70 protein-coding genes and 3 pseudogenes (2 of these 73 cut by a window edge) are annotated in these 54263 nt (G+C 56.3%); 54 read left to right on the forward strand and 19 right to left on the reverse strand.

Annotated features, from left to right (window positions below):
- The 12 genes from fusA to rplP form a co-directional block, all read left to right on the forward strand.
- Window positions 1–38 carry the end of an elongation factor G gene (gene fusA / locus R8G34_17400; protein ID MDW3224629.1) on the forward strand. 2083 nt of this gene lie to the left of the window's left edge, so the window shows 38 of its 2121 coding nt (coding positions 2084–2121); its start codon lies beyond the left edge, outside the window; it ends in the stop codon at window positions 36–38.
- A gap of 105 nt (window positions 39–143) precedes the next feature.
- Window positions 144–1319 (forward strand): elongation factor Tu, encoded by a 1176-nt coding sequence (gene tuf, locus R8G34_17405; protein MDW3224630.1) that lies wholly within the window; start codon window positions 144–146, stop codon window positions 1317–1319.
- A gap of 159 nt (window positions 1320–1478) precedes the next feature.
- A complete protein-coding gene (gene rpsJ, locus R8G34_17410) occupies window positions 1479–1799 on the forward strand; it encodes a 30S ribosomal protein S10 (protein ID MDW3224631.1) in 321 nt (106 codons plus the stop codon).
- 19 nt (window positions 1800–1818) lie between these two features.
- Window positions 1819–2679, forward strand: coding sequence for a 50S ribosomal protein L3 (rplC, locus tag R8G34_17415; GenBank protein MDW3224632.1), 861 nt, complete (start codon window positions 1819–1821; stop codon window positions 2677–2679).
- Entirely contained in the window at window positions 2676–3293 is a 618-nt protein-coding gene (gene rplD, locus R8G34_17420) for a 50S ribosomal protein L4 (protein MDW3224633.1), read from the forward strand. The genes rplC and rplD overlap by 4 nt, the downstream gene beginning before the upstream one ends.
- Complete coding sequence (locus R8G34_17425) at window positions 3290–3586, forward strand: 50S ribosomal protein L23 (protein MDW3224634.1); 297 nt, start codon at window positions 3290–3292, stop codon at window positions 3584–3586. The genes rplD and R8G34_17425 overlap by 4 nt, the downstream gene beginning before the upstream one ends.
- A gap of 85 nt (window positions 3587–3671) precedes the next feature.
- Window positions 3672–4652, forward strand: coding sequence for an adenine phosphoribosyltransferase (locus tag R8G34_17430; protein MDW3224635.1), 981 nt, complete (start codon window positions 3672–3674; stop codon window positions 4650–4652).
- Between the two features lie 274 nt (window positions 4653–4926).
- Window positions 4927–5769: a 50S ribosomal protein L2 gene (gene rplB / locus R8G34_17435; GenBank protein ID MDW3224636.1), complete on the forward strand. Its 843-nt coding sequence runs from the start codon at window positions 4927–4929 to the stop codon at window positions 5767–5769.
- 3 nt (window positions 5770–5772) lie between these two features.
- A complete protein-coding gene (rpsS, locus tag R8G34_17440; protein MDW3224637.1) occupies window positions 5773–6051 on the forward strand; it encodes a 30S ribosomal protein S19 in 279 nt (92 codons plus the stop codon).
- A complete protein-coding gene (gene rplV, locus R8G34_17445) occupies window positions 6048–6428 on the forward strand; it encodes a 50S ribosomal protein L22 (protein ID MDW3224638.1) in 381 nt (126 codons plus the stop codon). Before rpsS ends, rplV begins: the two co-directional genes overlap by 4 nt.
- Window positions 6428–7135 carry a 30S ribosomal protein S3 gene (rpsC, locus tag R8G34_17450; GenBank protein MDW3224639.1) on the forward strand — a complete coding sequence of 236 codons (708 nt, stop codon included), beginning with the start codon at window positions 6428–6430 and terminating at the stop codon, window positions 7133–7135. The genes rplV and rpsC overlap by 1 nt, the downstream gene beginning before the upstream one ends.
- Window positions 7136–7148: 13 nt before the next feature.
- Window positions 7149–7562: a 50S ribosomal protein L16 gene (rplP, locus tag R8G34_17455; protein ID MDW3224640.1), complete on the forward strand. Its 414-nt coding sequence runs from the start codon at window positions 7149–7151 to the stop codon at window positions 7560–7562.
- A 608-nt stretch (window positions 7563–8170) separates the two neighbouring features.
- Here the strand turns inward: rplP and R8G34_17460 are convergent.
- On the reverse strand, window positions 8171–8872 hold the full coding sequence (locus R8G34_17460; GenBank protein ID MDW3224641.1) for an alpha/beta fold hydrolase: 702 nt from the start codon (window positions 8870–8872) through the stop codon (window positions 8171–8173).
- A gap of 95 nt (window positions 8873–8967) precedes the next feature.
- On the opposite strand from R8G34_17460, the gene R8G34_17465 reads away from it, so the two are divergent.
- Window positions 8968–9834, forward strand: a complete 867-nt coding sequence (locus tag R8G34_17465) for a LysR family transcriptional regulator (protein ID MDW3224642.1) — start codon at window positions 8968–8970, stop codon at window positions 9832–9834.
- Between the two features lie 341 nt (window positions 9835–10175).
- On the opposite strand, the gene R8G34_17470 is transcribed toward R8G34_17465, so the two are convergent.
- Window positions 10176–10754 (reverse strand): TetR/AcrR family transcriptional regulator, encoded by a 579-nt coding sequence (locus R8G34_17470; GenBank protein ID MDW3224643.1) that lies wholly within the window; start codon window positions 10752–10754, stop codon window positions 10176–10178.
- Window positions 10755–10915: 161 nt separating this feature from the next.
- Between R8G34_17470 and R8G34_17475 the strand changes: the two genes are divergently transcribed.
- The 3 genes from R8G34_17475 to R8G34_17485 all read left to right on the forward strand — a co-directional run bounded on the left by R8G34_17475 (window position 10916) and on the right by R8G34_17485 (window position 12685).
- A complete protein-coding gene (locus R8G34_17475) occupies window positions 10916–11698 on the forward strand; it encodes a YdhR family protein (protein MDW3224644.1) in 783 nt (260 codons plus the stop codon).
- A 25-nt stretch (window positions 11699–11723) separates the two neighbouring features.
- Window positions 11724–12194 carry a hypothetical protein gene (locus R8G34_17480; protein ID MDW3224645.1) on the forward strand — a complete coding sequence of 157 codons (471 nt, stop codon included), beginning with the start codon at window positions 11724–11726 and terminating at the stop codon, window positions 12192–12194.
- Window positions 12195–12256: 62 nt separating this feature from the next.
- Entirely contained in the window at window positions 12257–12685 is a 429-nt protein-coding gene (locus R8G34_17485; GenBank protein MDW3224646.1) for a VOC family protein, read from the forward strand.
- Window positions 12686–12708: 23 nt separating this feature from the next.
- Here the strand turns inward: R8G34_17485 and R8G34_17490 are convergent, their stop codons facing one another.
- Window positions 12709–12993 (reverse strand): helix-turn-helix domain-containing protein, encoded by a 285-nt coding sequence (locus tag R8G34_17490; protein ID MDW3224647.1) that lies wholly within the window; start codon window positions 12991–12993, stop codon window positions 12709–12711.
- A 189-nt stretch (window positions 12994–13182) separates the two neighbouring features.
- On the opposite strand from R8G34_17490, the gene R8G34_17495 reads away from it, so the two are divergent.
- The 7 genes and pseudogenes from R8G34_17495 to R8G34_17525 all read left to right on the forward strand — a co-directional run bounded on the left by R8G34_17495 (window position 13183) and on the right by R8G34_17525 (window position 17579).
- Window positions 13183–13806, forward strand: a complete 624-nt coding sequence (locus R8G34_17495; GenBank protein ID MDW3224648.1) for a glutathione S-transferase C-terminal domain-containing protein — start codon at window positions 13183–13185, stop codon at window positions 13804–13806.
- Window positions 13803–14177, forward strand: a complete 375-nt coding sequence (locus R8G34_17500) for a nuclear transport factor 2 family protein (protein MDW3224649.1) — start codon at window positions 13803–13805, stop codon at window positions 14175–14177. The genes R8G34_17495 and R8G34_17500 overlap by 4 nt, the downstream gene beginning before the upstream one ends.
- 11 nt (window positions 14178–14188) lie before the next feature.
- The gene (locus R8G34_17505; GenBank protein ID MDW3224650.1) at window positions 14189–14395 is read left to right on the forward strand and encodes a 4-oxalocrotonate tautomerase family protein; all 207 of its coding nucleotides are present in this window, start codon (window positions 14189–14191) and stop codon (window positions 14393–14395) included.
- A gap of 5 nt (window positions 14396–14400) precedes the next feature.
- The gene (locus tag R8G34_17510; GenBank protein MDW3224651.1) at window positions 14401–15378 is read left to right on the forward strand and encodes a nitronate monooxygenase; all 978 of its coding nucleotides are present in this window, start codon (window positions 14401–14403) and stop codon (window positions 15376–15378) included.
- Window positions 15353–16162, forward strand: coding sequence for an alpha/beta hydrolase (locus R8G34_17515; GenBank protein MDW3224652.1), 810 nt, complete (start codon window positions 15353–15355; stop codon window positions 16160–16162). Before R8G34_17510 ends, R8G34_17515 begins: the two co-directional genes overlap by 26 nt.
- Window positions 16163–16678: 516 nt before the next feature.
- Window positions 16679–17041, forward strand: coding sequence for an NIPSNAP family protein (locus R8G34_17520; GenBank protein ID MDW3224653.1), 363 nt, complete (start codon window positions 16679–16681; stop codon window positions 17039–17041).
- Window positions 17042–17114: 73 nt separating this feature from the next.
- A pseudogene (locus R8G34_17525) lies at window positions 17115–17579 on the forward strand (nuclear transport factor 2 family protein).
- Between the two features lie 229 nt (window positions 17580–17808).
- Here the strand turns inward: R8G34_17525 and R8G34_17530 are convergent.
- The 3 genes and pseudogenes from R8G34_17530 to R8G34_17540 form a co-directional block, all read right to left on the reverse strand.
- Window positions 17809–18379, reverse strand: a pseudogene (locus R8G34_17530) (tyrosine-type recombinase/integrase).
- A 331-nt stretch (window positions 18380–18710) separates the two neighbouring features.
- Window positions 18711–19304, reverse strand: coding sequence for an HD domain-containing protein (locus R8G34_17535; protein ID MDW3224654.1), 594 nt, complete (start codon window positions 19302–19304; stop codon window positions 18711–18713).
- Window positions 19301–20446: a TauD/TfdA family dioxygenase gene (locus R8G34_17540; protein MDW3224655.1), complete on the reverse strand. Its 1146-nt coding sequence runs from the start codon at window positions 20444–20446 to the stop codon at window positions 19301–19303. The genes R8G34_17535 and R8G34_17540 overlap by 4 nt, the downstream gene beginning before the upstream one ends.
- 97 nt (window positions 20447–20543) lie before the next feature.
- Between R8G34_17540 and R8G34_17545 the strand changes: the two genes are divergently transcribed.
- A complete protein-coding gene (locus tag R8G34_17545) occupies window positions 20544–21398 on the forward strand; it encodes a LysR family transcriptional regulator (protein MDW3224656.1) in 855 nt (284 codons plus the stop codon).
- A gap of 466 nt (window positions 21399–21864) precedes the next feature.
- Here R8G34_17545 and R8G34_17550 read toward each other — a convergent pair whose 3' ends face one another.
- A complete protein-coding gene (locus R8G34_17550; GenBank protein MDW3224657.1) occupies window positions 21865–22281 on the reverse strand; it encodes a VOC family protein in 417 nt (138 codons plus the stop codon).
- A gap of 133 nt (window positions 22282–22414) precedes the next feature.
- Window positions 22415–23035 carry a TIGR02466 family protein gene (locus R8G34_17555; GenBank protein MDW3224658.1) on the reverse strand — a complete coding sequence of 207 codons (621 nt, stop codon included), beginning with the start codon at window positions 23033–23035 and terminating at the stop codon, window positions 22415–22417.
- On the opposite strand from R8G34_17555, the gene R8G34_17560 reads away from it, so the two are divergent.
- Window positions 23034–23186: a hypothetical protein gene (locus R8G34_17560; GenBank protein ID MDW3224659.1), complete on the forward strand. Its 153-nt coding sequence runs from the start codon at window positions 23034–23036 to the stop codon at window positions 23184–23186. The genes R8G34_17555 and R8G34_17560 overlap by 2 nt on opposite strands.
- 474 nt (window positions 23187–23660) lie before the next feature.
- Here the strand turns inward: R8G34_17560 and R8G34_17565 are convergent, their stop codons facing one another.
- A complete protein-coding gene (locus tag R8G34_17565) occupies window positions 23661–24056 on the reverse strand; it encodes a DUF805 domain-containing protein (protein ID MDW3224660.1) in 396 nt (131 codons plus the stop codon).
- Window positions 24057–24360: 304 nt separating this feature from the next.
- Between R8G34_17565 and R8G34_17570 the strand changes: the two genes are divergently transcribed.
- The 12 genes from R8G34_17570 to rpmD all read left to right on the forward strand — a co-directional run bounded on the left by R8G34_17570 (window position 24361) and on the right by rpmD (window position 29328).
- A complete protein-coding gene (locus R8G34_17570; GenBank protein MDW3224661.1) occupies window positions 24361–24813 on the forward strand; it encodes a hypothetical protein in 453 nt (150 codons plus the stop codon).
- A 156-nt stretch (window positions 24814–24969) separates the two neighbouring features.
- Window positions 24970–25173, forward strand: a complete 204-nt coding sequence (rpmC, locus tag R8G34_17575; GenBank protein MDW3224662.1) for a 50S ribosomal protein L29 — start codon at window positions 24970–24972, stop codon at window positions 25171–25173.
- Window positions 25174–25184: 11 nt separating this feature from the next.
- On the forward strand, window positions 25185–25424 hold the full coding sequence (rpsQ, locus tag R8G34_17580) for a 30S ribosomal protein S17 (protein MDW3224663.1): 240 nt from the start codon (window positions 25185–25187) through the stop codon (window positions 25422–25424).
- A gap of 73 nt (window positions 25425–25497) precedes the next feature.
- A complete protein-coding gene (gene rplN / locus R8G34_17585; protein MDW3224664.1) occupies window positions 25498–25866 on the forward strand; it encodes a 50S ribosomal protein L14 in 369 nt (122 codons plus the stop codon).
- A gap of 2 nt (window positions 25867–25868) precedes the next feature.
- Window positions 25869–26174, forward strand: coding sequence for a 50S ribosomal protein L24 (gene rplX / locus R8G34_17590; protein MDW3224665.1), 306 nt, complete (start codon window positions 25869–25871; stop codon window positions 26172–26174).
- Window positions 26174–26737 carry a 50S ribosomal protein L5 gene (rplE, locus tag R8G34_17595; protein ID MDW3224666.1) on the forward strand — a complete coding sequence of 188 codons (564 nt, stop codon included), beginning with the start codon at window positions 26174–26176 and terminating at the stop codon, window positions 26735–26737. Before rplX ends, rplE begins: the two co-directional genes overlap by 1 nt.
- Window positions 26738–26756: 19 nt before the next feature.
- Complete coding sequence (gene rpsN, locus R8G34_17600) at window positions 26757–27062, forward strand: 30S ribosomal protein S14 (protein ID MDW3224667.1); 306 nt, start codon at window positions 26757–26759, stop codon at window positions 27060–27062.
- A 12-nt stretch (window positions 27063–27074) separates the two neighbouring features.
- On the forward strand, window positions 27075–27467 hold the full coding sequence (rpsH, locus tag R8G34_17605) for a 30S ribosomal protein S8 (GenBank protein ID MDW3224668.1): 393 nt from the start codon (window positions 27075–27077) through the stop codon (window positions 27465–27467).
- A gap of 10 nt (window positions 27468–27477) precedes the next feature.
- A complete protein-coding gene (gene rplF / locus R8G34_17610; GenBank protein ID MDW3224669.1) occupies window positions 27478–28011 on the forward strand; it encodes a 50S ribosomal protein L6 in 534 nt (177 codons plus the stop codon).
- A gap of 11 nt (window positions 28012–28022) precedes the next feature.
- Window positions 28023–28382: a 50S ribosomal protein L18 gene (rplR, locus tag R8G34_17615; protein ID MDW3224670.1), complete on the forward strand. Its 360-nt coding sequence runs from the start codon at window positions 28023–28025 to the stop codon at window positions 28380–28382.
- A gap of 179 nt (window positions 28383–28561) precedes the next feature.
- On the forward strand, window positions 28562–29137 hold the full coding sequence (gene rpsE / locus R8G34_17620) for a 30S ribosomal protein S5 (GenBank protein ID MDW3224671.1): 576 nt from the start codon (window positions 28562–28564) through the stop codon (window positions 29135–29137).
- Window positions 29138–29139: 2 nt separating this feature from the next.
- Window positions 29140–29328 carry a 50S ribosomal protein L30 gene (gene rpmD, locus R8G34_17625; protein ID MDW3224672.1) on the forward strand — a complete coding sequence of 63 codons (189 nt, stop codon included), beginning with the start codon at window positions 29140–29142 and terminating at the stop codon, window positions 29326–29328.
- A gap of 356 nt (window positions 29329–29684) precedes the next feature.
- On the opposite strand, the gene R8G34_17630 is transcribed toward rpmD, so the two are convergent.
- Window positions 29685–30542, reverse strand: a complete 858-nt coding sequence (locus tag R8G34_17630) for an MBL fold metallo-hydrolase (GenBank protein MDW3224673.1) — start codon at window positions 30540–30542, stop codon at window positions 29685–29687.
- A gap of 515 nt (window positions 30543–31057) precedes the next feature.
- Between R8G34_17630 and R8G34_17635 the strand changes: the two are divergent.
- A pseudogene (locus R8G34_17635) lies at window positions 31058–31231 on the forward strand (50S ribosomal protein L15).
- Between the two features lie 358 nt (window positions 31232–31589).
- Here the strand turns inward: R8G34_17635 and R8G34_17640 are convergent.
- Entirely contained in the window at window positions 31590–32831 is a 1242-nt protein-coding gene (locus tag R8G34_17640; GenBank protein ID MDW3224674.1) for a membrane dipeptidase, read from the reverse strand.
- 517 nt (window positions 32832–33348) lie between these two features.
- Between R8G34_17640 and R8G34_17645 the strand changes: the two genes are divergently transcribed.
- From R8G34_17645 to R8G34_17660, 4 genes are all read left to right on the forward strand, one after another.
- A complete protein-coding gene (locus tag R8G34_17645) occupies window positions 33349–34107 on the forward strand; it encodes an AraC family transcriptional regulator (protein MDW3224675.1) in 759 nt (252 codons plus the stop codon).
- A gap of 383 nt (window positions 34108–34490) precedes the next feature.
- Window positions 34491–34973: a 50S ribosomal protein L15 gene (gene rplO, locus R8G34_17650; GenBank protein ID MDW3224676.1), complete on the forward strand. Its 483-nt coding sequence runs from the start codon at window positions 34491–34493 to the stop codon at window positions 34971–34973.
- 120 nt (window positions 34974–35093) lie between these two features.
- Window positions 35094–36461, forward strand: a complete 1368-nt coding sequence (gene secY, locus R8G34_17655; protein MDW3224677.1) for a preprotein translocase subunit SecY — start codon at window positions 35094–35096, stop codon at window positions 36459–36461.
- Window positions 36458–37120 (forward strand): adenylate kinase, encoded by a 663-nt coding sequence (locus R8G34_17660; GenBank protein MDW3224678.1) that lies wholly within the window; start codon window positions 36458–36460, stop codon window positions 37118–37120. Before secY ends, R8G34_17660 begins: the two co-directional genes overlap by 4 nt.
- A gap of 23 nt (window positions 37121–37143) precedes the next feature.
- Here the strand turns inward: R8G34_17660 and R8G34_17665 are convergent, their stop codons facing one another.
- Window positions 37144–38193 carry a hypothetical protein gene (locus R8G34_17665; GenBank protein ID MDW3224679.1) on the reverse strand — a complete coding sequence of 350 codons (1050 nt, stop codon included), beginning with the start codon at window positions 38191–38193 and terminating at the stop codon, window positions 37144–37146.
- A 306-nt stretch (window positions 38194–38499) separates the two neighbouring features.
- Between R8G34_17665 and rpsM the strand changes: the two genes are divergently transcribed.
- The 4 genes from rpsM (at window position 38500) to rplQ (ending at window position 40992) form a co-directional block, all read left to right on the forward strand.
- Window positions 38500–38868, forward strand: a complete 369-nt coding sequence (rpsM, locus tag R8G34_17670; protein MDW3224680.1) for a 30S ribosomal protein S13 — start codon at window positions 38500–38502, stop codon at window positions 38866–38868.
- Window positions 38869–38883: 15 nt separating this feature from the next.
- Window positions 38884–39273, forward strand: a complete 390-nt coding sequence (gene rpsK / locus R8G34_17675; protein MDW3224681.1) for a 30S ribosomal protein S11 — start codon at window positions 38884–38886, stop codon at window positions 39271–39273.
- 114 nt (window positions 39274–39387) lie between these two features.
- A complete protein-coding gene (locus tag R8G34_17680) occupies window positions 39388–40404 on the forward strand; it encodes a DNA-directed RNA polymerase subunit alpha (protein MDW3224682.1) in 1017 nt (338 codons plus the stop codon).
- Between the two features lie 165 nt (window positions 40405–40569).
- Window positions 40570–40992, forward strand: a complete 423-nt coding sequence (gene rplQ / locus R8G34_17685; GenBank protein ID MDW3224683.1) for a 50S ribosomal protein L17 — start codon at window positions 40570–40572, stop codon at window positions 40990–40992.
- A 231-nt stretch (window positions 40993–41223) separates the two neighbouring features.
- On the opposite strand, the gene R8G34_17690 is transcribed toward rplQ, so the two are convergent.
- Complete coding sequence (locus tag R8G34_17690; GenBank protein ID MDW3224684.1) at window positions 41224–42549, reverse strand: replication-associated recombination protein A; 1326 nt, start codon at window positions 42547–42549, stop codon at window positions 41224–41226.
- A 121-nt stretch (window positions 42550–42670) separates the two neighbouring features.
- Here R8G34_17690 and crcB point away from each other — a divergent pair, with 121 nt between their 5' ends.
- The 8 genes from crcB (at window position 42671) to R8G34_17730 (ending at window position 50153) form a co-directional block, all read left to right on the forward strand.
- Complete coding sequence (crcB, locus tag R8G34_17695; GenBank protein MDW3224685.1) at window positions 42671–43051, forward strand: fluoride efflux transporter CrcB; 381 nt, start codon at window positions 42671–42673, stop codon at window positions 43049–43051.
- Window positions 43048–44091, forward strand: a complete 1044-nt coding sequence (locus tag R8G34_17700) for an RluA family pseudouridine synthase (protein MDW3224686.1) — start codon at window positions 43048–43050, stop codon at window positions 44089–44091. Before crcB ends, R8G34_17700 begins: the two co-directional genes overlap by 4 nt.
- Window positions 44088–44750, forward strand: coding sequence for an HAD-IA family hydrolase (locus R8G34_17705; GenBank protein ID MDW3224687.1), 663 nt, complete (start codon window positions 44088–44090; stop codon window positions 44748–44750). Before R8G34_17700 ends, R8G34_17705 begins: the two co-directional genes overlap by 4 nt.
- Complete coding sequence (locus R8G34_17710) at window positions 44747–45463, forward strand: ATP12 family protein (GenBank protein MDW3224688.1); 717 nt, start codon at window positions 44747–44749, stop codon at window positions 45461–45463. The genes R8G34_17705 and R8G34_17710 overlap by 4 nt, the downstream gene beginning before the upstream one ends.
- A 188-nt stretch (window positions 45464–45651) precedes the next feature.
- The gene (locus R8G34_17715) at window positions 45652–46668 is read left to right on the forward strand and encodes an amino acid ABC transporter substrate-binding protein (GenBank protein ID MDW3224689.1); all 1017 of its coding nucleotides are present in this window, start codon (window positions 45652–45654) and stop codon (window positions 46666–46668) included.
- Window positions 46669–46814: 146 nt separating this feature from the next.
- Window positions 46815–48029 (forward strand): ABC transporter permease subunit, encoded by a 1215-nt coding sequence (locus R8G34_17720; protein MDW3224690.1) that lies wholly within the window; start codon window positions 46815–46817, stop codon window positions 48027–48029.
- 3 nt (window positions 48030–48032) lie between these two features.
- On the forward strand, window positions 48033–49331 hold the full coding sequence (locus R8G34_17725) for an amino acid ABC transporter permease (protein ID MDW3224691.1): 1299 nt from the start codon (window positions 48033–48035) through the stop codon (window positions 49329–49331).
- Window positions 49332–49382: 51 nt separating this feature from the next.
- Window positions 49383–50153 carry an amino acid ABC transporter ATP-binding protein gene (locus R8G34_17730; protein MDW3224692.1) on the forward strand — a complete coding sequence of 257 codons (771 nt, stop codon included), beginning with the start codon at window positions 49383–49385 and terminating at the stop codon, window positions 50151–50153.
- A 26-nt stretch (window positions 50154–50179) separates the two neighbouring features.
- On the opposite strand, the gene R8G34_17735 is transcribed toward R8G34_17730, so the two are convergent.
- The 6 genes in view from R8G34_17735 to R8G34_17760 are tightly spaced (at most 59 nt apart) and all read right to left on the reverse strand, a layout consistent with a single transcriptional unit that may run on beyond the window.
- Window positions 50180–50671 carry a histidine phosphatase family protein gene (locus R8G34_17735; GenBank protein MDW3224693.1) on the reverse strand — a complete coding sequence of 164 codons (492 nt, stop codon included), beginning with the start codon at window positions 50669–50671 and terminating at the stop codon, window positions 50180–50182.
- 4 nt (window positions 50672–50675) lie between these two features.
- Window positions 50676–51305 (reverse strand): ferredoxin, encoded by a 630-nt coding sequence (locus R8G34_17740; protein MDW3224694.1) that lies wholly within the window; start codon window positions 51303–51305, stop codon window positions 50676–50678.
- Entirely contained in the window at window positions 51302–52096 is a 795-nt protein-coding gene (locus tag R8G34_17745) for a sterol desaturase family protein (protein MDW3224695.1), read from the reverse strand. Before R8G34_17745 ends, R8G34_17740 begins: the two co-directional genes overlap by 4 nt.
- A 57-nt stretch (window positions 52097–52153) precedes the next feature.
- Window positions 52154–53017: an acetylglutamate kinase gene (gene argB, locus R8G34_17750; GenBank protein MDW3224696.1), complete on the reverse strand. Its 864-nt coding sequence runs from the start codon at window positions 53015–53017 to the stop codon at window positions 52154–52156.
- Between the two features lie 59 nt (window positions 53018–53076).
- Complete coding sequence (gene yihA / locus R8G34_17755) at window positions 53077–53727, reverse strand: ribosome biogenesis GTP-binding protein YihA/YsxC (protein ID MDW3224697.1); 651 nt, start codon at window positions 53725–53727, stop codon at window positions 53077–53079.
- Window positions 53727–54263: the 3' portion of an MOSC domain-containing protein gene (locus R8G34_17760; protein MDW3224698.1), read on the reverse strand. 201 nt of this gene lie beyond the right edge of the window; only the last 537 of its 738 coding nucleotides appear in the window; its start codon lies beyond the right edge, outside the window; the stop codon is at window positions 53727–53729. The genes yihA and R8G34_17760 overlap by 1 nt, the downstream gene beginning before the upstream one ends.

A 54263-nucleotide genomic window follows, 5' to 3' on the forward strand; every position in this document is an offset into this window, starting at 1 on the left:
AAAATATCTCTGACGAGATTCAGGCCAAATTCGCTTAAATTGCGCTGCCCCTGCGGGGGCGTCGCATCACAAAGATCCGGCGGTTGACCGCCAATCGACACAATACGGGCGATCCGCCCGGCAGAACACCTAAGGAGGCCACCATGGCAAAGGCAAAGTTTGAACGTAATAAACCGCACGTAAACATTGGCACGATTGGTCACGTTGACCACGGCAAGACGACGTTGACGGCGGCGATCACGAAGTATTTTGGCGATTTTCAGGCCTATGACCAGATTGATGGTGCGCCCGAAGAGAAAGCCCGTGGCATCACGATTTCCACGGCACACGTGGAATATGAGACCGAAAACCGTCACTATGCCCACGTCGATTGCCCGGGCCATGCGGACTATGTGAAAAACATGATCACGGGTGCGGCGCAAATGGATGGTGCGATCCTGGTGGTGAACGCGGCTGACGGCCCGATGCCACAAACCCGCGAGCACATTCTGCTGGGTCGCCAGGTCGGCATCCCGACGATGGTTGTCTACATGAACAAAGTCGACCAGGTCGATGACGAAGAACTGCTGGAACTGGTTGAGATGGAAATCCGCGAGCTTCTGTCCAGCTACGAATATCCTGGTGACGACATTCCTGTGATCCCCGGCTCGGCGCTGGCGGCGATGGAAGGCAACAACCCTGAGATTGGTGAAGAATCCATCAAGAAGCTGATGGCGGCTGTGGATGAGTTCATCCCGACGCCGGAGCGTGCGATTGACCAGCCGTTCCTGATGCCTGTGGAAGACGTGTTCTCGATCTCCGGTCGCGGGACTGTTGTGACGGGCCGTGTTGAGCGTGGCGTGATCAACGTGGGTGACGAGATTGAAATCGTTGGCATCCGCGACACGGCGAAAACCACCTGCACGGGCGTTGAAATGTTCCGCAAACTGCTGGATCGTGGTGAAGCTGGTGATAACATCGGCGCATTGTTGCGCGGGATCGACCGTGAAGGCGTTGAGCGGGGACAGGTGCTGTGCAAGCCCGGTTCCGTGAAGCCCCACACCAAGTTTGAAGCCGAAGCCTATATCCTGACCAAGGATGAGGGTGGGCGTCACACGCCGTTCTTCGCAAACTACCGTCCGCAGTTTTACTTCCGCACAACGGATGTGACGGGCACGGTTCAGCTGGCAGAAGGCACCGAAATGGTGATGCCGGGCGACAACGTGTCCTTTGGTGTTGAGCTGATCGCGCCGATCGCCATGGAGCAGGGCCTGCGTTTCGCGATCCGCGAAGGCGGCCGCACCGTCGGCGCCGGCGTCGTCAGCAAAATCACAGAGTAAGGTTCCAACTTACTCTAGACAATCGGGGTGCCGGATCATATTCGGCACCCCAGCCATTTCGGGACTGGGTCCAGATAGGCAATCACGACGCGATGAAGGGGTGCGATGAGGCCTCTCTTCCTCTCCGTTTCAAGACCCGATTTAAGGGACAAGAAAACCATGGCAGTACAAAGCCAAAATATTCGCATTCGCCTGAAGGCGTTTGACTATCGTGTTCTGGACACGTCTACACAAGAGATCGTCAACACCGCCAAGCGGACCGGCGCATCTGTGCGCGGCCCGATCCCGTTGCCGAACAAGATTGAAAAATTCACCGTTCTGCGTGGACCCCACGTTGACAAGAAATCCCGTGACCAGTTTGAAATCCGCACGCACAAGCGCTTGCTGGATATCGTTGATCCGACCCCCCAGACTGTGGACGCGCTCATGAAGCTCGACCTGGCTGCTGGCGTGGACGTCGAGATCAAGCTGCAATCATAAGCCTCAGGAGGGTAATTTCATGTTGCGCTCAGGCGTTATTGCAAAAAAAGTCGGGATGACCCGGCTATTCATGGAAGACGGCAAACAGATCCCTGTGACCGTTCTTCAACTCGATAAACTTCAGGTCGTTGCCCAGCGTACCTCTGAGAAGGACGGCTATTCCGCTGTTCAACTTGGTGCCGGTTCGGCCAGAGCCAAGCGGACATCGCAAGCCATGCGCGGTCACTTTGCAGCCGCAAAGGTCGAACCAAAGCGCAAGGTTGCTGAATTCCGTGTGGATGCCGAGAACCTGATCGGTGTGGGTGAAGAAATCACCGCGAACCACTACTTTGAAGGTCAGTTCGTCGACGTTGCGGGTACCTCCATCGGTAAGGGTTTTGCCGGTGCGATGAAGCGCCACAATTTCGGTGGTCTGCGTGCCACACACGGTGTGTCGATTTCCCACCGTTCGCACGGCTCCACAGGCCAGTGTCAGGATCCCGGTAAGGTTTTCAAAGGCAAGAAAATGGCTGGTCATATGGGTGCGGCCCGCGTCACCACGCAAAACCTTCAGGTTGTGCGCACAGATGCGGATCGTGGCTTGATCATGGTCAAAGGCGCTGTTCCGGGTTCCAAAGGTGGATGGGTTACTGTCAAGGATGCGGTCAAAAAACCGTTCCCTGAGAATGCCATTTTGCCAGCCGCTCTGAAATCCGCCGCTGCTGAAGCTGAAAAAGCCGCTGAAGAAGCCGCCGCCGCTGCTGCCGCTGAGGCAGAAGCCGCCGCAGCCGCCGCCGCCGCAGAAGAGCAAGCTGCAATGGAAGCCGCTGAAGCCGCTGAAGCCAAAACCGATACGGTTGCTGAAGCGGAAGCTGCAGAAAAGAAAGAAGGTGACGCATGAAACTCGATGTCATCAAAATGGACGGCGGAACGGCCGGTTCTGTCGATTTGGACGAAGCTCTGTTCGGCCTTGAACCGCGTGCAGACATTCTGCACCGCGTCGTGCGCTGGCAGCGAAATAACGCGCAGGCGGGCACGCACAAGGTCAAAACCCGGATGGAAGTCAGCTATTCCACCAAGAAGATCTATCGCCAGAAAGGCACCGGCGGCGCACGCCACGGCGCGCGTTCTGCTCCGATCTTCCGTGGGGGTGGTGTTTACAAGGGTCCAACCCCGCGTAGCCACGGTCATGAGTTGACCAAGAAGTTCCGCAAACTGGGTCTTTGCCATGCGCTTTCTGCCAAGATGAAAGCGGGCGAGTTGGTTATCATCGATGACGCGACATCTGATGGGAAGACCGCTGCTCTGGCCAAACAGGTGAAAAACCTTGGCTGGAAACGCGCGCTGATCATCGACGGGGCCTCCGTCAACGAAGACTTCGCCCAAGCCGCGCGCAACATTGAAGGTCTGGATATCCTGCCGACAATGGGCGCAAACGTATATGACATCCTCAAGCGTGACACTCTGGTGATCACAAAAGCAGGTGTCGAAGCTCTGGAGGCTCGTTTGAAATGAACGCCAAAGCAGAACATTACGATGTGATCCGCAAGCCGATCATCACCGAGAAGGCCACCATGTCGTCCGAGAACGGCGCGGTTGTTTTCGAAGTGGCGATCGACAGCAACAAACCGCAGATCAAGGAAGCCGTTGAGGCGCTCTTTGGTGTGAAGGTTAAAGCCGTCAACACCACGATCACAAAAGGTAAATCCAAGCGTTTCCGGGGCCAGCTTGGCCGTCGCAAAGACGTAAAGAAGGCCTATGTGACGCTGGAAGCCGGCAACACGATTGACGTGTCAACTGGTCTTTAAATTGCAAACTAAATGCATTTGAACCCCGGTTTTGAAAAGAATCGGGGTTTTTTTTATTAAGATGCCAGCATAAGCAGGGTTTTCAATGGGTCGCTTGGATGAACTCCGCAGATTTGTAACAAAAGACGCCCTTGGAATAGAGGTTGCACCGTATTTTAATCCTACGGTATCCAAAGCTGACGGTTACAATGTTCTTATCGTTGACGTTTTCGACACGGACAAGCTTCGTGGAAACGCGCGTGGTGATCCGAATATACCAGATGATAGAATCACGGAGATCGAGGAAGTTGACTTGGTTTCCGATGCTTCTCAATTGCTGGACATTGTAAGATCGAAAGATCTGTGTTCCAAAGTAGACTACATCGTTTCTTCTCACAATTTCGAGCATTTGCCCGACCCGATTTCCTTTTTGCAAGGCTGTTCAGAAGCATTGGTGCCGGGCGGTGTGCTTACGATGGCAATTCCGGACTGTAGGGCTTGTTTCGATCATTTCAGGATGCCCACCCGCCTATCTGACTGGTTGAGCGCCTATCACCGTGGTTTAACCCAACCATCACCCGAAAATTTGTTTGACCACGCTTCGAACCACGCACCGCATTCCCTTGAGGTAAATCGCTTTATACCTGTTCGAAACCTGAAGGCGGCGTATGATCAGTATTTATCTGATATTGATGAGCCGGGATCTTATCGCGATACCCATTGCAGCGTCGTTTTTGGCGAGAGCTTCGAGTTGATGGTCAGGGATTTGAAATATCTCGGGCTGATTGATCTTGAGGTGGTAGAGATTTCGCCATCAATGGGCATAGAATTTTTTGCACATTTGAGAAAGCCTGATGCCAAGGCGAACAACAGGCCCGCAGATCAAAGTGAGGAAGTTTTTTTTGCTAAGAGGCTCGATCTCATGAGACAGACAAATTTTTATGGGGGTTCGAAGCATGGCGCAAAAGGGCCTGAAAACAGACGTGCAAAACGATTGGCACGTAAAATTCTGGGCCCGGCGCTGATGCAAAATCTGAGTGACCTGAACGCGCGTCGTAGGGCAAAACGAAAGTCCTCTTCAAAGTAGATATTTTGTATCCGTCAGCAGCAAACGCGCCACCGGCGATGTTTGCAGGGTCCGCGTGGGAAAACCACGCGACGTCGACCTTTTGTCACTATGGGTGCTTGACCTGTGCCCCGGTCTTTAATAGGTGAACTCATCGGCAAGACCCCGGATTCGTCCGGGGTTTGTCTTTTGGTCGAAAGACCCTCTAAATCGGGCACCTACGGGGGCCTTCATACCATAGGCGGGATCACCCTTTATCGGGCCTCGCCGCACAGCAAAACGGAAGACAGACAACATGGCACTCAAGTCGTATAAACCGACGACGCCGGGCCAGCGTGGGCTGGTACTGATCGACCGTTCGGAGCTCTGGAAAGGCCGCCCGGTCAAAGCCCTTACACAAGGCTTGACCAAAAGCGGCGGACGGAACAATACCGGACGGATCACGATGCGCCGCACAGGCGGCGGGGCCAAGCGCCTCTACCGGATCGTTGACTTCAAGCGGAACAAAATGGATGTGGCGGCAACCGTCGAACGCATCGAATATGACCCTAACCGCACAGCCTTTATCGCCCTCGTAAAATACGAAGATGGCGAGCAGGCGTATATCCTGGCACCGCAGCGTCTGGCGGTTGGTGATACGGTGGTTGCGTCGCAAAAAGCGGACATCAAACCCGGAAACGCGATGCCTTTCTCGGGCATGCCCATCGGGACAATTGTGCACAACATCGAGATGAAGCCTGGCAAAGGGGGGCAGATCGCCCGTGCCGCCGGTACCTACGCTCAGTTCGTGGGCCGTGATGGTGGTTACGCACAGATCCGCCTGAGTTCTGGCGAGCTGCGTCTGGTGCGTCAGGAATGCATGGCCACCGTTGGTGCCGTGTCCAACCCCGACAACTCCAACCAGAACTACGGTAAAGCGGGCCGCATGCGCCACAAGGGCATCCGCCCTTCGGTACGTGGTGTTGTGATGAACCCGATCGATCACCCGCATGGTGGTGGTGAAGGCCGGACCTCTGGTGGTCGTCATCCGGTTACGCCTTGGGGCAAGCCGACAAAGGGTGCAAAAACCCGGAACAAGAAAAAAGCGTCAAGCAAGCTCATTCTGCGCTCGCGCCACGCCAAGAAGAAGGGGCGTTAATTCATGTCTCGTTCAGTATGGAAAGGTCCTTTTGTCGACAGCTATGTGTTGAAAAAGGCCGAAGCGTCCCGCGAGAGCGGTCGCAACGAAGTGATCAAGATCTGGTCGCGCCGCTCGACAATCCTGCCACAGTTTGTTGGCCTGACGTTCGGTGTGTACAACGGTCACAAGCACATCCCGGTCAATGTCTCCGAGGAGATGATTGGTCAGAAATTTGGGGAATATTCGCCCACGCGGACCTATTACGGTCACGCCGCTGACAAGAAGGCGAAACGCAAATGAGCAAGGATAAGAATCCCCGCCGCGTGGCAGATAACGAAGCACGCGCAAAACTGCGCATGCTGCGGACGAGCCCGCAAAAACTGAACCTCGTCGCCGCGATGATCCGTGGCAAGAAAGTGGACAAGGCCCTGACGGACCTTACGTTCTCTAAAAAGCGGATCGCGCTGGATGTGAAGAAATGCCTTCAGTCCGCAATTGCCAACGGCGAAAACAATCACAACCTGGACGTGGACGAACTGGTCGTGTCCGAGGCCTATGTGGGCAAGAACATGACCATGAAACGCGGTCGCCCGCGGGCCCGTGGCCGGTTCGGCAAGATCATCAAGCCATTCTCGGAAATCACGATCGTCGTACGCCAAGTTGAGGAGCAAGCCTAATGGGTAATAAAGTCAATCCGATTGGCATGCGCCTGCAGGTGAACCGCACCTGGGACAGCCGCTGGTATGCCGACACAAAAGAATATGGTGATCTTCTGCTGGAAGATCTGCGTATTCGTGAGTTCATCAAGAAAGAATGTCATCAGGCCGGCGTGGCCCGTGTGATCATCGAGCGTCCGCACAAGAAGTGCCGCGTCACGATCCACACCGCCCGCCCCGGTGTCATCATCGGCAAGAAAGGGGCGGACATTGAAGGTCTGCGCCAGAAGATCGCCAAGATGACCGACAGCGAGTTGCACCTCAACATCGTCGAAGTGCGCAAGCCTGAGCTGGATGCGGCCCTGGTCGGTGAGAGCATTGCACAGCAGCTGGAGCGCCGGGTGTCTTTCCGCCGCGCCATGAAGCGTGCGGTCCAGAACGCCATGCGTATGGGCGCCTTGGGCATTCGTGTGAATGTTGCGGGCCGTCTGGGCGGCGCTGAAATCGCGCGGACCGAATGGTATCGTGAAGGCCGGGTGCCTTTGCACACACTGCGCGCCGACATTGATTACGCACATGTGGAAGCGGCGACGGCCTATGGCATCATCGGGATCAAGACCTGGATCTTCAAAGGTGAGATCATGGAGCACGATCCGGCTGCACGCGACCGTAAAGCACAGGAACTCCAGGATGGCCCTGCACCGCGTGGTGCTGGCGGTCGTCGCTAAGGGGGAATGACAGATGCTACAACCAAAACGCACGAAATTCCGCAAACAGTTCAAAGGCTCGATCAAGGGTCTGGCGAAGGGCGGGTCTGACCTGAACTTCGGCACCTACGGCCTCAAGGCCATTGAACCTGAGCGGGTTACAGCACGTCAAATCGAGGCGGCACGCCGCGCGATGACGCGTCACATGAAACGTCAGGGCCGCGTCTGGATCCGGATCTTTCCGGATGTGCCGGTCACAGCCAAGCCCATCGAAGTTCGGATGGGTAAAGGTAAGGGCTCGGTCGACCGTTGGGCGGCCAAGGTCAAGCCGGGTCGTGTGATGTTCGAAATCGACGGCGTGAACGATGACGTCGCACGTGAGGCGCTGCGCCTTGCAGCGATGAAATTGCCGATCAAAACACGCGTTGTTGTCCGGGAAGACTGGTGACCGTCGCGCTGTAGCGCGACGCGTGTGGTGTGAGCCGGGTTTTCGCAGAAAACCTGCGGGGCCGCACTCCGGTAGAATTACAGAGCCTCCAGTGAGAGATCACTGGGGGCTTGTTTTTTATTTCGAGTGTCTGCTTGGGGCCCAATTTGACCAATGCTGCGCCTTGCATGAAAATCTGCTGTAGCGATGCACAGGAAGACCCCGAACAGAAGTGCGTGGTCTGCGCTAAAAACATTAACATTTGCGGTTAGGCGCACCCACTGCATGATCTGATTGTCGTCAAAGTGCCAGCCTTCGCCTGTCGCTCCTGCAATGAGAAGTTGGCACACATGCGGGGCAATGTATGACACACGGGCCGCGATACGCTCCTCATCGAAGTCTGGTGTGTCTTCGCCCCAGTAGTGGGTCAGGATAAGAACCCAGATTGGATCATGTGCCGTCGTTGTTCATCCAATCTGCTTCAGGGGCTTCGCGCGAAAAAATTTTGCGGCCAGATCAGTCACGGTTGTTGCTTCGTCTTCCATCAAGAAGTGACCGGCATCAGGCACGATATGTAGGTCCGAACCGGGGATCTCTGCATGAAGCTTGTGCGCCCAGTCTATGACCTGCTATGCGTCTTTCTCGCCCCAGATGATCTGCATCGTAGGCTCGCCGAGTCTGGTTAGATTGTCTTTGATTGCCACCGTGTGCTTGGCATCGTAATGGCTGATCTGACGCTGAAACAGGCTCGCCTGTCCCACAGGGCCAGAAATGTATCCCAGAAAAACCTTCAGCGCATCTGCGTCGAACGGTTCTTTGTTCTCAACCGTTGTGAGAAGCCACTCGCAAAAATTATCACGGTGTTCCTGATCCGTCTTCCCGATAAGCGCTTCGAGCCCGTCGGATATCTGCTGTTTGGTGCCTGCCGAAGGCCAGCTGTCAAACTTGCAGCTGTCCAGAACGGTCAGGGTTTCCGCTTGATCGGGATGAAGCAAATCGAATCTCAACCCGACAGAACCGCCGATGTCGTGGGCAACAATGTAAGCCGTGTCCAATCCCCATTCGTCAAAAAGCCAGTGCAGGATAGGCACCTGTCCCGACACAGATGTGTCGACGGACTGGTCCCAAGGACGCTCAGACAGGCCAAAGCCAAGGAGGTCGAAAAGGTGAACCTTGTATCCCGCATCGACCAGCTTTGGATACACGTTCCGCCAGATATAGGATGATGACGGCGTGCCGTGAACGAGCACAACGGGTTCGCCTGTCCCATGGGTGCCATGGGCCACACGGTAGCCATTCATGAGTGTGTCGTCGGGGACGATTGAACGCACGATAATTCTCCAAACTGTTTGACCAATGATGGGCCACCTGGCTACATGACGAAAATAAATGAGGGTTATAATACAATCTAAATTTGTCATGTGAGGTGCTATGGGGGGTTCAAGTTGAGGTCGCCGATATGCGGGCTTTGCGCGCTGTGTTGGAAAACGAGGGCGTCACGAAGGCCGCGCAGGCGCTGAAGCTTTCGCAGTCCGCCGTCAGTCACAAGATCAAGCGGCTTGAAGTGAGCTTGGGCAAGGTGCTACTGAACCGCGCGACGGGTGGCGGGGCTGTAACTGATGATGGTCGTCGCCTTTATGAATACGCCTGCCGTATCCTCAGCTTGCACGACGCAGCAGTCAGCAGTCTCGTCAAAGAAGATCTGGTCGGCGAGATCAGACTCGGGTTCACCGAGGATATGATCACATCAGGCTTGGGAAATCTGATGGGTCGGTTTGCGCGCAAATATCCCGATGTGCAACTGAAAACGGTTGTAGAACAGAGCCGCACCATCGACGCGATGCTGGTGAGCGGCAACTTGGATATCGGTGTGGTGCAGGTGTTTGTGAGTGACGTGCAGAAGATCGACGTAATCGTAAAAAAGGATACACTGGTTTGGATCGGTCCACAGGATCATGATCTTTCAAAACACAGCCATCTGCCTTTCATCGCTTTTGACCAGAATTGTTTCTACTGCCACTGGCTGGAAACCTGCACATCTGATCTGGGGCGTCCGCTGCGCGTGGTTATGGAGTGTGCGAGTTTTGCTGGGATCATCGAGGCCGTCAGAGCAGCGCTTGGGTATGCTTTGGTGTCGAAATCCCGCGTTTTTTATGGCGTGGTAGAAGTCACTATAGGTATCGAGCCGCCTACACAGGTCGCTCATGTTGTGAGGTCGCAAATGCAGGTCCTTGGCAAGCCAGCGCGAATGCTGGTTAAGGAGCTGAAAAACGAATTTACAGACTGTCGCTAATATTTCTCAAAAATAGGAAATCAAACGAATGCGCTGAATTGAATCACAGCTAACTGCCACCCTCGCTTCGATCATCTATCAGTCACCGCTAGGCCAAAGTGACTGTCAACAATCTAACATTTGTACCTCGCGCAGCACCCGCTCTTAGGGCTCTTTGCGGTCCAATGCGTTCCCATATGTCACGACACAAACGCGCGTATCGCATTTTTTAAACCCTCAGGGATAACCTTGGCCCAATTTGGTTAGAGCTTAAAGGTTGATGCGGACACACTAATGAATAACAAAAAGAGACTATTTGGTGCGGCGTTCAGACGTCATGGAACGGTAAAATCTGGTAACATCTAGACAGTTGGGAAACCGACAGCTCCAAGAGCTACGGCCTTGCTGGCACGCTCAATTTCTTCAGCGGCAGGCCCCGCTCCTACGGCGCGCGCCAGTGTAAGCCCGCCAATGAGCGCCGAAAGGAACGCCCATGCCTTTGTTTCTTGTCCACTATCAGACACATCCCTGGGAAGGTTTTTCGCAATTTCTTCGACAATGCGGTTCATCATTGCAGCGTATTCGGTTTGAACCTCCACATCTGCCCTAATCACTTCAGGTGTCAGACTGGTCATCGCACACCCCCCCTCAAGATCGAGCCGATGACCCTGTCCGAGATAGTAATCTGCAAAAGCCACAGGCCATTGGTCACCGTGGGTCTCGCGGTACTTAGGCAGTTCGACAAGAACCTCTTCCAATCCTGCGACAAGAGCCGCGTGGAAAGCATCATTCTTGGATTTCAGATGTGAATAGAATGCACCGGATGTAACACCCGCATCTTTCGCAATTGAGTCGACCCCAATCCCGGCATAGCCCTCCTTTCGAAAAGCTCTCCCCGATGATTCTAGCAATTTGGCTTTGGTTTCTTCAGACTTTTTCATAAGTATTTTCAAATTTTTAACCACTAATATAACGAACGTTATATTTTTTGATTGACGGTATATATCTGCCGCGTTAGCAATATATAGGGATCGTTATATTTTGGTATGGACCCCAAGACAACCACCAAGGCAGGTGCCGCTATTCGCAAGGAGATAAAGACATGGCTTCACGTGTGCCCCGGCATGCGCCCGGCAATGCTGAGCCACTTTCACGGCGCAGATTTACCGCAGGACTGGCGGCCATTCCCATCGCGGTATTGGGGCTTTCGACGCCCACCCCCGCGCAGACTCAACAAAAGGACTACCGATCAATGACTGCCAACGCCTTCGTTTATACAGAATTACAAGCTTCCGTACCTTTCGTGGACGTCCCCTGGCAAAAGCTGAATGCTGCCATTGCCGCCCAACCCGGATTTATAGACAAAACATGGTTCTCCGGACTGGGCAACAACTCGGTTGGCGGGCTTTACGGTTTTTCCAGTGTCGAAGATGCCTTGCTGTATTGCACGGATTTTTTCCCGGCACTGGCCCGTGATCTTGGCGTGGCCCAAACCACCCGCGTCTTTGACAATCAGGCAACCGCTGAGGCCAGTGCAGACATGAGCGCACCCCATTTCGGTGGACAGGTCACAACTGAGCCGGGCGCCTTTGTCTACACCGAAGTGCAGGTCGCCGTTCCGTTTGATAAGGCACCCTGGCGCGACCGCAATCCGGTTTTGCGCGCGCAAACCGGTCTGCTGTCCAAAATCTGGCTGAGCGGTCACAACACAAACACGCTGGGCGGAGTGGACGCCTTCGACACCGTCAAAAACGCGTTGAACTTTGCCATCAATGAATTCCCAAAAACAGCGACCGCGCTGAACGCTGCTTTCTACACACGCGTCTTTGACGCCCGTGTCACCGAGGACGCAAGCCGCGGCCTCAACTCTCCCTATTACCTCTAATCCCCCACAACTGAACGGAAACAAAATGAAATCGAACTCTTTTTCTGGTGCGATTATGGCGCTTGCGATGTCGTCGACGGCCGCCATGGCCGCCGATTGCTTTCAAATGGGTGGCGTTGCTATCCCCAACTTCTTTGGCGAAGGTGACGGCCAGCCTACGATCATCTCAGCTGCTTTGACCGGCACTGTTCAAAATGCAGCTGGCAAGATCACAGCCACGCGGGAGACCGAGACAGGCCTTGAGATGGACATGGAACACTATTTTGGTCGTGATGACGGCGGGGCGTTTCAAACAAAGGATCTGGGCATTCTGACAGCGGTACCAGGCAAGCCAGGTCGCTTTATGATCGAGATTACCTACGACATTCAGCCAGACGTCACGCGCGGCACAATGAAGGGCTATTCAGGGCAATTCAATAGCTACGGCCTTGTCGATTTGCGCGACACTGACAACCTTATCGGGTTGGTCCGCTACCAAGGTGAAATCTGCCGCTAAATGTACATTCTGGGGGCGGATAATGTCTGTCTCCAGTCCTTCCGGCCGTTCAGGTGCACAATATGAGCACTGACCTTCAATCCACAAACACCCCAAACGCGATCCTCTATACAATGGTGCGCGTTCAAGACTTTGGTCTGTCTCTGCAGTTTTACCGTGACGCTCTCGGGATGCGAGAAGTGCAGCGTGAGACGTTTACGGATGCGAAATTTGCGCTGGTTTTTGTCGGATATGCCGACAGCGACGCGTTGATTGAGTTGACCTTCAACTGGGGTGAGAACACATATTCCCACGGTACCGGGTACGGGCATATCGCGTTGGAAGTCCAAGACATCGCGCGCGTGGTCAGTTACCTTGCCGAGCGTGGCGTTGAAATTGCCAGGGCGCCTGGCCCGATGAAGATGGCACCGGATGGAACGACCGAGCGCGAGATCATTGCATTTGTAATGGACCCGGATGGCTACCGGATCGAATTGATCCAAGCCCTATAAATCTCATGTCACGGCGCAGGTATTCATCCTTCGTCGCGCATCTTGAGGCGGTGGCCAACCTTCACGATCGCCTCGAGGGCTGGCACAAGTTCACCGCCCAGATCGGTCAGGGCATATTCAACGGATGGGGGCGAGGTTGGTTGCACGTTGCGCAACAGCACACCGCGCTGCTCCAGCTCGGTCAAGCGGGCAGACAGGACCTTGGCCGAGATCGGCGGAATGTCGGTTCGCAATTCGTTAAAACGGCGCGGGCCGGCACGCAGTGACCAGATCACGTTGGCCGCCCACGCGCCAGAAATCACTGCCATGCAATGCGTCAGCATACAGGGCTGCGGCGGGGTGGGGCTTTGGTTCTTGCGAACTTTGAGGGGCATATCAGGTGACTAGGTTTCCATTGGGTAACTGGATTATTGGGTATCTTGAAGAAACCTAGTTGTCAACGGTTATCGATCGCGTCATCTCTTGGCTACCACCCCAACCAACTGGAGCTACGACAGATGAAACTTCACTACAAACCCGGTGCGTGTTCAATGGCATCGCACATCATTCTGAATGAACTTGGCGTCTCGTTTGACCTCGACAAGACCGATACCAATTCGGGCAAAACCGAAGCGGGAGATGATTTTCGCAAGATCAGCCCGAACGGTTATGTTCCCGCGCTTGTCACCAATGACGGTGATATCATAACTGAAAACCCTGCCGTGCTTCAGTACCTGGCGGATCAGTCACCTGATGCCGGGCTTGCGCCGCCGAATGGCACCCTGGCGCGCACACGGCTTCAGGAAATGCTCAACTTCTTGTCGTCAGAACTGCACACATCATTTAGCCCGTTTTTCTCGGGCGTTGAATTGGATGATGCGGCCCGCAAAAAGGCAGAAGCTGGTGTTGGTCGCCGCGCCGCGCATATCGAGAGTAGCCTCGCAGACGGTCGCGCCTTTCTGCTCGGCGATACATTCACCGTCGCGGACGCCTATGCATTTGTCGTGCTGAATTGGGCGGGTTTCGTCGGGGTCAGCCTTGACGCGCATCCGAAAACCCAAAGCTACGTGGCCCGTATCGCCGCGCGCCCTGCCTCGATCAAGGCGATGATTGCCGAGGGCCTGATGGAGCAAGCGGCATGACCGATTTCGCCGCAGTAACCGATGTGTTGGGGACTTATTTTGACGGTCTCTACCACGCTGATACCGAAAGGCTGGCCATCGTCTTTCACCCGAAAGCGATTTACGCAACGGCGGACAAGGTACCGCTGCTTTATCGCACGATGGATGAATATTTCCACGTGGTGGCAAAGCGTATGTCTCCGGCGTCGTGCGGTGAACCCCGGCGTGATGTGATCGAATCCATCGAGTTCGCAGGTAAAAACACGGCCTTTGCCCGCGTGCGGTGCTCCATCGGCACCAAGGATTTCATCGACTTCCTGACCCTTGTACGCACCGATGGGGCATGGCGGATCATGGCCAAAATCTTCCAAATCACTGAACGCGATATCTGAAAGGAAACGATATGCCTTACATAAACATCAAGGTGACACGCGAGGACGTCACCCCTGATCAGAAAGCCGCGTTGATCAGGGGCGTTACTGATTTGCTGGTTCAGGTGCTCGACAAAAGCCCATCGACAACTTTTGTCGTCATCGATGAAGTTGCGCTTGAAGATTGGCGGATTGGTGGTCTGCCGGTCGAACAATACAGACGCGAAGCGGCGGGGTAAATAAAATGCCCATCAACACACCACTTTGCGATTTGTTCGGCATCGAGTATCCGGTTCTTTTGGCACCGATGGCGCGGGTCAGCGGTGGTGCCCTAGCTGCTGCTGTGAGCAAGGCTGGCGGCTTGGGCCTGATCGGCGGCGGCTATGGTGATGCCGACTGGTTGAAGCGCGAGTTCGAGGCTGCAGGGGATGCGCGGATCGGAGTAGGTTTTATCACTTGGTCGTTGGCCCTAAAGCCTGATCTGCTTGATCTCGCTCTTGAGCGTGCTCCCGTAGTGCTGATGCTCTCGTTCGGTGACTTTCGACTGTTTCTCTCAAGAATTAGAGAAGGACAGACGAAGCTCATTGTGCAGGTGCAGACATTGGAACAGGCACGCGAAGCTGTGGACGCTGGAGTCGATGCCATCGTGGCTCAAGGGACTGAGGCGGGTGGTCATGGTGGATCGCGGGCGACATTTCCCTTTGTTCCGGCGGTATTAGATATCGCAAAGGAAATACCGGTCATCGCAGCAGGTGGCATCGCCGATGGGCGCGGACTAGCTGCGGCACTGGCACTTGGGGCTTCGGGCGTGTTGTGCGGAACCGGATTCTTTGCCAGCGACGAATCTCTCGCCAGTGACAATTCCAAACGAGCCGCTATCAGCGCTTCCGGCGACGAAACCGAGCGCAGTTCGGTGTTTGATATGGCGCGCGGCCTGGATTGGCCACCCAACTGGAACAACCGTGCTTTGAGAAATGCCTTCACACGGCTGTGGAGCGGAGACATCGATGGCCTCGCGCAAAACCTTGAAGAGGAGCAAACTCGTTTCAACGCCGCGTGGGCGGCGGATGACACAGACGTTGCCGCTGTGATCGTCGGCGAAGCGGCTGATCTGGTTCAGCTCCGTGAACCCGCACAAACCACCGTTCATAAAATGATTTCTCAGGCTGAGGATCGTTTGCGGTGCGTTGGTCAATATGTTGAAGCCATCACAAAAGATTGAAGCGATGCAGAAACCTAAAGGGAGCTGGTCGCTGGGCGAAACCGTTATGACAAGCGCAGGTTCGGTTACCGCCGGGAGTGCCGGTGATGGACCGGACCTCGTTCTCGCGCATGGATGGCCGTGGTCTTCTTTTTCGTGGCATCGCGTCATTCCGGCACTGGCTGAAACCTACCGCGTCCACTGGTATGATATGCCGGGCTACGGGCAATCCGATATGCGACCCGAAAAGGCCACGGCGCTTGACGTACAGGGCAGCGTGTTCGCGGAGGTGCTGGCGCATCTTCTGCATTGCTGCGATTTTGAGAAATATGCCCTGATGAACGTTGTCGCAATGCGCCCTTGGGGGTCAGATTTTTTCGATCACGTCGGGCGACATGTCGAGGCGTTCACTGGCCTGCCACCGCATATCCACAAGGCAGTGGTGGAAGCCTATATCCGGAGCGCTCTCGTCAACGAGATCGACAGGAAAGGCTTCTCGAAGCTCGTCGAACCGTGGCTCGACGAAGACGGTCGCGGGAGTTTTTATCGGCAATTCTCTCAAGCCGACGAGCGCTTCACCGCCGACGTCGAGCCGATGTTCAATCAAATCCGATGTCCGGTAACCATTCTATGGGGCGCGGACGATCCGTGGATTCCGATCGAACGAGGGAAGGCGCTCCATGAACGAATCCCTCAGGCATCGTTTCAATCGCTTCCCGGTGTGGGGCACATGCCGCAGCTCGAAGCGCCGAGCCAGATTATCGAAGCCATTGCCGGATTTCTGCGAGATGATATCGCGACCTAAGCCGGTCATTTAAATAGACAATGCCGATTAAAAAGGATCAGGACAATGCAGAAAATCAAGGGAAGTTGCCTGTGCGGCGCGGTTGCATTCGAGGTCGTCAACGCGTTCGACAGGATGTTCCTATGTAGCTGTGATCAATGCAGACAGATTACTGGGTCGGCCTTTGCATCAAATCTGTTCACGGCGGCAGAGGGGTTCAACTGGCTGAGTGGTGCCGATGATATCATCACCTACCAAATGCAAGGGCGGGATATCTCGAAATCGTTCTGCCGTGTGTGTGGCTCTTGCGTTCCATGATCCAGCGGCGACGGCAAAAAAATAATCGTTCCGGCGGGCGCTCTGCGAGGCGAGCCGGAGGTGGCCGAAAAATTCAGGACCTTCATCGCCGAACAGCCGTTGTGGTCATCAAACCTTGGTCAAATCGCTGCGCATCGGGGTTTTCCTCGTAAGGCAGATTAAGGCTTCGCTGATCCTGGTTCAACAGCCGCGCCTGACAACATTCCTAAAGCTGAAGCTATGACAGACCCGTACATCGAAATTGCAACAGACTCTTGCGAGGAAAAGCCGTTGATAACCTGTTATGTTCAATACGAACTGAATCCATCGAAAGTCCCTGAATTCGAAGAATATGCACGTGCTTGGGTTCCCCTGGTCGAAAAATTCGGTGGGACGCATCATGGGTACTATTTGCCGCACGAAAGCCCAAATGACTTGGCTGTCTGCCTTTTTTCTCTCCCATCGTTGGCCGATTACGAGGCCTATCGTATAGGCAGTCTTACAGACAGTGAATGCCAGAAAGCATACAAGTTCGCCGAGGATATGGAGTGTAACAGGCGCTACGACCGGCACTTCTTGCGACCATTGGAAATGGCCAACTAGGTTCGGCCGGTCAAATCACGCGTCCCGCGTGTGCTGCGATCTCTACATCATCCAATCTGTTAGGAGACAGCCCATGACCCGCCCCCCGCTTCCGCCATTCTCGGAAACTACCGCCGTCCAAAAGGTACGCGCCGCTGAGGAGGGTTGGAACAGCCGCAACCCTCAATTGGCGACACAGGCCTATACCGATTTTAGCCAGTGGCGGAACCGCTCAGAATTCCTTTCCGGACATGCCGAAATTGAAGCGTTCCTGACGCGGAAATGGATACGCGAAAATCAATACCGCCTGATGAAGTAACTGTGGGCATGGACTGAAAACCGGATCGCTGTACGCTTTGCCTATGAATGGTGCGACGAGGCCGACCATTGGTTCCGCGCTTATGGCAAAGAGAACTGGGAATTCGCGGCGGATGGGCGGATGCGCCGACGTATTGCCAGCATCAATGATCTCCCCATCAAGGCGTCATCTCGTGTGTTTCACTGGCCCTTGGGGCGCCGCCCCGAGCACCACCTGGGACTGAATGAACTAAATCTATGAAAAGGGGACCATTGGCAAAGTCGATGCCGTAACCATACAGTCGGAAAAGTCGAAAGCAGCCATAGGCAAAGGCGCAGCGAACGTCTATAATATCACGCAGACCGGTGGGTTCGCTTGCGCTGATATTTTGCAGCCGCAGCGAATGGCCGATTCGACGGGCCGCGCCGCAGCGTCGCGACCTAGCCGTCAATGGCAGCGATGGGCCGCCTGTATCAGCGGCCCAAGTTTCTTAAATTTCAATGGCTTCAGAGATTGCCAGGGCGTCCTCCAGTTCAACACCAAGATACCGAACAGTGCTGTCCATCTTGGTGTCCCAGTAGAAGCTGGACGGCCGGGAGATTGCCAGTCTTTTTGTATATCTGTGTTACCTTGGTCCGGCGCATTGAATGCGTTCCATAGGCTGTTGCCTCTAGGCCAATCGATGTGACCCAGTCGCGGACGATCCGGGCATATTGGCGCGTGGAGATATGCAGACGCTCGTGAAATCGGCCCGGCCACAGATATTCAGATCCGACCGTAAGGGGGTTCTCCATCCATTTCGCGACTGATGCGCGTGTGCCTTCTGAAATCTCAAAGCGGACAGGTTTTTTGGTTTTGCTTTGAAGCACCGATGCACGCTCCTTGATCTGTCCCGAAGCCATCACATCAACGACCTGCATGCGGCATAGATCGCAGCCGCGCAATTTGCTGTCGATTGCCATGTTGAAGAGTGCGAGGTCGCGGTGGTTTTCTGCGAGCTCAAGACGAACGCGGATTGCCCGGACATGCTTTGGCTTCAGCGGTCGCTTTTGCCCAACGATACGGCCCTTGTTTCAAGCGGGACGAAGCGCGCGAATGGCTGGTAAGTTTGGGGTTTCCATGACTGATCCTCTAATCCGCCAATCCCTCCCACATCGTTAACCCGACGTTGACCTAGCCTGGATATCACAGGATGCTGCACTTGATATAATGGCGGCAGCGAGCCCAAAGCAGAAGTGACAATTTTCCGCAGCGTTCGTTCGCAGCGCGGAAAATTCTGAAAGAGCGTGAATCTCTCCGCCGCTGCGCGGCGAGAAGGGCGGCTATTCCAGCGAACTAATCTCTAACGACTGAGCAACCCATGAGTAGGAACTCAAACTTCTCGGTAACCGGTCAGGGCTGTGAAGAATTTTCAGCGTGGCGATCAACTAACCGCTGGGCGATTGGTGCGAAATGCCAGAAATCCGGCGTTTCCATGTCCGGGAGCTTACCTGCATCATCAAGGAAACGCACAGCGATGATCTGCTCGACGTTCGGGATTTTTTCAAATGCGGCAATCTCATCCGCATTCATTGGCCCGCCTTGCAAGTTTAACGAATGCACCGATGCCTCCGACAGACGGTTGAAATATTCCGGTTTGGTCGCGCAAAGGTAGCGTTTCGCAGCAACGTGGTAGCGCGCGCAATCCGTTACGATGCGGGGAAAAAACTGCTCCAGCACCTCAGCGCCCGCATCCTCGTGATGGCGGTCTTCCGTATCTTCCATCGAAAAAGTGCCAAATTCGCTGGTGAAATGACCAATATCGTGGAGCAGCGCGCCGATGATGATTTCCTCTGTTTGGTTGTTTTGCTGCGCAATGGTGGCACCTTGCAACATGTGCTGGCCCATGTTCACAGGTTCGCCCAGATATTCCTCGCCGCCGCGTCTCTCGAAGATCGAACCGAGAAAGTCCACGATGGTATCTTTGGTTAGAGTCGGCGTGCTCATTCTGCGGCCTCCAGTGCCGTTTCGCGAAGCATGGCGTCATAAGTAGATCGCAGCCCATCTTTGTCGGCGTAACACCCTTGAAACCAGCGTGTGCCTGCGCCTGCATATCCTTTGCGCGCATGCAAGACGCGCGTATTGTCTACGATGAACGCTTCACCGGGGTTAAGCCGGAATGTGACTTCCATCGCCTCGTCATCGATGATTTCGCCCAAGCGGCGATAGGCCGCGTAATAGAGTGCCATCTTATCGAAAGGTATGTCCGTGACGGCGGCCATAGACCGGTTGTTGAAGCGCACGCCGATCAGCTCGCCGTCGGGGGACAGCTCAATCATCGGGCGGCGCGACGTCAGGCAAACACCCGCTTCGCTTGCGTATTCAAACCGCGCACAATGATCGACCAGCACATTGAAATAATCCTCGTTTTCATCCCGCAGGCGCAGGGCCGCAGCAAACCCATCTACCACCATATTTTCGCCTCCCGCCGCCGTGCTTTCGAGGCAGTAGAGTACTTGAACGGTCGGAACAGGATCGCGGTAGGGATTGTCGGTGTGCGCTTGCAGACCAAGGCCCGTGAACGCCAGATTGGTTGGATTGACTTCTGTGCGAACCTCGAATTTTCGGCCATAGTTCGTCTCGCGCACATGTCCGAACCAATCGACAATGCGAAACAGCGCGCCATCCTCGACGGGGCCGCTGACCACTTTACCAAATCCGTAGCGCGTGACGTGACCCAGCCAGTCAAGCATGGCATCTCCACCCGCGTCTAGCGCTGTGAAATCACCTGTGGGGACGTCATCCATCAGGTCCGCGTCCCACGTTACGATCGCGTCACCGGTCCAGCCGCGCGCGAGCGCAACGTTACTGTCATAGGCATGTGCCACAAGCCAACGGATATCAAAGGAGACAGTTTTGCCCTCTGGAGCGAAGTTTACCGACAAGCTTTCGCCCACGAGGTCCGCCGCTGCAATATGCGTATCGACCGGAATGTCACGTAGGGCGATCAAGCGCTGGCCGTTGCCCACTGCGCGGGTTTCGGGGTCCGGAGCATTGTCGCGCAGCCAGATCGCGTGAAACCGTAGATCTCCATTTTGGGTCGGCAGCGTTACGAATTGCCCAGCTGGATCGATATTCAGAGAAGCCATATTGTGCCTTTCGGAAAGATGAATTTTTGCGGCAAGTTGACTGTAATAATGTATAAATACAAATTAAGAGTTACTTTGCTAAGTGTAGGTTTCACTAATGAATGAAGCTCAGTTCAAACTTCCGCCGCTTGAGTGGATACGTGCGTTCGAAGCAGCGGCGCGCTGCGGCAGCTTTACAGCTGCAGCGGCAGAAACGGGTGTGACACAGCCCGCGATTAGCCAGCGGATCGGCCAATTGGAACAATTGTTTGGCACCGCGTTGTTTGTAAGGCAGGCGCGCTCTATCACCCTCACAACCGATGGCGAAGCGTGGCTGCCCCACGTGCAATCCGCCCTTGGTGCGATCCGCGACAGTTCGGAGGCAATATTCGGTGCAGGACGAAAAAGGCTGACGATTTCTGCAAGCCAATCGGTAATCGATCTGTGGCTGCAACCGCGCATGGGCCAATTTTGCGACATTGCGGGCGGGGATTTGTCGGTTCAAACCATGGTGGTGGGCGCACATGATGCACCAAAGAGCGGCGTGATAGGGGTCCGCTATGGGACTGGGTCTTGGCCAACTACTTACAAGCTGCCGTTGTATAATGAACAAATGGCGGTAATGGCGTCACCCGAACTGGCGTGCCGCACAGACCCTTGGATAAACTGGCCGCGCATCACTTGTTCCGGCGCGCGCCCCGGTTGGAATGACTGGGCGGCGCAATTTAACTCTCCTACGACACCTGTTCCAAGCTATCGGTTCGACACATTTCTATCCGCACTTGGAGCAGCGCTTGCTGGCTTGGGCGTAATCGTCGGATCTTTGCCCCTGTGCGCCAAGCAACTCGCGGAAGGTAGCTTGGTAAGATTAAGCGACGATACGTTGGATCATCACGAAACCTATTGGCTTATAGCGGAACAAGAAGCCGTAACGCGAAACCAATGGGATCAGATCGCAACCGTAATTTCATGATAGGCGATCGTACATAGATGCCTAAGAACGGCTTTGGTTCGAATGCGGCGAGCTCACACTTGATCCGCTCCTTGCTTATACGAGCCAGCGGCGGCGAAAGAACGGTTTCGGTTGCACCGATCATCGCTGCTTTCAATGACCGCTTCGGTGACCTGCGCTGCGTTGTAACAAGTGCCGTGCCGTAAGTGCAAAGCAATGCTGCGCCAGCAAAGTTCCGAATTCAAAGGGCAACTAGGTCCGAGATGTGTGAGTTCGATGTAGCCCGGTTTTTGCGCTCGTAGCAAAAGTCCACAAAGCGGGCTGCGACCACAGCATCTGAGTTGGCTGCTGGATATCGGCTCTGGGCCGCACTTACAGAGGGTTGTGTGATTCTTCTGGCGACATGCTGCGAACGATCTAACGGCGGCAGAGAGACCCAAAGAGTGCGAGATGCTGCAAGCCGCATGAATGTCGGCGGTATCGAGTTCTAATCGTCTCGTCCGGGTTCGTCCGGATTGTCGCAGAACAATGCAACCTTGTTTCCGTGAGGGTCGCGAAGGTAGCCGACGAAAAAGTGGGAGCCGTATGTGGGGCGAAAACCCGGCGTGCCCTCGTCAGCCCCACCAGCAGCAAGCGCCGCTGCGTGCAGTTCTCGAACTTGAGTTTGGCTGTTGATCTCAAATGCCACCATCGAACCGTTTCCAGACGACGCGGGACTACCATTAGATGGTGCCTTCACGTAGAAATCGGGCGAAACCTGTTTTTGACCGGGTTGGGTCGGAGGAATGTAGCTCAAGTCCCCGTGGTACTCTTCAAAGCTATACCCGAGGGCTGGCAAGAAGGCAGAATAAAACCGTTCTGCACGTTTCATGTCATCCGCACCGACAGTAACATAGGAAATCATCAGGCATTCTCCTCTAGGCAATTGTTACAGTTTTGCTGACGATTAGGCGAAGACTGCCGGGCTGTCACCCGCTGTCATAGCGGACCTTGGCGCAGCCGCGGCAAATGCCTGCTTCGTCCCGCATTGCGGACCTTCAACCCCACCCGTAATTGAACGAAACTGAAATCCGTTCTTCTTCGGCCATGTTCAGCGGGACCTCGTGGCGCAGCCAGCTTTCCCAGAGGAGGACCTCGCCGGGTTCGGGCGTGACGTAGTGAAAGCTGCGCATTTCGGGGCGGGCGTCTTTGAGGCGTGTCGGGGCGGCCATCATCATGGCAAGGCGCGGATCTTCGAATTTGATCACACTTGCCCCCGCGGGGACAGCCACATAGGTCGTGCCGCTGATTACTGAATGGGGGTGGATGTGGCCCGTGTGGATACCGCCCGGTGGCAGGATGTTGATCCAGATGTCCTCCACCTTGAGCTTGCGCCCATCGAGGTTGAACGCGAGGTCCTTGGCGAAGGTTTTGACGTGCTTGTTCAGCACCTTCACCAGATCTTTGAAGATCGGAAAACGATAGGGCAGGTCGGTCAGGGACGCATAGCTGGTGTAGCCGGGAAAGCCGTTTTCGTCGCACCATTCCTGCCCGGCCTCGTCGCCCTCGGCGATGGACCAGCAGGAGGCCTCGAGCTCGGACGGGTCAATGGGTTTGCCCTGCTCGGACAGGGCGGCTTGATAGAGGCGGGTCACAAAGAGTGAGGAGATATCTGACATGCTCCGCCTTTTAGCCGAGTCGGGCGCAACTGGCGAGAGCGCGCGGCCGCGCATGATCTTAACCTTTGGCGACCTGTGCACCGGGCCAAACCGCGACTCGGGACAGAAAACCGGGTTAACGCCCGTAAAACTGCACTTTTCGACCCTGTGACATCGGTACACAAGCCGTACACAACCTGTGCACCGATTGTACGCCGTTTGCTCGATTAACACCGCGCGCGATGCCTGAATGTTAACAGATCACCCGCGATCGGCCTGAACGGGGGAGGTGCCAATGCTTATGCGCATCAACGCCTTCCGCACCCGGCGCGGAGATGCCTGCAATCCCGGCCCCGATGGCCCGGCAATGGCCAGCGTCTGGATCTTCTTGTCGCGGCAGGTCACCAACCGGTACACCCGACCAATCCTGTCATCGCCGCCCGCTTCCTGGGTCGACCCGTTGTGCTGAGGGTGCGCGAAACAGTCGCCTCCGGCGGTTTTGCCCCTGCTTCCGCGGCCATGACGGGCTGCGACTTAGAACCGTGCCAGCGCCGGACTGCCGTGTTGGACATCGGGTCACCACAGCCGGCTGGCAAGGGTGGCGGGGCATTTGGTCTGGACCAGTGACCTTCCGTGCTGAAACGGATCAATAAAGCGGGTTTGGCGGCCCCCATTCATTTTCCGGATCACTGGGCCGGGTATAAAAGTAGAGCAAGACCAGGAAGCCGATGAGCGGGATCAGGGAGAGGAGCAACCACCATCCCGATCGCCCGATGTCATGCAGGCGCCGCACGCCGACAGCCACAGTCGGCAACAGGATGGCGAGAGACAGGATCAAGCTCAGCGGCTGGGAAGCGTCGTCGCCTGCCGCCGGCACGATCCCCAACATCGGCGCGATGACCAGCGCGTCGATCAGCTGCGTCAGCGCGGACAGCAGGAAAATGGCGAGAATCCACCACCAGTACTCCGACCGTGAGGCCCGCCCCGAAAACGTGATATATTTAGACAGGACCGCGCGCACGGCCAGCATCATCTTATCCATGTCATCTCTCCTGCATTCCCGCCAGAGCGTAAAGCGTCAGCCGGAGCGCGTAAAATGGTTTTGTTGGATGAACATTTTTGACGTGCGGAAAAGGAAGAATGTTCTGCCGTTACGTCACTCTCTCGCCATGGCCAAAACAGACGTCAAAGTGTCGCAAACAGACCATGGGATTCGCGTCATAGGCGTATTGCAACCCCAATGGTGCATTTAATTCACTGATCAAAAAAAATCAGCTGATCACCAGATAATTTTTCAGATGCGGCCCGACGCAAGGGCATATTTCGCAGAAGGCGGGAGAGATGTTGTGACACAAGTTGGAGTAAAAGATTTTTTCGAGACGATGGCGCGGTCTTTCATGGCGGGTGAGTATGAAGCGGTTGCCAGCACCCATGTTTATCCGGGTGCGGTTTATATTGATGGCGAGGTTATTGTCCTTGCTGATGACGCGGCCTTCTTGCGCCAGATTAAAGACCAGTGCCGCAAGAATTACGAGATGGGTGTACGCCGGGTGAAGAGCCATGTTGTGGCGCAGAGTTTGTCGCGCGCCAACAATTACTCGGTTTGGGTGATGTGGCAGCATTTTGGCGCAGGCGGTGAGCTTTTGAGCACGACCAACGCGCGTTATATATGTCGTGATAATGCGCTTGGGGCACCGCAGATCCAGCTGGTTGAATTTATCGACGTGCCCGCCTGCTACAGTGCGGCCGATCTTGAGCGGATGACCGCGTTGCCACACCGGACAAGAGGGACTGGCTGAGAGGCCGGTATTTCCGGGCCGAAAGGGGTTGCGATGTTGGCGGGTTGCGCCTATACGGCCCCTTCATCATGAACTCCACGGGAATCAGGGTGACCTGGCGTGTCTTTCAAAGAGATGCGCGTTGGGCCTTCCCGTGATGTTGAAAGGAATAGGGCGATGGACGCCAAGGAATTGCACGACAAGACACCGGACCAGCTGCGTGAAGAGCTGGCCAATCTGAAAAAGGCCTCTTTTAACCTGCGCTTTCAGCAAGCGACAGGCCAGTTGGAGAACCCCGCACAGATCCGCAAGGCGCGTCGCGACGCGGCCCGTGTCAAAACCATTCTGAACCAAAAAGCTGCTGCTGCAGCGTCTGAATAAGGAGAGCACCTATGCCAAAGCGTATTCTGTCCGGCGTCGTGACCTCTGACGCAAACGCCCAAACAGTGACTGTATCCGTAGAGCGCCGCTTTACGCACCCGGTTCTGAAGAAGACCATCCGTAAGTCCAAAAAATACCGGGCGCACGATGAGAACAACACATTCAAGACGGGCGACGCAGTTCGCATCGTGGAATGTGCACCAAAGTCGAAGACCAAACGTTGGGAAGTGCTCGTCGCGGCTGACGCGTAAGGCATAACCGAACTTAATCGAAACCCTGGGGATCTGGCCACGCATCGGCCCCCCATAGGTCGGGAGAAACCAAATGATCCAGATGCAGACCAACCTGGATGTTGCTGACAATAGCGGCGCGCGCCGTGTTCAGTGCATCAAGGTTCTGGGTGGTTCCAAGCGTAAATACGCATCCGTCGGCGACATCATTGTCGTGTCGGTCAAGGAAGCCATCCCCCGCGGTCGTGTGAAAAAGGGCGACGTCCGCAAGGCCGTTGTCGTTCGCACCGCCAAGGAAGTCCGCCGCGACGACGGCACCGCGATCCGTTTTGATCGCAACGCGGCCGTCATCCTCAACAACAACAACGAGCCCATCGGTACACGTATCTTTGGCCCGGTTGTGCGTGAGTTGCGCGGCAAGAATTTCATGAAAATCATCTCGCTCGCGCCGGAGGTGCTGTAATCATGGCTGCTAAGCTGAAAAAAGGTGACAAGGTCATCGTTCTGGCCGGCAAGGACAAGGGCAAGACTGGATCTATTTCTTCCGTTGATCCGAAATCCAACAAGGCCATCGTGGACGGGGTCAATATTTCGATCCGCGCCACACGCCAGTCCCAGGAAAGCCAGGGGGGTCGCATCCCCAAGGCGATGCCGATTGATCTGAGCAACCTCGCCTATGTGGATGCCAAGGGCAAAGCCACGCGCGTCGGGTTCAAGATGGACGGCGACAAGAAAGTGCGTTTCGCCAAGACAACAGGGGATGTGATCTGATGCTTGATACTGCAACATATACACCCCGTCTGAAGTCTGTTTATCACGACACGATCCGTGCGGCGATGAAAGAAGAGTTCGGCTACAAGAACGACATGCAGATCCCGCGTCTGGACAAGATCGTCCTGAACATCGGATGTGGTGCCGCCGCCGTCCGCGACAGCAAGAAAGCAAAGTCGGCGCAAGCTGATCTGACGCTGATTGCCGGTCAGAAGGCTTTGACCACAACGGCCAAGAAATCCATCGCGGGTTTCCGGGTGCGTGAGGACATGCCAATGGGCGCGAAAGTGACCCTGCGCGGGGATCGCATGTATGAATTCCTTGATCGTCTGACCACGATTGCAATGCCTCGTATCCGCGACTTCCGCGGCGTATCGGGCAAGTCCTTTGATGGACGTGGCAACTATGCCATGGGCCTCAAAGAGCATCTGGTTTTCCCTGAAATCAATTTCGACACAATTGATGAGAACTGGGGAATGGACATCGTGATCGCCACAACGGCGCAAACCGACGCTGAAGCAAAGAGCCTGTTGAAAGCTTTCAACATGCCCTTCAATTCATAAGCGCGGGAGGGATTTAGATATGGCTAAAAAAGCAATGATCGAGCGTGAGAAGAAGCGCGAACGTCTGGTCGCAAAATACGCGGCGAAACGTGCGGATCTCAAAGCAATCGTGAATGATGAAAGCAAGCCGATGGAAGAGCGTTTCCGCGCCTCCCTGAAGCTGGCGAAACTGCCTCGCAACTCTTCGGCTGTGCGTTTGCACAACCGCTGCCAGCTGACAGGTCGTCCGCACGCTTATTATCGTAAACTGAAAATTTCGCGGATCGCGTTGCGGGATCTTGGCTCAGCGGGCCAAATCCCCGGCATGGTCAAGTCGAGCTGGTAGGGAGCGCATCACATGAACGATCCTATCGCAGATATGCTGACACGCATCCGTAACTCGCAGTTGCGCGGCAAATCCACCGTCATGACGCCCGGCTCCAAGCTGCGCGCCTGGGTGTTGGACGTGCTGGCGGACGAAGGTTACATCCGGGGCTATGAAAAAACCACCGGTGAAGATGGTCATCCGGCCATCGAGATCAGCCTGAAGTATTATGAGGGCGAACCTGTTATTCGCGAATTGAAGCGGGTTTCCAAACCCGGTCGTCGCGTTTACATGGGCGTCAATGACATCCCCGTTGTCCGTCAGGGCCTCGGCGTGTCGATTGTCTCCACCCCAAAGGGTGTGATGTCGGACCAAGCAGCACGCAGCGCCAACGTTGGTGGCGAAGTGCTCTGCACCGTCTTCTAAGGAGGGCAAGATGTCTCGTATTGGTAAAAAACCGGTCGATCTGCCCTCTGGTGTCAGCGCATCAGTCAGCGGTCAGACCATCGAAGTCAAAGGCCCCAAGGGCACACGGACGTTCAGCGCAACGGATGATGTGACACTGACGGTTGAAGACAATGTTGTGACCATCACGCCACGCGGTAAATCAAAGCGCGCGCGCCAGCAGTGGGGCATGTCCCGCACGATGGTTGAAAACCTTGTCACCGGTGTGACCACGGGTTTCAAGAAAGAGCTTGAAATTCAGGGTGTTGGCTATCGTGCCGCGATGACCGGCAACACATTGAAACTGAACCTCGGTCTCAGCCATGATGTGGATTACACACCGCCTGCGGGCGTAACTGTAACCGCGCCAAAGCAAACCGAAGTGGTTGTGGAAGGTATTGACGAACAGCTTGTTGGTCAGGTCGCCGCGAACATCCGCCAGTGGCGTAAACCCGAGCCCTATAAGGGCAAAGGCATTCGTTACAAAGGCGAGTTCGTCTTCCGCAAAGAAGGCAAGAAGAAGTAAGGAACACACAGATGGCAAACAGCAAAAGACAACTGTTTCTGAAACGCCGCCTGCGCGTTCGGAACAAACTCCGCAAGGTCAACGCTGGTCGCGTGCGCCTGTCGGTTCACCGCTCCAACAAAAACATCTCCGTTCAGTTGATCGACGATGTGGCAGGCGCCACAATCGCTTCCGCCTCGACGCTCGAAAAAGCGCTGGGTGTGGTGGGCAAGAATAACGTCGAAGCAGCGACCAAAGTGGGTACGGCAATCGCCGAGCGCGCGAAAAAGGCCGGTGTGTCGGAGGCGTATTTCGACCGTGGCGGTTTCCTCTTTCACGGTAAGGTCAAGGCAGTTGCCGACGCCGCTCGTGAAGGTGGTCTGAAGATCTAAAAGGAAGGTGGCCTGAAAGCCTACCTTACCCGCAGACACCGTAGGGTGGGCTTTCAGGCCACCCTTTGTTTGAGACAACGTAGGCGGCGCAGGCTGTGCCGCCTCGATGATCCGGGGGACATTGTTCCACTGGGATTGACATAATCGGGCGCTTGCCCAGCAATTTAAGGATGTTCTCAATGGCAGAACGTGAAAACCGTCGTGGCCCACGCCGCGATCGTGACGAAGCACCGGAATTCGCCGACCGTCTGGTCGCTATCAACCGCGTGTCCAAAACCGTAAAAGGGGGTAAGCGCTTTGGTTTCGCAGCCCTCGTGGTTGTCGGCGATCAAAAAGGACGTGTTGGTTTTGGCAAAGGCAAAGCGAAAGAGGTCCCCGAGGCCATCCGCAAAGCCACCGAGCAAGCCAAGCGCCAAATGATCCGCGTGCAGTTGCGCGAAGGTCGCACCCTGCACCATGACATGGAAGGCCGTCACGGCGCCGGCAAGGTGGTGATGCGGACCGCCCCAGAAGGTACCGGGATCATTGCCGGGGGTCCAATGCGTGCGGTTTTCGAAATGCTGGGTGTGAAGGACGTTGTGTCCAAATCCATCGGATCGCAAAACCCCTACAACATGATCCGCGCCACCATGGACGGGTTGCGCAAAGAGTCGAGCCCACGGTCTGTTGCGCAGCGTCGCGGCAAGAAAGTGGCTGACATTCTGCCCAAGCGCGAAGAAAAAGCAGAGGCCGCACCCGTGGCTGAGGAGGCATAATCATGGCCAAGACTATTGTTGTAAAACAGATCGGCTCCCCGATCCGCCGCCCCGCCAAACAGCGTGCCACGCTGATCGGGTTGGGCCTGAACAAAATGAACCGCACCCGCGAGCTGGAAGACACCCCTTCCGTGCGCGGTATGGTAAATTCGATCTCTCACATGGTTGAGATCATCGAAGAAAAGGGGTGAATTCCGGTCCGGCCCCTCGGGACCGGCAAACGTTCCAGTGGAGCGTTTGAGGAATTCACGGGCGGAGCCCCGGGTTTCGCCTTCAAAAGATTAAAAACGCCTCGCGGGAAACTGCGGGGCGTTTTCTTGTGTGGACGCCTGTTAACCCTCAGCACAGACTGACCCGTTCTGCATGGCGGATGAATCTCCGGTAACGCCGCAGTGGCGCAAAGTCTTCTACAAGGACATGATTTTTGAAGAGCGCTATTTAAAGTCGAAAACTGGCTCTCCTTCAAATGCAACAATGACGAGGGTCATTGGTATGCGCCGGCTCATCTGGCAGGCGCGGTCTGTGGGACGTTGCGCAGTTACACGTCTCAGAGTGCGATGCGGATAGCGTCGTGGCCAACAATAAGTTCGCCATCGTAGTACCCGGCACAGGCGTCTTGCCAATCCTGTGGGCCATAGGCAGGGTCATCGGAGGGAAGAAGATGCGTGAGCGCAAGCCGTTTGACATCAGCGTTCGCTGCCGTCCTGGCCGCATCATGCGCGAAAGTGTGAGAGCGCAGCAAGTGCGCCATCAACTTGTCACTGCCGTTTCCAACGCGTTTCACGAGCGCAGGCAAGGCGGATTCCAGCATCGCCTCGTGGATCAACAAGTCCGCACCTCGCGCGAAATCCTCAAGCGCTTTGATTGGGGCGGTATCGCCGGAATACACAACGTGCACATCATCGGTTTTGAACGACAATGCAAAGGTATGGACAAGGGGCGGGTGCTGGTTGCGAATGGCTGAGATCGTGATGCCATCACGGGATACCACGGGCCCTGAATCGATAGCGTGGATGATGATGAGATCACGCAAGTCCGGTCGACCCTCATCTTCGATACGCAAGTCGATGTCTGCCTTCATTGACGCGCAAAAACCTTCCCAATAGACGTCCAAACCGGGCGGGCCGTAGACCTCTACGGTTGTTTTTAGCCCTGCGGTCCAAGCGGTGTGCAACAGCGGCCCCAGTTCAAGGTAATGATCAGAATGCAGGTGACTGATTATGACCAATGACAGATCTTTCAGCTGCATACCTTGATCGACCAGTCCTTTGGTGACGCCCAGCCCACAGTCGACAACGATCTTCTGGTCATTCAACACATACAACGAAGATGTCGGCATCGTGGATCCCGGACGGATCGCTGGCCCACCTTTTGTGCCCAAAAGAGCGACGTAATTGTCGGACATGATACAACTCCTTAGGATACAGCGGCGAAGCCGATATTCAGCATGGTGACGAACGTTTTTACCGGTTTAACATAAAACGCTGGTTTTAAGCTCTGTCCTTTTTTGCGAATTAGCACGTAGCTCGTGGATGCGACAGCGGTCATCCTCGCACGGGTCGCCAAAAGCTCATCCTGTCCGCATCAACGACATTGGCCAAGGTCTCCAGACAAACCAGCGTCGCATTCTTTGGACACCGCGTTCGATGGCCAAGTCGGCAGTTTTGAATGGGCAGCACTAGGTCTGTCTGGCTCTTGCATGACAAGATGCGACGGAACAAGCGCCACAGTGCTTTAAGGACGCTTTCTGGTCAGTGACAATGGCCGCTGCCATTCCGCGGGACCTAAGCGGCCCCCTGATCCATGCGTCAACCCCGCCTTTGCGCCCAAGATCACCTATCTGGGTGACGTAGAAGCGAAAGGCCGTGTTTGCCCGCTCCTGCCGCGGGCGGGGTACATCCGGCCACAAGAGAAGCGACAGTGAGACTGAATGAACTTTCCGATAACACGGGTGCCAGCAATAAACACAAGCGCGTGGGTTGTGGTCCGGGCACTGGTGAGATGGGTGGCCGTGGTGTCAAGCGGCAAAAATCCGGTTTGGGTGTGGCGATCAATGGGTATGAAGGCGGGCAGATGCCGCTCTGCCAAGCTCTGGAAATTCTCATAGAACCTGAAAGTGCTGCTGGTTGCCTCAGCTGCACTGGTGTCCGCCTTTGATGGCTGAACCAGCACAAGATAGTCGCAGTTGAAGCGATATCCGTCCTGCGCCAGTGTTTCTTTCCGTTCGCACCAGCCCGGTGCCACGTTGTGTCGCAAACCCAAGCGGAGCTGCGGATCGGTCAGCCCGCCGTCAGGGGCAAGATCGGCGGTGATCTTTGCCTGTGCGGTCATTGCCAGCAGGAACGGCAGGAAGGCGTTTGCCTGTCTGATCATTGATACATCGACAATATCGCCGCCGTTCCCGGCGATGTTTCCGGGTCGACCCGGCCATCAGGCGACCGGGCCCGGAAGATCAGCGCGAAAAAAAGCCCTTTCTCATTTCTTCCCGAAGGCGCAGGCGCTCGGGGTATTCCGCGAGGAACTGTTCCGGCGGCTTTCCTTCCCAGACCTGCGCGAAGACGCGCATCTTGTTGCCACCGTAGATCTTGGCGAGATCTTCATTGGAATAGCCGCGCGCCCAGAGATCATCGGTGATCGCGGCGAGGATCTTGGCCAGCTCGCCGTTGCCGGTCGCGCCAATATCGAACGCATCGGTCATGTAGCCCCCGTCGTCATACATGCTGGGATTGGCCTCGGCGAACGCCACCACCAGTTCGGTCGAGAACATATCGTCCGTCGCGATGCCCACGTGATCCACGCCCACCAGCTTGACGTAGTAGTCGATCATGTCGGCCGCCTGCTTGGGCGAGATATCATCGGGCCAGATCCCGTCCATCATCCATTCGGTGAAGGTCGGCGCAATATAGCCGCCAGACTTCGCCGCCCGAAGTGCTTCGTCATCGGGAATGTTGCGATAGCAGCCCTGCGGCGTGGCCCCCGGTTCGTCCTTGTAAAGACCGGCGGGCACGGAATGGGTGAAGACATATGGAACGCCCGGATAGTTCTCGTCCATGTAATCCATAGCGTCGTTGGCCGACTTGGATCCGGTATGGCTGAGATCCAGAATGATCCCGAAACGCACCATTTCGTCGATCACCGACTTGCCCCATGGGGTCAACCCGATATCCAGCCCCTTCTGGGCGGAGAGCTGGCCGGTGCCGGTTCTGAAAACATCATTGTAGGCAAGGATCATCGTCTTGATCCCCATGTCCTTGAAGAGCGCCATTTTCTTCAGGTCGCCATCCAGAATTGTCGCTGTCTGGCTGTTCCAGATCACCGCCGTCTTGCCCTGAATATGCGCCGCCTCAATGTCGCGGGTTTCGTTGACGATCACGAACTTGTCCGGCTGCTGCGCCATAGCGGCCCGGAAATGGTAATGCTGCTCCAGCAGGGTGTCGAAATTCATGTCGGCGGCGGTCAGGGTCATTTCGTGGCCTGTGATCCCGTTCTCGCGTGCACGGTCGAAATACTCGTGCAACTGCTCGTATTCGGTCCAGCCGGTGCCATAGGGGCTGGCCAGCATCCCAATGACAATGGTGTCCATGACGAACTGCTTTGCCTCGGGCGAGGCGTCCCAGGTCTTGCTCTCTTCGCTGGCGAAGGCCGAGCCCGCAAGAGCGCCCGCAAAAACCAATGCTGAAATCAGGTATTTCACTGAATGTTCTCCTTTGTATTCAGATGCCGTATGTTCGTGAGTGTTTTACGTGCTGCCGGGTTCGCAGGATAATCATGCTGAAATGGCACAGGGTTTGACGACTTTTGCTGGCGAAATTCATTGCTAACCCACGGATTTACTCTCGCCACAGAATAGCAAACAAAAATGTACCTGTGATAATCATTAGGCAACGACTTGGTAGATTCCTGTCGTATGGTGAATGTTTTTTGCAGAGCTCGTGTTATGATTTCTAATGGAGCACCGAAAACAACCCAGCCAGAGCATTCTCTTCCTTCAACCCTTCGTTGATGATTTGCTGCGACGTAACATGGAGGAGGCGCGCATTGCACGTCAGCTTGGTGTTGACCCCGAGAATTTGAAAAAGCCGACAACCTTTGTCCCTGCGAATGTCGTATACAGTTTTTTGGGTTGGGGCAGTGAAGTGGCCGGAGATTGCGGCTATTGCGCCCGCATGGGTTCTTATATGGCCCAAGGCGGCTGGGCCGCGATACTGCCAATGTTCGCGGAAAAAATAACTGTTCTCGAATGCTTCCTTCAGTTCTGCGCGACGGCTGAAGATCAGGGAGGCAGCGCAATTTACAGGTTGGATGTCCAAGGTCGTATCGCGCTTTGGAAGCTGTTTCGCCCCAAAAGCGCGTCATCTGATGCGCGTTTCGCTGATGCCGTTGCGATTGGTTTCTTTGTCGAGCTGCTGAAACAGGCTATGGCCGAGGCATATCGGGTTAGCGATGTTGTTGCAGTCACCTCAGACCAGTCTCTCATACCGGATGACTTGCTTCCAAAGACTTCGGTTCTGCACGGATCAGAAGGGATGACGCTTCGTTTTCCAGCGAGGTGGCTTGCAGGAACCATTGGAACGATGCAACCTGCAGCCGGTGTTTGTCCCGCAAATCTATCAAAGTATCAGCCCGAAGACATCCCGACGCGCGTGCGGGAAGTCGTGAGGCAACGTATTTCAGACCCGGGATTCAATCTTGAAGAATTGGCCAACACCATGGGACTGAAACCCTGGAATCTTCAACGGGAGCTAAAAGCCGCGGGTACGAGTTTTCACAGAATCCGCAATGACATATGCAAAGAGGTGGCGATAGAACAAGTCGAGGCAGGCAGTGAACCAATCGCTGACATTGCTGCGTCATTAGGTTACTCCACCGCCTCAAATTTTTCCCGAGCCTTCCGCAAATGGACGGGTGCGACACCTCGACGTTTTTGTTCTGAAAGGAACCCGGGATCTGTCGAGGCAGAACGGCAATAGCGACCCGGAAATTCTAAATAGGCTCATGTGATGGAAGGGCTGCAAAACCCGCATCAGCGGTATTGGGCAAGGTCGCAGGCCAACCAGCGGCGCATCCCATTGGAATCGCGTCCAAAGGGCAAATCACCTCTGTGGGTTTAGCTGTATTTGTCTTTTTTTGCCCTTGATTGACCGGATGTGAGGGCCCCAGAGCAGGGGGGCTTTCTGGCCGGTGGTGGATGATGATGACCGCTGCCCCTGCGCTGGACCTAAACTGACCCTTGATCCGTCCTGCAACCCCGTCTATACGCCCACGATCACCTCATGGGGTGACATAGAATCGAAACGCCGTGTTTGCCCGCTCCCGTCGCTGGGGGGTATATCCGGCCAAAGGAGAAGCGACAATGAAACTGAACGAACTTTCCGATAACGCAGGGGCCACCAAAAAACGCAAGCGCGTCGGTCGTGGTCCGGGTTCCGGCACCGGTAAAATGGGTGGCCGTGGTATCAAAGGTCAAAAATCCCGTTCGGGTGTGGCGATCAATGGGTACGAAGGCGGGCAGATGCCCCTCTACCAACGTCTGCCAAAACGCGGCTTCAACAAGCCAAATCGCAAATCATACGCAGTTGTGAACCTAGGCCTGATCCAGAAATTCATCGACGCGAAAAAGATCGACGCTTCCGCAACGATCACCGAAGACGTTCTGGTCGAGTCCGGCCTCATTCGCCGTAAATTGGACGGTATTCGCGTGTTGGCGAAGGGTGATGTGAGCACAAAGCTGACCCTTGAGGTCACAGGCGCATCCAAATCCGCCGTCGACGCAGTGGCAAAAGCAGGCGGTTCGCTGACCATAACCGCACCGGTTGCGGCGGAAGCAGAGGCTTAAGCCGCAGGAATAGGCTTGTGGGCGGCGTCCTTGCCGCTTACATAAGCATTCTAGTTTTCCTTTACGCCGCCCCGCCGGAAAACGGCCCGGGCGGCGTATACGTATCGAAAGAGAGCCCTCATGGTATCTGCCGTTGAAAGCATGGCTGCAAACACCAGCTGGTCCGCGCTGGGAAAAGCAACTGATCTGCGCAACCGTATCCTCTTCACCCTTGGCCTGCTGATCGTTTACCGTCTGGGAACGTTCATCCCCGTGCCGGGTATTGACGGCGTTGCCCTGCGCGAGTTCATGGAGCAGGCCGGGCAGGGCATCGGCGGCATGGTATCCATGTTCACCGGTGGGGCGCTGGGGCGGATGGGCATTTTTGCCCTCGGGATCATGCCCTATATTTCGGCCTCGATCATTGTTCAGCTTCTGACCTCCATGGTTCCCAAGCTGGAACAGCTGAAGAAAGAAGGCGAGCAGGGCCGCAAGAAAATCAATCAATATACGCGCTTCGGGACGGTTTTCCTGGCCACGCTGCAGGCATATGGCCTCGCGGTCAGCCTGGAAGCGGGCGATATTGTCACCGATCCCGGCATGTTTTTCCGCGCCTCCTGCGTGATCACGCTGGTCGGGGGCACCATGTTCCTGATGTGGCTGGGTGAGCAAATCACCGCACGCGGCATCGGCAACGGTATTTCACTGATCATTTTTGTCGGCATCATCGCCGAGGTGCCCGCCGCCATGGCGCAGTTCTTTGCCTCAGGCCGGTCCGGCGCCATCAGCCCGGCGGTGATCATCGGCGTTCTGGTGATGGTGGTGGCGACGATCATGTTCGTGGTGTTCATGGAACGGGCGCTGCGCAAGATCCATATTCAGTATCCGCGACGTCAGGTGGGCATGAAAGTCTATGACGGTGGCTCCAGCCACTTGCCGGTCAAGGTCAATCCGTCAGGCGTCATCCCGGCGATCTTTGCCTCCTCGCTGCTGTTGTTGCCCGTCACGATCAGTACGTTCTCAGGCAATTCCACCAATCCGGTGATGTCCTGGTTGCTGGCGAACTTTGGTCCCGGCCAGCCGCTTTATCTGACATTCTTTGTCGTGATGATTGTGTTCTTTGCCTATTTCTACACGTTCAACGTCAGCTTCAAACCGGATGATGTGGCCGACAACCTCAAGAACCAGAACGGTTTTGTGCCGGGCATTCGTCCGGGCAAGAAAACCGCCGAGTACCTTGAATATGTGGTCAACCGGGTGCTGGTGCTGGGCTCCGGGTATCTGGCGGCGGTCTGCCTGCTGCCCGAAATCCTGCGCGGACAGTTTGCGATCCCCTTCTACTTTGGTGGTACTTCCGTTCTGATCGTGGTGTCGGTAACAATGGATACGATCCAACAGGTGCAAAGCCATCTTTTGGCGCATCAATATGAAGGCCTCCTTGAAAAGTCGCAGTTGCGCGGAAAATCGGGTGGCAAACCACGCAAGAAACGGAGCCCTGTCCGCCGATGAATATAATATTGCTGGGGCCTCCGGGCGCAGGCAAGGGGACGCAGGCGCGTCACCTTGTTGAAACACGCGGCATGGTGCAGTTGAGCACCGGTGATATGCTGCGCGAAGCCAAGGACTCCGGCACGGAGATGGGCAAGATCGTCGCCGATGTGATGGCGCGCGGCGCTTTGGTCACGGACGAAATCGTGATTGGTCTGATCCGCGAAAAGCTGGAGACGGTGAAGGCAAACGGGTTCATCTTCGACGGTTTCCCCCGTACGCTGGCACAGGCCGATGCGCTGGGCACCTTGCTGGAAACGCAGGGTGAGACCTTGGACTCAGTGGTCGAAATGCGCGTGGATGATGAAGCTCTTGTGGCGCGAATCACCGCGCGATCAACCTGTGGCATGTGCGGTGAGGTCTATAATGACAACACCAAGCCGATCCCGGCGGACGGCAAATGCACCAATTGCGGCGGCACCGAATTCAAGCGCCGCGCGGACGACAATGAGGACAGCCTCAAGACCCGCCTGATGGAATATTACAAACAGACTTCGCCGCTGATCGGGTACTACTATGCCAAGGATATGCTGTCCCGTGTGGATGGTCTGGGCGCGATTGACGCGGTACAGGACGAGATCAAAGCCGTCTTGGAAGCGCAGGAGCCTGTCACGGCCTGATGCAGGTTGCTCGCTTGGGCAGGCTATCGCCCAAACCATTTTTTCTTCTTTTTCGGTTGGTGCTGCCGCTCCCACTCCTCATCCTCGGCGACAATCTCATCGGGGGTTCGAATGAAGGGAAGCAGGTCGGGCAGTGAAGCCTTCACGAAGTTGTAAAAAAGCTGGTTCCCAAGGTAAGTATTGTCGCTGTTGGCAACCGTTTCGCCAACCTTCTTGAGCATGGCCAGATCCTTGCGCGTCAGGCTCATCTGCATCTTGACGAGGGCCCCGCGTGAGGGGTGTTTGCCGAGGCGACCGTTTCTTTTGACCATGACCTCAAAGAGTTTCAACCCCGCATCGTCCTGATGACCGTCGTCTGGCAGCGCATCGTCAGGGCTCAGGATCGGCGTGGCCCAGGCCGGCGTGGCTGTTACCCCTTGGCCTTTGAGGGCGTGCGCGAGCCACTCGTTGAAAACCCGGCCGGGGGAGACCTTTTTAAAGTGCTTCTCCCATCGCTTTTTGTCACCGGTGCGGGTGTAGAAAATATGTGCGGCGCGGCGGTCTATGTTGAACTGAAACAGCCGATCCTTGTCATGTTCTGATTTTGTCGGGCCGCTGGTATGGGTGGTGCGGACGCGCCCGCCTTCAAAATAGATGCTGCCGATTTTGCCATCAACCATGCTGCACATCAGGGTCATCGGCTCATCAAGGTAGGCTTGTTTTGCAAGCTCGTTGCTACGGTCCACTGCCAGATCGCCGTGCGCGTCATATCCAGCGTTATGCGTAATCGGCCTGTCATCCACGGCTGCGGGTCCCTTGTTCACCTCGTTATAGTGATCTTTTGCCCAATCTGCGACATCTGCGCTGCCATCGCCGGGCAAATTACCCTTTGCGTCATAGCTGCCGTTATGGGTGATGGGGCTGCGATCCACTTCCCGCTGGATGGCTTGCGAGGCCCGGGTCGTCGCGCTCCGGTTGGCTTGGTGTTGCAGATCACTCAGCCGGTTATGTGGGACCCTGCGATCCGGGATGTTCTGGCTGAGGATTGGCTGACGTTTGCCATGCGTCATGCGACGCTGTTTTGGGTTTTTCACGACAGATCCTCATACTTGAACACGCATTACGCCGCAATTCTACCTGTGGTTGGACTGGGCGTCTATCTTTGTCGTTCCGAAACGGGTTTTCGCCCGACGGGTTGCCCAAAAACACCGCGCCTTGACGCGATCTTAAAAACCCCATAACACGCGCTATCTCTCGCGAGAATCAATCTGTGGGGCGTGTTGCTCATGTCCTTGCAGGATCACCTGATCAGCTGATGCCCGGTGCCGTTCATGCCCCGGGCTTCGTTTGTGAAAAAAGGGTCTGGTATCACGGACCCGCAACGAAAAGGAAGTCCCCACGTGGCACGTATTGCCGGCGTAAACATCCCGACTGCAAAGCGGGTTCCAATCGCCCTCACATATATCACTGGCATCGGCAACGCCTCCGCAAAAGCGATTTGCGAAGCTGTTGGCATCGACGCCTCCCGCCGTATCAACGAGCTGTCTGACGCCGAAGTTCTGGCCGTGCGCGAGCACATCGACGCGAATTATTCCGTTGAGGGCGACCTGCGTCGTGACACGCAGATGAACATCAAGCGTCTGATGGACCTTGGGTGCTACCGTGGCTTGCGCCACCGTCGTAACCTGCCGGTTCGCGGTCAGCGCACCCACACCAACGCTCGCACCCGCAAAGGCCCCGCAAAGGCCATTGCCGGTAAGAAGAAATAAGGGAGGGTCTGACCAATGGCACGTGATAAAATACGCGTTAAGAAAAAGGCCAGCAAGAACATCGCAGCAGGTGTGGCGCATGTGAACAGCTCCTTCAACAACACCAAGATCCTGATCTCGGATGTGCAGGGCAATGCGATTGCATGGTCTTCCGCCGGCACCATGGGTTTCAAGGGATCGCGCAAATCGACACCTTACGCAGCCCAGATGGCTGCTGAAGATGCCGGTCGCAAAGCACAAGAGCACGGCGTGAAAACGCTTGAAGTCGAAGTGCAGGGTCCGGGTTCTGGTCGTGAGAGCGCCTTGCGCGCGCTGGCTGCTGCCGGGTTCAACATCACATCGATTCGTGACGTGACACCGATGGCGCACAACGGCTGCCGCCCACCCAAGCGCCGTCGCGTTTAATCGCAATTTTACTACGTGGGACCGTGTGTTTTCGCACGGCCCCATTTCGCTTTTTTGAAACCTCGAGAGTCTGCGCCTTAGGGACATGGGGGGCTGACAAGAATGGAGGGACGCATGATCCACAAGAATTGGGCTGAATTGATCAAGCCGCAACAATTGGACGTAAAGCCGGGTAATGATCCGGCACGTCAGGCGGTAGTCACCGCCGAGCCGCTGGAGCGTGGCTTTGGTCTGACCATGGGCAACGCGCTGCGTCGCGTGCTGATGTCATCGTTGCAGGGCGCGGCGATCACATCCGTACAGATCGACAACGTGTTGCACGAGTTCTCATCCGTTGCCGGTGTGCGCGAAGATGTGACCGACATCATTTTGAACCTCAAAGGCGTCAGCATCTGCATGGAAGTCGAAGGACCCAAGCGTTTGTCGATTTCGGCCAAAGGTCCAGGCGTTGTCACGGCGGGCGATATTTCGGAGTCCGCGGGCATCGAAGTTCTGAACCGCGAGCATGTGATTTGCCACCTTGATGATGGTGCAGACGTCTACATGGAACTGACGGTCAATCAGGGCAAGGGGTATGTGTCTTCCGAGAAGAACAAGCCTGAGGACGCGCCGATTGGTCTGATCCCGATCGATGCGATCTATTCGCCGGTCAAAAAAGTCAGCTATGACGTGCAGCCAACCCGTGAAGGGCAGGTTCTGGACTATGACAAACTGACCATGAAGGTGGAAACCGACGGATCGCTGACGCCGGATGATGCGGTGGCTTTCGCTGCACGCATTCTGCAGGACCAGCTGGGCATCTTCGTCAACTTCGACGAGCCGGAGTCTGCGTCGCGCGCGGATGAGGACGATGGTCTTGAGTTCAACCCGCTTCTGCTGAAGAAAGTGGACGAGTTGGAACTGTCGGTACGTTCGGCGAACTGCTTGAAAAACGACAATATTGTCTACATCGGTGACCTGATCCAGAAAACCGAAGCGGAAATGCTGCGCACGCCGAACTTCGGCCGCAAGTCTTTGAATGAAATCAAAGAAGTCCTTTCGGGCATGGGCCTGCACCTCGGCATGGATGTCGAGGATTGGCCACCAGACAACATCGAAGACCTCGCCAAGAAGTTCGAGGATTCATTCTAAAAAAGGCGGTGGCCTGAAAGCCCACCTTACGGGTGACATGCCGTAGGGTGGGCCTTTGGGCCACCATCACGACCCGGGCAATCTGCCCCAAGGAGAGTTGGTGACACGCATCGCCGGCCAGACAAAGTAAAATCGCCCGTAGAGGGCACATCTAGGAGAAGAAATATGCGTCACGCACGTGGATACCGCCGCCTCAACCGCACACATGAGCACCGCAAGGCGCTCTGGGCGAACATGGCAGGCTCGCTCATTGAACATGAGCAAATCAAAACAACTTTGCCCAAGGCAAAAGAACTGCGCCCGATCATCGAGAAAATGATCACGCTCGCGAAACGCGGCGATTTGCATGCCCGCCGTCAGGCCGCCAGCAAATTGAAGCAAGACCAATACGTCTCGAAACTCTTTGATGTACTTGGACCACGCTACAAAGACCGCCAGGGCGGTTATGTACGCGTTCTCAAGGCCGGTTTCCGTTATGGGGATATGGCGCCGATGGCGATCATTGAATTCGTGGACCGTGATCGCGATGCAAAAGGTGCTGCGGACAAGGCGCGCGTCGCTGCCGAAGACGAAGCTGTCGACGTATAAGAATTTCGCATCATTGCGGCATGCAACGCCCTTGTCCCGCGCGGGACAAGGGTTTTTTTTGTGTGACGCGGGTTGGGAAAACAGCCAGGTTTATGCAAGATGGCTCGGGCCGCGGTCCTGTTGCATCTCAGAGGCTCGAAAAGCACCTTGCTTGAAAGATGCGCCGCGACAATTGCCGACCCTGGGGGGCCGCATCAGAGTCAGAGCGGCACATCAGTCAAACCCGCCTGATCAGTCCTCATGTCGTTTGTCGCGCAGCTTTTCGAAATAGGCCAACCGCTTTTTCATTTCGCGTTCATACCCGCGTTCCGGCGGGGCATAAAGCACGGTGCGCGCCATATCATCGGGGAAATAGTGCTGGCCTGAAAAACCGTCCTCTGCGTCGTGATCATAGGCATAGCCCTGACCGTATCCTTCCTGTTTCATCAGGTCCGTAGGGGCATTCAAGATGTGTTTCGGAGGCGGCTCAGAGCCGGTTTGCTTGGCCAGTTTCATGGCCTGTTTATAGGCCACATAGGCCGCATTGGATTTTGGCGCTAGCGCGAGGTAAATCACCGCCTGTGCCAGCGCCAATTCCCCCTCAGGCGAGCCGAGGCGTTCATAGGTCGCCCAGGCATCCAGACAAAGGCGGTTGGCCTGCGGATCGGCCAGACCAATGTCTTCGACGGCCATGCGGGTAATGCGGCGCGCCAGAAACCGCGGATCTTCCCCGGCGCTCAGCATTCGCGCGAGCCAATAAAGGGACGCATCCGGATCCGAGCCGCGCACAGATTTATGCAGCGCCGAGATCAGGTTGTAATGCCCGTCGCCTGATTTGTCATATTGTGCCGCGCGACGCTGAAGCCTTTGGGCGAGTTCCTTGGGCTGCAGTGGTGCGTCACTTTTGATGGTCGCGGCCTGTTCGATCAGGTTCAACAACGCGCGCCCGTCCCCATCCGCCATGTTCACAAGCGCGGTTCGCGCATCTGCCGTCAGTGGCAAGGTTGTGCCCAACAACTGTTCTGCGCGGGTCATGAGGGTTTCGAGCGCGGGTGTTTCCAACCGGCGCAATACCAGCACCTGCGACCGCGATAAAAGAGCGGAGTTCAACTCAAAGGAGGGATTTTCCGTGGTTGCGCCGACCAGCACAAGGGTCCCGTCCTCCATATGGGGCAGAAATCCGTCTTGTTGCGCCTTGTTGAAGCGGTGGATTTCGTCAACAAACAGCAGTGTGCCCTGACCGATACGCTGCCGGGTCTTGGCCGCCTCAAACACTTTGCGCAGCTCGGATACGCCGGAGAAGATCGCGCTGATCTGCACGAAGGCCCGGTCGGAGGCATCCGCCAGAAGTCGTGCGATGGTCGTTTTACCCACCCCGGGCGGTCCCCAGAAGATCAGCGAAGACAAGGCGTTGGCGGCCAGCATCGCCCCAAGCGGCGCGTCCGGTGCCAGCAAGTGATCCTGACCAATGACGTCACCAAGCCGCGCAGGGCGCATCCTGTCGGCCAAAGGGCGATCGCCCGCCTCCGTCAGAGCCGGTCCAGAAGACGTCGGCAGGTCATCGAAAAGGTCACTCATGTCCGCTTTCTAGCGAAGCTGCGCGGGATTGGAAATTGTCATTGGAAAAATGAGCTGCTAACGCAAGGCCGCGATGCGCGCCAAACTTGACAATTGCGTGGGCGTGCGTGACAGACCGCGCATGATGAAAACTCTGATCATGGTGGCCGCGGGGGGTGCGATTGGTGCGTCCTTGCGCTTTTTGTGGGGCTTTGGGGTCATGCGCGTGGCTGGCCCCACCGAATTGCCTGTTGCGATCATCGCAGTGAATGTTCTGGGCTCCTTCCTGATGGGGGCCTTTGTCGTTCTGGCGGCGCAGCGTGGGCTGACGCATCTGAGCCCCTTTGTCATGACCGGGCTTCTGGGGGGCTTCACCACGTTTTCGGCGTTTTCGCTGGAGACCGTGACGCTGCTGGAACGGGGGAATTTCGGGATGGCGGGGCTCTATGTGGCGCTGTCTGTTGGATTGTCGATTGCGGGTCTGTTTCTGGGCCTTTGGGTGATGCGAGGCATAATGCTATGAGCCGGGTTCAGACCCTGACTATTCAGGAAGATGACGGCGATCAACGGCTGGATCGGTGGTTTCGCAAGCAATTCCCGCAGATCAGCCAGGGGCGCATCGACAAGATGTGTCGCAAGGGCGAAATCCGTGTGGATGGGGGCCGTGTCAAAGGATCAACGCGTGTGGAAGTGGGCCAGCAGGTGCGTATCCCGCCGTTGCCGTCTGAGGCCGCGCCTGCACCCGAACCGCGTGCGCGCGTTTCGGACGCAGATGTGAAACTGATCCAGTCCTGTGTGATTTACCGGGACGATCAGGTGATCGCGCTCAACAAACCGCCCGGATTGCCGACCCAGGGAGGCTCCAAGCAATTGCGCCATGTGGATGGCATGTCTGAGGCTTTGAAATTCGGGTTTGATGAAAAACCGCGCCTTGTGCATCGCCTCGACAAGGACACATCCGGTGTGTTGCTACTTGCGCGCACGCGGATGGCGGCCAAGGCCTTGACAGCGGCGATGCGCCACCGCGAAACGCGCAAGATTTACTGGGCGCTGGTGGCCGGTGTGCCAACGCCTTACCTCGGTGAAATTAAATACGGATTGGTCAAGGCACCGGGCCGGGGCGGTGGCGGTGAGGGCGAAAAGATGATCGCCGTGCACCCGCGCGACATTGAAAGCACGTACGGCGCAAAACGCGCCCATACGCTCTATGCGACATTGTACCGGGTCGCCTCGCGCGCGGCATGGGTCGCGATGGAACCGGTGACCGGGCGTACGCATCAGTTGCGTGCGCATATGGCCGAGATTGGGCACCCGATCATCGGGGACGGCAAATACGGCGGATCAGGTCAGGAAAACATGGGCGATGGCTGGGGCGCGCAACTGGGCGGGATCATTTCCAAGAAACTCCACCTGCACGCGCGCATGATGCGCTTTGAGCATCCCGAGACCCGCAAGATGATCACCGTGACCGCGCCGATGCCCGATCACATGGCGCAAAGCTGGGACACCTTTGGCTGGACCGAAGACCTCGCGGCAGAAGACCCGTTTGAGGCGCTTGAATGAGGCTGGTGATTTTCGACGTGGACGGCACGCTGGTCGACAGTCAGGCCGATATTCTGGCAGCGATGGGGCGTGCGTTTGATAGCGTAAACCTGCCCGCACCAGAGCGCGCGCAGATCTTGGGCATCGTCGGCCTGTCGCTGGACGTGGCCATGGCGCGACTGGCCCCGGGCGCGGATCATGAACGCATGGTTCAGGCCTACAAGGACGCTTACATGGATCTGCGTGCCAAGACAGGCGCGGCGCAATCTTCGCCGCTTTATCCCGGGGCGCGTGACGCGCTGATGCGCATGCGCGCGCGCGAGGATATCATTTTGGGTGTGGCGACCGGGAAGTCGAAACGTGGTTTGGACAAACTGATCGAAGGACATGCGCTGGAAGGCGTGTTCGTGACCCAGCAGGTCGCTGATTTCCACCCCTCAAAACCTCACCCCTCGATGATCCATCAGGCCATGTCTGAGGCCGGGGCAGACCCGGATCAAACGGTCATGATCGGTGACACCAGTTTTGATATGGAAATGGCGGCAGCGGCGGGCGTGCACGGTCTGGGCGTGGATTGGGGATATCACCCGGTAACGGCCCTGCGCGCGGCAAGCATGATCCTGAGTGATTTTTCCGAACTTGATGGCGCGCTGGATGCGGTCTGGCGGTCTGGCACATGAGCGAATGGAAGGCCAAGAGATTCTGGAAATCGGCAGCGGTTGTGCCGGGCGAGCACGGGTTTGGCATCGCTTTGGACGGGCGGGCGGTGAAAACCCCGGCCAAACGCGCGCTTCTGGTACCCAGCCGCGGATTTGCGCAAGCTATCGCGGCAGAATGGGACGCCCAGATCGACCAGATCAACCCGATGTCGATGCCTTTTACACAAACCGCCAATGCAGCACTGGACAAGGTCGCGGTGCAGCACGGCGAGGTTGCGGACATGTTGGCGGCCTACGGGGACAGCGACCTTTTGTGTTATCGCGCCGAACAACCTGTCGAACTGGTGGCACGTCAAAACGCGCAGTGGGATCCGTTTCTGGACTGGGCCGAACAGACTTTGGGCGCGCGATTACAGGCCCGTTCCGGCGTCATGCATATCGCTCAGGACGGCCCGGTTCTGACACGGCTGTCCGAGCGGGTTCATGCCCTCAGCGCGTTCCAGCTGGCCGCCTTTCATGACCTTGTGAGTCTGTCCGGCTCGCTGATTCTCGCATTTGCCGCAACACAGAATGTTCAGGAAACAAAGGCCATCTGGGATATTTCCCGTCTGGATGAAATCTGGCAGGCCGAACAATGGGGCGCGGATGACGAAGCAGAAGCTGCAGCGGCTGTGAAACAAAGAGCTTTTGAGCATGCAAAAGCAGTTTTTGACCTCTCAACGCCTGATTCTTAGCTGTCTTCTCGCGCAATACGGGACCTAACGTAAGGGAGGCCGCGATTTTAGACGTCCAACCCTTGACGTTATTGCTTGAATCCGCCCAGTATGACGCCCACTTGGACAGTGTTAATCCAATACAGACTTCGGTTGAAAATAAACCGGACGACCCGTCAAAAACGGCGGAAAATCAGGAAGAGGTAAAAATGAAAAAATCTATAGTTCTCGGCGCGCTCACCATTGCTGGTCTTGCAGCTGGTGCGGCTGCTGCCGGTACGCTGGAAGACGTGCAAGCACGCGGCAAACTTAACTGTGGTGTGACCACAGGTCTTGTGGGCTTTGCGGCACCAGACGCCAACGGCGAATGGAAAGGCTTTGACGTTGCGGTATGCCGCGCTGTTGCAGCCGCCGTGCTGAGCGATCCGAATGCGGTCGAATTTGTCCCGACAACGGGTAAAACACGTTTCACGGCTCTGGCCTCCGGCGAAATCGACATGCTGGCTCGTAACACCACATGGACCTTCAGCCGCGATGTCGATCTGAAGTTCACTTTCGTGGGCGTAAATTACTATGACGGCCAAGGCTTCATGGTGCCAAAAGATCTCGGCGTGTCCTCAGCCAAAGAGCTGGACGGTGCCACGGTCTGTATCCAGACAGGTACAACAACCGAGCTGAACCTTGCGGATTTCTTCCGCGCCAACAACATCAGCTATGAGCCTGTGCCAATCGAAACAAACGCCGAAGGCCAGCAGCAATACCTGGCCGGTGCTTGTGACACATACACCACGGACGCTTCGGGTCTGGCCTCCACACGTGCCACATTCGAAAACCCCGCTGATCACGTGTTGCTGCCAGAAATCATCTCCAAAGAGCCGCTGGGTCCGCTCGTGCGCCACGGCGATGACGAATGGGCAGATGTTGTACGCTGGACATTGAACGCGCTGATCACAGCTGAAGAGCTGGGCGTGACATCGGCCAACGTCAATGAAATGGCAGCCAATACAGCCAACCCCGAAGTTGCACGTTTGCTCGGAACCGAAGGCACGCTGGGCGAAATGCTCGGTCTGGACGCTGAATGGTCCAAGCGCGCGATTGCCGCTGAAGGTAACTTCGGTGAAGTCTTTGCCAAGAACATCGGTGAAGAAACGCCAATCGGGCTGGCACGCGGGCTCAACGCCCAGTGGACAAACGGTGGCCTGATCTACTCGCCGCCTTTCCGCTAAAATCCAAACGGCCAAGGGCGCAGGTATCTCCTGCGCCCTTCGCTTTTAACGACCATGCATTTGACGACCCATAATACGACGACCCGACCACCGAGGCGCGCAAAGTGCCCGTTAAAATCAAGGTCGGAACCACGGGGAAAATTTCAATGACGACACTGACCGACCCACCACGGGCGTCGTTCCGCCTGTCTATGTTGATCAACGATACGCGGTATCGTTCGCTGACATTCCAGGCGATTGCGCTGCTGGTGCTGATTGTCTCTTTTGCCTATTTGGCAAATAACCTTTTAACAAATCTCGCCGCCGCCGGCCTCAATATCGCCTATGATTTTCTAGGCTCGCCGGCCGGGTATGACATCAACCAGACCCTGATCGAATATGACAGCCAGTCCTCCAATGCGCGCGCCGCTGTTGTAGGTATTCTGAACACCCTGCTGGTCGCTTTTCTGGCTTGTGTCACGGCAACAGTTTTTGGCGTTCTCGCGGGTGTTCTGAGATTGTCCAATAACTGGCTTGTGTCGAAATTGATGTCTTTCTACGTGGAAATTTTCCGCAATATTCCAGTTCTGATCTGGATCATCATCATTTTCACCATCATGACGGCCGTTATGCCGGCGCCGCGCGCCTTTAGAGGCGACGAGCCTGAGGCCACAATGCTGCTGGGGTCCATCGCCTTTACCAACCGGGGGGTTTATCTGCCCGCGCCGGTCTGGGGTCCGGGGTCCATGGTCGTGGTATTGACCTTCATTGCGTCCATTGTCGGTGTCTTTGCCTATCGCCGCTATGCCACGAACCTGCTCTATGCAACGGGTAAGTTGTTGCCGACAGGTTGGCCGAGCCTTGCGATCCTCTTTGTACCGTCTTTGCTGGTTTTCTTCGTGCTCGGTCGTCCGATCAGCCTGGACTATCCAGTATTGGGCGGGTTCAATTTCAGTGGCGGCATTCAGGTTGGTGCACCGCTGATTGCCCTGTGGTTCGCCTTGTCGATCTACACCGGGGCTTTCATCGCAGAAAACGTGCGAGCAGGCATTCAGGCCGTGAGCAGAGGCCAGACCGAGGCCGCCTCCGCTTTGGGTCTTCGCCCCGGTCGGGTGATGAACCTGGTGGTTTTGCCACAGGCCTTGCGGGTAATCATCCCGCCGCTGATCTCTCAATACCTGAACATCACCAAGAACTCTTCCCTCGCGATTGCTGTGGGTTATGCGGACGTTACCGCGACGCTGGGGGGCATCACGCTGAACCAGACGGGCCGCGCGATCGAATGCGTCCTGTTGCTGATGTTGTTCTATCTCACGATCTCATTGTCGATTTCTGCGATCATGAACGTCTACAACAATTCTGTTAAGCTGAAGGAGCGCTGATCCATGTCAGATACACATGCTCATTCCGTCGCCTTCGTGCGCACAGAAGAAATCCCCGAACAAGCCCCCCCCTATGCGGCGACGGGCCCGGTCAAATGGATGCGCGAGAACCTTTTCGCGACTCCGGCCAATACCCTGCTGACCATTGTGGCGGCCTATTTCATCTATCTGATCCTGACGCCCTCTGTGCCGTGGATTCTGAACGGTGTCTGGAACGCCAACAGCCTCTCTGAGTGTCGCGAGATTCTCGACGGGGCAACGGGGGCCTGTTTCGCGGTGCTGACCGAACGCTGGCCTCAGCTGATCTTTGGATTTAAATATCCGTCTGATCTGTACTGGCGCCCCTCACTGGCCTTCGTGCTCTTGTTCGTGGCTGTCGCACCGGTGCTGTTTTTCGACCTGCCGCGCAAGCTGCTGGCCTTTACGGCGCTCTATCCGTTCATCGCCTTCTATCTGATCTGGGGCGGCACGATCTTTGTGCCACTTCTGGCACTTGTTGGCGTTATGGGTGGCTTTGCGGTCTATCAGCGTTTTGTCGCGGGCAGCTTTGCGGCGGGCTTCTTTGGCGGTATCGCCGCAGCTCTCGTGATCTGGCAAGTCGGTGGCTTACTGATCCCGGAAGGCGCGTCGGACAACGCCATGCTGCGCGCGGTCCCCTCGCGGGATCTGGGCGGGTTCATGCTGAACATGATGCTGGGGGTGACCTGTGTGTCCTTGTCGATCCCCATCGGAATTGCCCTCGCATTGGGACGTCAGTCCTCCATGCCGCTGATCAAGCTGGTCTGCGTGGTTTTCATCGAGTTCATCCGGGGTGTGCCACTGATCACACTGTTGTTCGTAGCAAGCGTCATGCTGGCCTATTTCTTCCCGCCGGACTCCACTGTGGATCTGTTCCTGCGCGTGGTGATCATGATCACCATGTTCTCGGCGGCCTATATTGCCGAAGTGATCCGGGGCGGCCTCGCAGCCTTGCCCAAAGGGCAATATGAGGGGGCGGACAGTCTGGGGCTGGATTATGCGCAGGCCACGCGTCTGATCATTCTGCCGCAGGCACTGAAGATTTCGATCCCGGGTATCGTCAACATTGCGGTGGGTCTGTTCAAGGATACAACGCTGGTGTCGGTCATTTCGATGTTCGACGTTTTGGGGATGATCCGGGGGCCGATCCTGGCGTCTACCGAATGGAACGGTGTCTACTGGGAACTGTTGGGTTTTGCAGCCTTGCTCTTCTTCGTCACCTGCTATGGTATTTCGCAATACTCACAATGGCTGGAACGTCGCCTCGCGACCGACCATCGCTAACACCCGCTGACGTTTTGATCGTAACAGGGTTCAACAAGAAAGGCCGCAACAATGGCTGAACAAGCAACACAAATGCAGGTCTCTGACGAGATCGCCATCACCATCAGCAAGATGAACAAATGGTACGGCACCTTCCACGTGCTGCGCGACATCGACCTGACGGTTAATCGCGGCGAACGCATCGTGATCTGCGGCCCATCTGGGTCCGGCAAATCGACGCTCATCCGCTGCATCAACGCGCTCGAAGAACACCAGCAGGGGTCCATTGAAGTGGATGGCACGCTGCTGTCCTCTGACCTCAAGAACATTGACAAGATCCGCTCAGAGGTTGGCATGTGCTTTCAGCACTTCAACCTCTTCCCGCATCTGTCGATCCTGGAAAACTGTACATTGGCCCCGATCTGGGTGCGCAAGACGCCCAAGAAAGAGGCCGAAGAAACCGCGATGCATTTCCTGGAGAAGGTGAAAATCCCCGATCAGGCGATGAAGTATCCGGGTCAACTGTCCGGGGGGCAACAGCAGCGGGTGGCGATTGCGCGTTCGCTCTGCATGAGGCCCCGGATCATGCTGTTTGATGAGCCGACATCCGCGCTGGATCCGGAGATGATCAAGGAGGTGCTCGACACCATGATCGAGCTCGCGGAGGAGGGTATGACGATGCTCTGCGTGACCCATGAGATGGGCTTTGCCCGTCAGGTGGCCAACCGCGTGATCTTTATGGATGCAGGACAAATCGTTGAACAGAACGAGCCGGAAGCCTTCTTCAACAACCCGCAATCACCACGCACACAGTTGTTCCTGAGCCAGATTCTCGGCCATTGAACCCGTAGGGTGGGCTTCAGGCCACCTTACGCTAAATCGCGTGGCACGGTGAATTCAATCGGCTGGCCTTTGTGCCAGCCGATGTCGTTCCAGCTGTCTACACTAAAATCGACGATCAGGGTCGCGCCGGTCGGATAATCAAAGAAACGTGTATGCTCTGGCGGATCATCCATCAGCCGTGCCGCCATTTCGCCGATACCGGGGTTATGCCCGATCATCAAAACGCAGGCCTGTTCGCACCGCCGCAAGAGCGTCAACATCTCTTCGGGCTCGGCCAGATACAGGTTTTTCGTGAACGTCATCGGTACGGCTTCGGGCAGTCTTAAGCCAAACAAGGTTTGCCCCGTCCGCTCCGCAGAGGAACACAATACGCAATCCGGCACAATTGCGTGACGCCGTAGCCACCCCCCGAGCGCTGCTGCTGACGCCTTTCCCCGCTTGTTCAGGGGGCGTTCGTGATCCTCCAGACCTGCACCCCAGTCAGATTTCGCGTGGCGCATCAGGATCAGGCGGCGCATGGGGTCATCCTTTGAAAGAGATCATATGAAAGGCGGATTGTTCGGGTGCGCGTTCAAACGCGATGGAAACTGGACAGGCGCGGCGGGTTTTGCATCCTTTGGTCATGCAATCCTGTCCCGGGTCAGTGTCCAGATATGATTTGCACGCCGGAACATCATAGTCCTGCGTCGCGGACAGTGCCCCGACCGGACAGGCCGATATGCAGGGCTTCTCAAAGCAGCTGTCACATGGGTTCACTCGCTCGGGGGTTTCAAGATCCAAGCGCGTGTCAAAATGCAACGCCCCACGGATCGAAATCATCAGGCCAGCCGTATCATGCACCATCATCCCGGTGGGGCTCTGAAAAAATCGCCCAGTCTGCATAGCCCAACTGATGAAGGGCGCATAGGGCGGCCCGTCAGAAGGATATGTATCTTTCGCACCCGTCTCGCGCGCAACGGCGCCAATGATCCGTTTGGACCACCGGTCAAGGGGATCGGGTCGACCGTCGCGGTACTCCCGTGCCCGTTTGAAGTTCGGCCAGCACCCGCGATCAGCCCCCAGCAACACCAGCGTTCCCGCGCCTTCATGAAGTGCCCCCATGACAAACAGCCCGGAGGGTGTGATCTGTGCCGTAACCGTCTCCAGTATCATTTGCGCGAAAAGGGCAAGGACAGCGACCAGCCCAGCCGACTGGGACGATCGTCCTGCCATTGCAGGCCGACCTGCATTTCGTCATGGCCCGCTTTGGGCTGCGCGATATATGTGCCGAACATCTGATCCCAGATCGAGAGGGCAAAACCATAGTTGCTGTCATGTTCTGCGCGGTGCACGGAATGGTGCACACGGTGCATATCGGGCGTGACCAGAACGCGCCGCACAATCGCGTCAAGCCAAAGCGGCAGGCGGATGTTGGCGTGATTGAACATCGCGGTGCCATTGAGCATGATCTCAAAGACGATAACGGCCAGCGCGGCAGGCCCCAACAGATACACCAGCCCGATTTTCAACAGCATCGACAAAGCTATCTCAACCGGATGAAAGCGAATGGCGGTGGTCACATCCATATCCACATCGGCGTGATGGACTTGGTGCAACCGCCACAAAAGCGGCACCTTATGGGTGATCAGATGTTGCAGCCAGATCGCGAAATCGAAAATCAGGATGGCAAGGATGAATTCCAACCATACCGGCCAGCCAAGGGCGTTAAACAGCCCCCAGCCTTGCGCGTTTGCATCAAGCGCAGCGCCGACCGCCAGCAGGGGCAGGGCGAAGGCAATCGCCCGCAGCGTCAAGGTATTTGCAAGGGTAATGCCCCAGTTCGTGACCCAACGGTGGCTACGAGATTGGCTGCGCACCCGGCGCGGCGCGAGGGCTTCCACCGTCGCCAGAAGCGCAAACAGGCCGAGAAAAATGCCCAGGCGGATGAGGGTTTCGTTTTCCATGAGGTACATGTAATGCAGAGTGCCGCGCGCTCCAAGCGACAGCATGACACATCTGCGTCAGTCTGCGCGAATGATCGAGCCGGCACCATGTTCGGTAAACAACTCCAACAGGCAGGCGTTGGGCGCGCGCCCATCCAGAATGACCGCTGCCCGGACACCGCCCGCGATGGCGTCCAATGCCGTTTCGGTCTTTGGTATCATGCCGCCCGCAATGGTGCCGTCCGCTGTCATATCGCGGATCTGGCCCGCACTGAGTTCAGTGACCACCTCGCCAGCGGTGTTCTTGACGCCTGCAACATCCGTGAGCAGCAACAGGCGATCCGCCTTCAGCGCAGCCGCAACGGCCCCTGCGGCGGTATCGCCATTGATGTTGAAGGTCTCCCCGGTATGGCCCATGCCCAAGGGCGCGATGACCGGGATGTATTCCTTGTCCGTCAAATCCCGCAAAAGCCGGGGATTTACCACATCTGGCGTGCCAACAAAGCCCAACTCCGGATCGGTCTGCGAACAGGTGATCAAGCCGCCATCCTTGCCTGAAAGGCCCACAGCGCGCCCGCCCTGAACGTTGATCGCCTGTACGATGCGTTTGTTCACCAGACCGCTCAACACCATTTCAACCACCTCCATGGTGGCCGCATCGGTGACGCGTTTTCCGTTCACAAACTCCGACGTGATCTGCAACTTGTCGAGCATCGCATTGATCATCGGTCCGCCGCCATGCACGATAACCGGATTCACCCCAACCTGGCGCATTAGCACAACATCGCGCGCGAACTCATCCATGGCCTCATCACTGCCCATGGCATGACCGCCGAGCTTAATGACAACGGTCGCATCGGCATAGCGTTGCAGGTACGGCAGTGCCTTGTTGAGGGTGCTGGCGGTGGCAATCCAATCGCGGTTCATATCTTGCGTCTTCATCTTTGGGCCTTGATCCCTGTGGTTATGAGCGCAGGCGCGCCGGGGTGCAAGCCGCCCGCCTATTCCAATGTGGCGATGATCGCGCGCAGGGTGGGAATGCCCCAGCCTTTCTCGCTGGAGGTGACCACAATCTCGGGAAAGGCTGCGGGGTGTTTTGCCAAAGCACCGCGCACCTGATCGAGCACTTTGGCGCGTTCAACCTCTTTGACCTTGTCCGCCTTTGTAAGCACGACCTGAAACGTAACGGCAGCACTGTCGAGAAGGCTGAGAATTTCGCTATCCACTTTTTTGACGCCGTGACGCGCATCAATCAGCACGAAGGCACGGCGCAGGGTCTGGCGACCGGACAAATACTGTTTCAGCAGACGTTGCCATTTTTCAACTACCGCGAGGGGGGCATTGGCATAGCCATAGCCGGGCAAATCCACCAGATAATGCGCATCGCCAGCGGTGAAAAAATTGATCTCCTGCGTCCGGCCCGGCGTGTTTGAGGCGCGCGCCAAACCCTTGCGGCCGGTCAAGGCATTGATCAGGGAAGATTTGCCGACATTGGAACGCCCGGCAAAACAAACTTCCATCCGGTCTGGGTCTGGCAAACCGGACATCGCAACCACACCTTTGACGAAGTCGGTCTCGCCTGCAAAAAGCAACCGTCCCTTTTCAGCCGTTATGGCATCAGGTTCTTCAACAACGGGGAAGGGCAGTTGCATCACAGGACCTCGATGGGATCACCAAGTGCGATGTTTCCGCCCTTGATCACTTCTGCGCGCACGCTGAAATCCTGATGACCCCAGTGTTTCAAAGCGCCAAGCGTGTCGGCATCGCGTTCGCCGGTCTCGGGATTCGCCGTGGTCGCAAGGCACCGATCCGTCCGTTCCCGCACGCGCAAGATGCACTCGCCGATGCGGACATCGCGACCCATCCAGTCAAATTCCACCCAAGGTTCGGCACCATCAAACCAGACATTGCCGCGCCAACGGTGGATTGAGAGGTCTTGCCCCATCTGTTCTTCTACGGATTTGTGCGACGCCAGATTGCACAGGGTCACGGAGGGAAAATCGCTGTCTGTGAAGCCGCGATTATCAAGTCGTATGATCCGGTCGGGCAGGGCACGGTCCTGCGGCACAAGAGGCATAACCCATTCAATGAGCTTATCCGCCTCCGTGTCCGGATGAAAGCTCAGATCCGGAAGGTCGGGATGAGACAGGCTTAGGATTTCCCGTTCCTCATCCAATCGGGAGGAAAT

It is taken from the genome of Paracoccaceae bacterium, from assembly GCA_033344815.1.
Taxonomy (GTDB): Bacteria; Pseudomonadota; Alphaproteobacteria; order Rhodobacterales; family Rhodobacteraceae; genus Roseobacter.

Coding starts and splice junctions, on each gene's coding strand:
- tuf (MDW3224630.1), top strand. CDS start 144: ATGGCAAAGGCAAAGTTTGAACGTAATAAACCGCACGTAAACATTGGC.
- rpsJ (MDW3224631.1), top strand. CDS start 1,479: ATGGCAGTACAAAGCCAAAATATTCGCATTCGCCTGAAGGCGTTTGAC.
- rplC (MDW3224632.1), top strand. CDS start 1,819: ATGTTGCGCTCAGGCGTTATTGCAAAAAAAGTCGGGATGACCCGGCTA.
- rplD (MDW3224633.1), top strand. CDS start 2,676: ATGAAACTCGATGTCATCAAAATGGACGGCGGAACGGCCGGTTCTGTC.
- R8G34_17425 (MDW3224634.1), top strand. CDS start 3,290: ATGAACGCCAAAGCAGAACATTACGATGTGATCCGCAAGCCGATCATC.
- R8G34_17430 (MDW3224635.1), top strand. CDS start 3,672: ATGGGTCGCTTGGATGAACTCCGCAGATTTGTAACAAAAGACGCCCTT.
- rplB (MDW3224636.1), top strand. CDS start 4,927: ATGGCACTCAAGTCGTATAAACCGACGACGCCGGGCCAGCGTGGGCTG.
- rpsS (MDW3224637.1), top strand. CDS start 5,773: ATGTCTCGTTCAGTATGGAAAGGTCCTTTTGTCGACAGCTATGTGTTG.
- rplV (MDW3224638.1), top strand. CDS start 6,048: ATGAGCAAGGATAAGAATCCCCGCCGCGTGGCAGATAACGAAGCACGC.
- rpsC (MDW3224639.1), top strand. CDS start 6,428: ATGGGTAATAAAGTCAATCCGATTGGCATGCGCCTGCAGGTGAACCGC.
- rplP (MDW3224640.1), top strand. CDS start 7,149: ATGCTACAACCAAAACGCACGAAATTCCGCAAACAGTTCAAAGGCTCG.
- R8G34_17470 (MDW3224643.1), bottom strand. CDS start 10,754: ATGAAAAAGTCTGAAGAAACCAAAGCCAAATTGCTAGAATCATCGGGG.
- R8G34_17475 (MDW3224644.1), top strand. CDS start 10,916: ATGGCTTCACGTGTGCCCCGGCATGCGCCCGGCAATGCTGAGCCACTT.
- R8G34_17480 (MDW3224645.1), top strand. CDS start 11,724: ATGAAATCGAACTCTTTTTCTGGTGCGATTATGGCGCTTGCGATGTCG.
- R8G34_17485 (MDW3224646.1), top strand. CDS start 12,257: ATGAGCACTGACCTTCAATCCACAAACACCCCAAACGCGATCCTCTAT.
- R8G34_17490 (MDW3224647.1), bottom strand. CDS start 12,993: ATGGCAGTGATTTCTGGCGCGTGGGCGGCCAACGTGATCTGGTCACTG.
- R8G34_17495 (MDW3224648.1), top strand. CDS start 13,183: ATGAAACTTCACTACAAACCCGGTGCGTGTTCAATGGCATCGCACATC.
- R8G34_17500 (MDW3224649.1), top strand. CDS start 13,803: ATGACCGATTTCGCCGCAGTAACCGATGTGTTGGGGACTTATTTTGAC.
- R8G34_17505 (MDW3224650.1), top strand. CDS start 14,189: ATGCCTTACATAAACATCAAGGTGACACGCGAGGACGTCACCCCTGAT.
- R8G34_17510 (MDW3224651.1), top strand. CDS start 14,401: ATGCCCATCAACACACCACTTTGCGATTTGTTCGGCATCGAGTATCCG.
- R8G34_17515 (MDW3224652.1), top strand. CDS start 15,353: ATGTTGAAGCCATCACAAAAGATTGAAGCGATGCAGAAACCTAAAGGG.
- R8G34_17520 (MDW3224653.1), top strand. CDS start 16,679: ATGACAGACCCGTACATCGAAATTGCAACAGACTCTTGCGAGGAAAAG.
- R8G34_17535 (MDW3224654.1), bottom strand. CDS start 19,304: ATGAGCACGCCGACTCTAACCAAAGATACCATCGTGGACTTTCTCGGT.
- R8G34_17540 (MDW3224655.1), bottom strand. CDS start 20,446: ATGGCTTCTCTGAATATCGATCCAGCTGGGCAATTCGTAACGCTGCCG.
- R8G34_17545 (MDW3224656.1), top strand. CDS start 20,544: ATGAATGAAGCTCAGTTCAAACTTCCGCCGCTTGAGTGGATACGTGCG.
- R8G34_17550 (MDW3224657.1), bottom strand. CDS start 22,281: ATGATTTCCTATGTTACTGTCGGTGCGGATGACATGAAACGTGCAGAA.
- R8G34_17560 (MDW3224659.1), top strand. CDS start 23,034: ATGCTCCGCCTTTTAGCCGAGTCGGGCGCAACTGGCGAGAGCGCGCGG.
- R8G34_17555 (MDW3224658.1), bottom strand. CDS start 23,035: ATGTCAGATATCTCCTCACTCTTTGTGACCCGCCTCTATCAAGCCGCC.
- R8G34_17565 (MDW3224660.1), bottom strand. CDS start 24,056: ATGGATAAGATGATGCTGGCCGTGCGCGCGGTCCTGTCTAAATATATC.
- rpmC (MDW3224662.1), top strand. CDS start 24,970: ATGGACGCCAAGGAATTGCACGACAAGACACCGGACCAGCTGCGTGAA.
- rpsQ (MDW3224663.1), top strand. CDS start 25,185: ATGCCAAAGCGTATTCTGTCCGGCGTCGTGACCTCTGACGCAAACGCC.
- rplN (MDW3224664.1), top strand. CDS start 25,498: ATGATCCAGATGCAGACCAACCTGGATGTTGCTGACAATAGCGGCGCG.
- rplX (MDW3224665.1), top strand. CDS start 25,869: ATGGCTGCTAAGCTGAAAAAAGGTGACAAGGTCATCGTTCTGGCCGGC.
- rplE (MDW3224666.1), top strand. CDS start 26,174: ATGCTTGATACTGCAACATATACACCCCGTCTGAAGTCTGTTTATCAC.
- rpsN (MDW3224667.1), top strand. CDS start 26,757: ATGGCTAAAAAAGCAATGATCGAGCGTGAGAAGAAGCGCGAACGTCTG.
- rpsH (MDW3224668.1), top strand. CDS start 27,075: ATGAACGATCCTATCGCAGATATGCTGACACGCATCCGTAACTCGCAG.
- rplF (MDW3224669.1), top strand. CDS start 27,478: ATGTCTCGTATTGGTAAAAAACCGGTCGATCTGCCCTCTGGTGTCAGC.
- rplR (MDW3224670.1), top strand. CDS start 28,023: ATGGCAAACAGCAAAAGACAACTGTTTCTGAAACGCCGCCTGCGCGTT.
- rpsE (MDW3224671.1), top strand. CDS start 28,562: ATGGCAGAACGTGAAAACCGTCGTGGCCCACGCCGCGATCGTGACGAA.
- rpmD (MDW3224672.1), top strand. CDS start 29,140: ATGGCCAAGACTATTGTTGTAAAACAGATCGGCTCCCCGATCCGCCGC.
- R8G34_17630 (MDW3224673.1), bottom strand. CDS start 30,542: ATGTCCGACAATTACGTCGCTCTTTTGGGCACAAAAGGTGGGCCAGCG.
- R8G34_17645 (MDW3224675.1), top strand. CDS start 33,349: ATGTTCGCGGAAAAAATAACTGTTCTCGAATGCTTCCTTCAGTTCTGC.
- rplO (MDW3224676.1), top strand. CDS start 34,491: ATGAAACTGAACGAACTTTCCGATAACGCAGGGGCCACCAAAAAACGC.
- secY (MDW3224677.1), top strand. CDS start 35,094: ATGGTATCTGCCGTTGAAAGCATGGCTGCAAACACCAGCTGGTCCGCG.
- R8G34_17660 (MDW3224678.1), top strand. CDS start 36,458: ATGAATATAATATTGCTGGGGCCTCCGGGCGCAGGCAAGGGGACGCAG.
- rpsK (MDW3224681.1), top strand. CDS start 38,884: ATGGCACGTGATAAAATACGCGTTAAGAAAAAGGCCAGCAAGAACATC.
- R8G34_17680 (MDW3224682.1), top strand. CDS start 39,388: ATGATCCACAAGAATTGGGCTGAATTGATCAAGCCGCAACAATTGGAC.
- rplQ (MDW3224683.1), top strand. CDS start 40,570: ATGCGTCACGCACGTGGATACCGCCGCCTCAACCGCACACATGAGCAC.
- R8G34_17690 (MDW3224684.1), bottom strand. CDS start 42,549: ATGAGTGACCTTTTCGATGACCTGCCGACGTCTTCTGGACCGGCTCTG.
- crcB (MDW3224685.1), top strand. CDS start 42,671: ATGATGAAAACTCTGATCATGGTGGCCGCGGGGGGTGCGATTGGTGCG.
- R8G34_17700 (MDW3224686.1), top strand. CDS start 43,048: ATGAGCCGGGTTCAGACCCTGACTATTCAGGAAGATGACGGCGATCAA.
- R8G34_17705 (MDW3224687.1), top strand. CDS start 44,088: ATGAGGCTGGTGATTTTCGACGTGGACGGCACGCTGGTCGACAGTCAG.
- R8G34_17710 (MDW3224688.1), top strand. CDS start 44,747: ATGAGCGAATGGAAGGCCAAGAGATTCTGGAAATCGGCAGCGGTTGTG.
- R8G34_17715 (MDW3224689.1), top strand. CDS start 45,652: ATGAAAAAATCTATAGTTCTCGGCGCGCTCACCATTGCTGGTCTTGCA.
- R8G34_17720 (MDW3224690.1), top strand. CDS start 46,815: ATGACGACACTGACCGACCCACCACGGGCGTCGTTCCGCCTGTCTATG.
- R8G34_17725 (MDW3224691.1), top strand. CDS start 48,033: ATGTCAGATACACATGCTCATTCCGTCGCCTTCGTGCGCACAGAAGAA.
- R8G34_17730 (MDW3224692.1), top strand. CDS start 49,383: ATGGCTGAACAAGCAACACAAATGCAGGTCTCTGACGAGATCGCCATC.
- R8G34_17735 (MDW3224693.1), bottom strand. CDS start 50,671: ATGCGCCGCCTGATCCTGATGCGCCACGCGAAATCTGACTGGGGTGCA.
- R8G34_17740 (MDW3224694.1), bottom strand. CDS start 51,305: ATGATACTGGAGACGGTTACGGCACAGATCACACCCTCCGGGCTGTTT.
- R8G34_17745 (MDW3224695.1), bottom strand. CDS start 52,096: ATGGAAAACGAAACCCTCATCCGCCTGGGCATTTTTCTCGGCCTGTTT.
- argB (MDW3224696.1), bottom strand. CDS start 53,017: ATGAAGACGCAAGATATGAACCGCGATTGGATTGCCACCGCCAGCACC.
- yihA (MDW3224697.1), bottom strand. CDS start 53,727: ATGCAACTGCCCTTCCCCGTTGTTGAAGAACCTGATGCCATAACGGCT.